Origin of the sequence: Methylobacterium fujisawaense (genome assembly GCF_014138435.1) — a bacterium.
Classification (GTDB): Bacteria; Pseudomonadota; Alphaproteobacteria; order Rhizobiales; family Beijerinckiaceae; genus Methylobacterium; species Methylobacterium fujisawaense.
On record NZ_JACJIM010000008.1, the window covers coordinates 222,741 to 279,963 of the forward strand.

At 67.0% G+C, this 57,223-nt stretch carries 50 protein-coding genes, 1 tRNA gene and 1 pseudogene (1 of these 52 running past the window's edge); 21 read left to right on the plus strand and 31 right to left on the minus strand.

Going from position 1 to position 57,223, the window contains the following annotated elements:
- From GGQ91_RS23775 to GGQ91_RS23795, 5 genes are all read right to left on the minus strand, one after another.
- Positions 1-463, minus strand: partial view of a hypothetical protein gene (locus GGQ91_RS23775; RefSeq protein WP_182592987.1) — the 5' portion only. It extends 50 nt beyond the left edge of the window; the window shows 463 of its 513 coding nt (coding positions 1-463); its start codon is at positions 461-463; its stop codon lies off the left edge, out of view.
- A gap of 417 nt (positions 464-880) precedes the next feature.
- Positions 881-1,042 (minus strand): hypothetical protein, encoded by a 162-nt coding sequence (locus tag GGQ91_RS23780; RefSeq protein ID WP_182592988.1) that lies wholly within the window; start codon positions 1,040-1,042, stop codon positions 881-883.
- Between the two features lie 192 nt (positions 1,043-1,234).
- On the minus strand, positions 1,235-1,459 hold the full coding sequence (locus tag GGQ91_RS23785) for a hypothetical protein (protein WP_182592989.1): 225 nt from the start codon (positions 1,457-1,459) through the stop codon (positions 1,235-1,237).
- 104 nt (positions 1,460-1,563) lie between these two features.
- On the minus strand, positions 1,564-2,037 hold the full coding sequence (locus GGQ91_RS23790) for a hypothetical protein (protein ID WP_182592990.1): 474 nt from the start codon (positions 2,035-2,037) through the stop codon (positions 1,564-1,566).
- Complete coding sequence (locus tag GGQ91_RS23795) at positions 2,030-3,343, minus strand: tyrosine-type recombinase/integrase (protein WP_182592991.1); 1,314 nt, start codon at positions 3,341-3,343, stop codon at positions 2,030-2,032. The genes GGQ91_RS23790 and GGQ91_RS23795 overlap by 8 nt, the downstream gene beginning before the upstream one ends.
- Positions 3,344-3,468: 125 nt before the next feature.
- On the opposite strand from GGQ91_RS23795, the gene GGQ91_RS23800 reads away from it, so the two are divergent.
- Positions 3,469-3,539: transfer RNA gene (locus GGQ91_RS23800), tRNA-Arg, on the plus strand.
- Between the two features lie 1,799 nt (positions 3,540-5,338).
- Here the strand turns inward: GGQ91_RS23800 and GGQ91_RS23805 are convergent.
- Positions 5,339-5,548, minus strand: a complete 210-nt coding sequence (locus GGQ91_RS23805; protein ID WP_043354314.1) for a hypothetical protein — start codon at positions 5,546-5,548, stop codon at positions 5,339-5,341.
- A gap of 408 nt (positions 5,549-5,956) precedes the next feature.
- The gene (locus GGQ91_RS23810; RefSeq protein WP_182592992.1) at positions 5,957-6,790 is read right to left on the minus strand and encodes an outer membrane protein; all 834 of its coding nucleotides are present in this window, start codon (positions 6,788-6,790) and stop codon (positions 5,957-5,959) included.
- 737 nt (positions 6,791-7,527) lie between these two features.
- Between GGQ91_RS23810 and GGQ91_RS23815 the strand changes: the two genes are divergently transcribed.
- From GGQ91_RS23815 to GGQ91_RS23825, 3 genes are all read left to right on the plus strand, one after another.
- Positions 7,528-7,821, plus strand: a complete 294-nt coding sequence (locus GGQ91_RS23815; RefSeq protein WP_158713319.1) for a hypothetical protein — start codon at positions 7,528-7,530, stop codon at positions 7,819-7,821.
- A gap of 96 nt (positions 7,822-7,917) precedes the next feature.
- On the plus strand, positions 7,918-8,472 hold the full coding sequence (locus tag GGQ91_RS23820; protein ID WP_043354302.1) for a PAS domain-containing protein: 555 nt from the start codon (positions 7,918-7,920) through the stop codon (positions 8,470-8,472).
- A gap of 805 nt (positions 8,473-9,277) precedes the next feature.
- Entirely contained in the window at positions 9,278-9,922 is a 645-nt protein-coding gene (locus GGQ91_RS23825) for a response regulator (protein WP_075379924.1), read from the plus strand.
- 398 nt (positions 9,923-10,320) lie between these two features.
- On the opposite strand, the gene GGQ91_RS23830 is transcribed toward GGQ91_RS23825, so the two are convergent.
- From GGQ91_RS23830 to GGQ91_RS28290, 6 genes are all read right to left on the minus strand, one after another.
- A complete protein-coding gene (locus tag GGQ91_RS23830; protein WP_182592993.1) occupies positions 10,321-12,843 on the minus strand; it encodes a hybrid sensor histidine kinase/response regulator in 2,523 nt (840 codons plus the stop codon).
- A gap of 821 nt (positions 12,844-13,664) precedes the next feature.
- Complete coding sequence (locus GGQ91_RS23835; RefSeq protein WP_043354299.1) at positions 13,665-13,901, minus strand: hypothetical protein; 237 nt, start codon at positions 13,899-13,901, stop codon at positions 13,665-13,667.
- 121 nt (positions 13,902-14,022) lie between these two features.
- Positions 14,023-15,810: a tetratricopeptide repeat protein gene (locus tag GGQ91_RS23840; RefSeq protein ID WP_182592994.1), complete on the minus strand. Its 1,788-nt coding sequence runs from the start codon at positions 15,808-15,810 to the stop codon at positions 14,023-14,025.
- Positions 15,811-15,841: 31 nt separating this feature from the next.
- Positions 15,842-17,242, minus strand: a complete 1,401-nt coding sequence (locus GGQ91_RS23845) for an HlyD family type I secretion periplasmic adaptor subunit (RefSeq protein WP_043354297.1) — start codon at positions 17,240-17,242, stop codon at positions 15,842-15,844.
- A gap of 106 nt (positions 17,243-17,348) precedes the next feature.
- Positions 17,349-19,532 carry a peptidase domain-containing ABC transporter gene (locus tag GGQ91_RS23850; protein ID WP_051044930.1) on the minus strand — a complete coding sequence of 728 codons (2,184 nt, stop codon included), beginning with the start codon at positions 19,530-19,532 and terminating at the stop codon, positions 17,349-17,351.
- A 725-nt stretch (positions 19,533-20,257) separates the two neighbouring features.
- Positions 20,258-21,973 (minus strand): DUF4573 domain-containing protein, encoded by a 1,716-nt coding sequence (locus GGQ91_RS28290; protein WP_343066851.1) that lies wholly within the window; start codon positions 21,971-21,973, stop codon positions 20,258-20,260.
- A gap of 94 nt (positions 21,974-22,067) precedes the next feature.
- Here GGQ91_RS28290 and GGQ91_RS23860 point away from each other — a divergent pair, with 94 nt between their 5' ends.
- From GGQ91_RS23860 to GGQ91_RS23885, 6 genes and pseudogenes are all read left to right on the plus strand, one after another.
- A complete protein-coding gene (locus GGQ91_RS23860) occupies positions 22,068-22,406 on the plus strand; it encodes a hypothetical protein (protein ID WP_210281430.1) in 339 nt (112 codons plus the stop codon).
- Between the two features lie 744 nt (positions 22,407-23,150).
- On the plus strand, positions 23,151-25,142 hold the full coding sequence (locus tag GGQ91_RS23865) for a tetratricopeptide repeat-containing glycosyltransferase (protein WP_182592995.1): 1,992 nt from the start codon (positions 23,151-23,153) through the stop codon (positions 25,140-25,142).
- Between the two features lie 43 nt (positions 25,143-25,185).
- A complete protein-coding gene (locus GGQ91_RS23870; RefSeq protein ID WP_182592996.1) occupies positions 25,186-25,995 on the plus strand; it encodes a hypothetical protein in 810 nt (269 codons plus the stop codon).
- 451 nt (positions 25,996-26,446) lie between these two features.
- The gene (locus tag GGQ91_RS23875; protein ID WP_182592997.1) at positions 26,447-27,178 is read left to right on the plus strand and encodes a hypothetical protein; all 732 of its coding nucleotides are present in this window, start codon (positions 26,447-26,449) and stop codon (positions 27,176-27,178) included.
- A gap of 426 nt (positions 27,179-27,604) precedes the next feature.
- Positions 27,605-28,348: a glycosyltransferase family 25 protein gene (locus tag GGQ91_RS23880; protein WP_182592998.1), complete on the plus strand. Its 744-nt coding sequence runs from the start codon at positions 27,605-27,607 to the stop codon at positions 28,346-28,348.
- A gap of 141 nt (positions 28,349-28,489) precedes the next feature.
- Positions 28,490-28,942 (plus strand): annotated as a pseudogene (locus tag GGQ91_RS23885) (IS5/IS1182 family transposase); the annotation flags it as partial.
- 36 nt (positions 28,943-28,978) lie between these two features.
- Here GGQ91_RS23885 and GGQ91_RS23890 read toward each other — a convergent pair.
- Together GGQ91_RS23890 and GGQ91_RS23895 are read right to left on the minus strand one after the other, a co-directional pair.
- Positions 28,979-29,680, minus strand: coding sequence for an HTH domain-containing protein (locus GGQ91_RS23890; protein WP_182593017.1), 702 nt, complete (start codon positions 29,678-29,680; stop codon positions 28,979-28,981).
- 2 nt (positions 29,681-29,682) lie between these two features.
- Entirely contained in the window at positions 29,683-30,615 is a 933-nt protein-coding gene (locus GGQ91_RS23895; protein WP_182592999.1) for an NAD(P)-dependent alcohol dehydrogenase, read from the minus strand.
- Positions 30,616-31,565: 950 nt separating this feature from the next.
- Between GGQ91_RS23895 and GGQ91_RS23900 the strand changes: the two genes are divergently transcribed.
- The 4 genes from GGQ91_RS23900 to GGQ91_RS23915 all read left to right on the plus strand — a co-directional run bounded on the left by GGQ91_RS23900 (position 31,566) and on the right by GGQ91_RS23915 (position 35,453).
- Positions 31,566-32,780 carry an FAD-dependent oxidoreductase gene (locus GGQ91_RS23900; RefSeq protein WP_274928952.1) on the plus strand — a complete coding sequence of 405 codons (1,215 nt, stop codon included), beginning with the start codon at positions 31,566-31,568 and terminating at the stop codon, positions 32,778-32,780.
- Positions 32,781-33,029: 249 nt separating this feature from the next.
- Positions 33,030-33,974 carry a helix-turn-helix domain-containing protein gene (locus GGQ91_RS23905; RefSeq protein WP_043386563.1) on the plus strand — a complete coding sequence of 315 codons (945 nt, stop codon included), beginning with the start codon at positions 33,030-33,032 and terminating at the stop codon, positions 33,972-33,974.
- An 836-nt stretch (positions 33,975-34,810) separates the two neighbouring features.
- Positions 34,811-35,104, plus strand: a complete 294-nt coding sequence (locus GGQ91_RS23910) for a hypothetical protein (RefSeq protein WP_043354282.1) — start codon at positions 34,811-34,813, stop codon at positions 35,102-35,104.
- Between the two features lie 64 nt (positions 35,105-35,168).
- A complete protein-coding gene (locus GGQ91_RS23915) occupies positions 35,169-35,453 on the plus strand; it encodes a hypothetical protein (protein WP_246410882.1) in 285 nt (94 codons plus the stop codon).
- Positions 35,454-35,477: 24 nt separating this feature from the next.
- Here GGQ91_RS23915 and GGQ91_RS23920 read toward each other — a convergent pair whose 3' ends face one another.
- The 3 genes from GGQ91_RS23920 to GGQ91_RS23930 all read right to left on the minus strand — a co-directional run bounded on the left by GGQ91_RS23920 (position 35,478) and on the right by GGQ91_RS23930 (position 37,152).
- Positions 35,478-35,654, minus strand: a complete 177-nt coding sequence (locus GGQ91_RS23920; RefSeq protein WP_182593000.1) for a hypothetical protein — start codon at positions 35,652-35,654, stop codon at positions 35,478-35,480.
- Positions 35,655-35,752: 98 nt separating this feature from the next.
- On the minus strand, positions 35,753-36,601 hold the full coding sequence (locus GGQ91_RS23925) for a methyltransferase domain-containing protein (protein WP_043354281.1): 849 nt from the start codon (positions 36,599-36,601) through the stop codon (positions 35,753-35,755).
- A 197-nt stretch (positions 36,602-36,798) separates the two neighbouring features.
- A complete protein-coding gene (locus GGQ91_RS23930; protein ID WP_182593001.1) occupies positions 36,799-37,152 on the minus strand; it encodes a hypothetical protein in 354 nt (117 codons plus the stop codon).
- 64 nt (positions 37,153-37,216) lie between these two features.
- Here GGQ91_RS23930 and GGQ91_RS23935 point away from each other — a divergent pair, with 64 nt between their 5' ends.
- Entirely contained in the window at positions 37,217-37,549 is a 333-nt protein-coding gene (locus GGQ91_RS23935; protein WP_043354278.1) for a hypothetical protein, read from the plus strand.
- Here GGQ91_RS23935 and GGQ91_RS23940 read toward each other — a convergent pair.
- From GGQ91_RS23940 to GGQ91_RS23980, 9 genes are all read right to left on the minus strand, one after another.
- Positions 37,491-37,982: a hypothetical protein gene (locus tag GGQ91_RS23940; protein WP_246410884.1), complete on the minus strand. Its 492-nt coding sequence runs from the start codon at positions 37,980-37,982 to the stop codon at positions 37,491-37,493. The two genes, GGQ91_RS23935 and GGQ91_RS23940, sit on opposite strands and share 59 nt — an antisense overlap.
- Before the next feature lie 132 nt (positions 37,983-38,114).
- Positions 38,115-38,447 (minus strand): hydroxyisourate hydrolase, encoded by a 333-nt coding sequence (locus GGQ91_RS23945; protein WP_043354274.1) that lies wholly within the window; start codon positions 38,445-38,447, stop codon positions 38,115-38,117.
- On the minus strand, positions 38,444-39,865 hold the full coding sequence (locus tag GGQ91_RS23950) for an amidase (protein WP_111474075.1): 1,422 nt from the start codon (positions 39,863-39,865) through the stop codon (positions 38,444-38,446). Before GGQ91_RS23950 ends, GGQ91_RS23945 begins: the two co-directional genes overlap by 4 nt.
- Positions 39,862-40,614 carry an aspartate/glutamate racemase family protein gene (locus GGQ91_RS23955; RefSeq protein WP_182593002.1) on the minus strand — a complete coding sequence of 251 codons (753 nt, stop codon included), beginning with the start codon at positions 40,612-40,614 and terminating at the stop codon, positions 39,862-39,864. Before GGQ91_RS23955 ends, GGQ91_RS23950 begins: the two co-directional genes overlap by 4 nt.
- 6 nt (positions 40,615-40,620) lie before the next feature.
- Positions 40,621-41,439 (minus strand): ABC transporter permease, encoded by an 819-nt coding sequence (locus GGQ91_RS23960; protein ID WP_043386552.1) that lies wholly within the window; start codon positions 41,437-41,439, stop codon positions 40,621-40,623.
- Between the two features lie 7 nt (positions 41,440-41,446).
- Positions 41,447-42,352, minus strand: coding sequence for an ABC transporter permease (locus GGQ91_RS23965; protein ID WP_043349751.1), 906 nt, complete (start codon positions 42,350-42,352; stop codon positions 41,447-41,449).
- Positions 42,349-43,392, minus strand: a complete 1,044-nt coding sequence (locus GGQ91_RS23970; RefSeq protein ID WP_043349754.1) for an ABC transporter substrate-binding protein — start codon at positions 43,390-43,392, stop codon at positions 42,349-42,351. Before GGQ91_RS23970 ends, GGQ91_RS23965 begins: the two co-directional genes overlap by 4 nt.
- 37 nt (positions 43,393-43,429) lie before the next feature.
- A complete protein-coding gene (locus tag GGQ91_RS23975) occupies positions 43,430-44,512 on the minus strand; it encodes an ATP-binding cassette domain-containing protein (protein WP_182593003.1) in 1,083 nt (360 codons plus the stop codon).
- Entirely contained in the window at positions 44,509-45,258 is a 750-nt protein-coding gene (locus GGQ91_RS23980) for a maleate cis-trans isomerase family protein (RefSeq protein WP_246410885.1), read from the minus strand. The genes GGQ91_RS23975 and GGQ91_RS23980 overlap by 4 nt, the downstream gene beginning before the upstream one ends.
- Before the next feature lie 176 nt (positions 45,259-45,434).
- Here GGQ91_RS23980 and GGQ91_RS23985 point away from each other — a divergent pair, with 176 nt between their 5' ends.
- The gene (locus GGQ91_RS23985; protein WP_043386546.1) at positions 45,435-46,163 is read left to right on the plus strand and encodes a GntR family transcriptional regulator; all 729 of its coding nucleotides are present in this window, start codon (positions 45,435-45,437) and stop codon (positions 46,161-46,163) included.
- A gap of 117 nt (positions 46,164-46,280) precedes the next feature.
- Here the strand turns inward: GGQ91_RS23985 and GGQ91_RS23990 are convergent, their stop codons facing one another.
- The 4 genes from GGQ91_RS23990 to GGQ91_RS24005 form a co-directional block, all read right to left on the minus strand.
- Positions 46,281-46,529, minus strand: coding sequence for a PilZ domain-containing protein (locus tag GGQ91_RS23990; RefSeq protein WP_043386543.1), 249 nt, complete (start codon positions 46,527-46,529; stop codon positions 46,281-46,283).
- 211 nt (positions 46,530-46,740) lie between these two features.
- Complete coding sequence (locus GGQ91_RS23995) at positions 46,741-48,282, minus strand: sensor domain-containing diguanylate cyclase (RefSeq protein WP_182593004.1); 1,542 nt, start codon at positions 48,280-48,282, stop codon at positions 46,741-46,743.
- Between the two features lie 95 nt (positions 48,283-48,377).
- A complete protein-coding gene (locus GGQ91_RS24000; RefSeq protein ID WP_051044747.1) occupies positions 48,378-49,820 on the minus strand; it encodes a HAMP domain-containing sensor histidine kinase in 1,443 nt (480 codons plus the stop codon).
- Positions 49,813-50,490: a response regulator transcription factor gene (locus GGQ91_RS24005; RefSeq protein WP_043349768.1), complete on the minus strand. Its 678-nt coding sequence runs from the start codon at positions 50,488-50,490 to the stop codon at positions 49,813-49,815. The genes GGQ91_RS24000 and GGQ91_RS24005 overlap by 8 nt, the downstream gene beginning before the upstream one ends.
- A gap of 285 nt (positions 50,491-50,775) precedes the next feature.
- Between GGQ91_RS24005 and GGQ91_RS24010 the strand changes: the two genes are divergently transcribed.
- The 5 genes from GGQ91_RS24010 (at position 50,776) to GGQ91_RS24030 (ending at position 57,153) form a co-directional block, all read left to right on the plus strand.
- Positions 50,776-50,973: a polyhydroxyalkanoate synthesis regulator DNA-binding domain-containing protein gene (locus tag GGQ91_RS24010; protein ID WP_182593005.1), complete on the plus strand. Its 198-nt coding sequence runs from the start codon at positions 50,776-50,778 to the stop codon at positions 50,971-50,973.
- A gap of 76 nt (positions 50,974-51,049) precedes the next feature.
- Positions 51,050-52,408, plus strand: coding sequence for an efflux RND transporter periplasmic adaptor subunit (locus GGQ91_RS24015; protein ID WP_246410886.1), 1,359 nt, complete (start codon positions 51,050-51,052; stop codon positions 52,406-52,408).
- Positions 52,409-52,416: 8 nt separating this feature from the next.
- Positions 52,417-55,581: an efflux RND transporter permease subunit gene (locus tag GGQ91_RS24020; RefSeq protein ID WP_182593007.1), complete on the plus strand. Its 3,165-nt coding sequence runs from the start codon at positions 52,417-52,419 to the stop codon at positions 55,579-55,581.
- 161 nt (positions 55,582-55,742) lie between these two features.
- A complete protein-coding gene (locus GGQ91_RS24025) occupies positions 55,743-56,705 on the plus strand; it encodes a glycosyltransferase (protein ID WP_043349781.1) in 963 nt (320 codons plus the stop codon).
- On the plus strand, positions 56,695-57,153 hold the full coding sequence (locus GGQ91_RS24030; RefSeq protein ID WP_182593008.1) for a GtrA family protein: 459 nt from the start codon (positions 56,695-56,697) through the stop codon (positions 57,151-57,153). Before GGQ91_RS24025 ends, GGQ91_RS24030 begins: the two co-directional genes overlap by 11 nt.
- Positions 57,154-57,223 lie beyond the last annotated feature (70 nt).

Here is a 57,223-nt window from a genome sequence, read left to right on the forward strand (position 1 = left end):
GCCGACCGAGGTAGGCCTTCAGATGCTTCAAAGCGACCCGCGGAGGCAGGCCCATGACCCTGATCGGATATTCAATGATAGCGATCGGAAGGTCGCCGTAGGGGCCGATCCGCGGGTCGCCGCTTTCGATCAAATCTTCAGCTTCTTCGAACGCTCGATCTACAGGCCGGGTGCCGATCTTCGACAAGCCCGCATAAGAAACCGTGACACGAAATCCGGACCGGAAGACGATCGTGATGCAATGCATGTCATCGAGGTCACTTTGCTCGTGAACCGTCCGTGCGTCGACGTGGCGCCATTCGCGGATGCGGTAAGCGATGCGGTCATCCTGATCGAAGAGATCAGCGTCGTCGGGCTCGTGAGGTCTGATCGGAGACCGCGGAAAGGGAGGATCGTTTTGATCGCCTTCGCCGTCGGTAACCACGAACAGGGCTTGCGACGTAGTCTTGAACTTGATGCCCATTTTAACACCGGAAGTTAGACTAAGCTCTGATCGAAAAGCCCTGACGCGCCAACGTCGGGGCTTTTTGCTGCTCACTATGCTTTTGCGGACCGCGGCGTCCCCTCAAGGTATGCGCGCCAATCGTTCTCGTGGACGCTCGTCGAGCGACCGACCTTTCGAGCAATGAGCCGTCCCGCCGCGATGTCGGCGAAAAGCTTCGTTCTGCCGAACGGGCCGCGGTTCACGAGATCTTTGATGCGAAGAACAGTCATTCGAGCCTAATTCGTCCGACTTCGATCGAGTTAGTTCACCCGACGGTACATATTTACGTCAATGGGCCCAAAATTAATTTTCGGGCGGCTAAATAAACAAAAAGCCGGGCAACAAGGCCGCCCGGTTTTTGGCTTCGTGCGTTCGCGCGTCGGGCGATGCCGGCTCTCAAGCGACCTCGGGCGGCGAGACGACCGCGGCCTGTGCCGCCAGGGCGCGAAGTGCCTTCGCGGCGAGGGCCGCGTCCGTCGGACCGAGCGTAACGCCGTCGGTCTCACCCGCCTCTTCGAGAACCTCGGCTAGAGCGGCAGCGTATTGAGATTCGGACATAGCTTCTCCATGGCGCAGATATGCGCGATCGAATGTTTCCGATATTAAGTTTGCGTCACGAACCAAATTATTCCGACGCCAGCGATTTATGTGCAACTTTTAATGAAACTTCGATGGCAATTATCGACGGATAATGCCAGTTATATCTGACGCATCGGTTTTTTACGACGGGAAAGGCGGATCGGATATAGATCATGAAATCTCGGACGTGCTCGCGATCTTCTCCGAGATACGGGACTGCGCCCATGCGTCGAGGTCGTCGGCGGTATAGACCGGGAAGCGCCCGAGCTTGCGATACAGCGGCCCGCCGCCGTGGCATGCGAGCTTCGCCAAAGTCGCCGCCGTTCCGACCCCATATCGCGCCTTCAGGTATGCGGCGGCATCGCTTCGGCGAAGGAGGCTTTCGTTGGCCGTCATATCCAGTCATCCCCGGTAAGGCGCCGCGGTGGCGCCGGATGACCGTCTATTTCTCACATGTCGCACGACATGTGCGATTTTGTTGGTCCGAGATATTCGGAGAATTACGGCTCGTCGGTCCAGGCATACCGACGGGCTTGCTCTTCAGCCTCTTCGAACTCGGCGATAGCCTTCTCGATCGTGCTTCGCTTAATCCCGGCCTTCGTACCTGCCGCTTCTAAGGCGCGTTGCCGACTCATGCCGCCGTCGACGAGGTCGCGAAAATGCCGAACCGCCTCGAAATGTTGCCCCGGCCCCGCTGGCGGCTTGCCGCGGTGACGACGTGAGAGGGCCTTAACCTGAAGCTCGCTTCCTGAGTGCTCGTCGAAAATGTCTGCGAGCCAGCTTCGAACCTCGCGCGGCAGGGGTGCGTCCCCCCGAAGAACTTCGACCAGGATGCTGAAGTTTTGCTCCGAGCCCGGCCCGATGCCCTCGATCCCCCACGCCGGCTTTCCGTCGATCATGGGGGCTGAGAAGGTGCTTTGGCGACCCTCGATCGTGGCGATGAAGCCGGCCCAGTTCGGCGGAAGTTCAGCCATCGTTTGACTCGCGGGCTACGGTCTGAGCGCCCATCGCTGCGGCGATAGCTTCTGAGATCGCGTCAGAAGCCCGCCTGAGCGGGTCGTCGGCGAAGTGGCTGTATCGGGCCGTCGTGGCCGTCGAACGGTGCCCTAGTAATTTACCGACGATTGTGAGGCCCATGCCCGACGCCGCTCCCTTCGACGCGTACGAATGCCGGAGATCATGAAGCCTGACTCCGTCCAAATCGGCGTGCGCGGTGATGCGAGACCATGGCTTCTTCAGGTCCGACCGGGGCCGGTCAGGATTAGCGCCCGCGATCACGTATCTGCCGGTGCGGGGTATACTCCCAAGCACGGCGACGGCCGCGGCACCGATCATGATGCGTTTGGCGCCAGTCTTCGAATCGGGAAGGTGAAGAAGGCCATTTTCTAGGTCGACTTCGGTCCATCGGAGCCCGAGAATTTCACCGAGGCGACAGCCGGTCAGCATCAGCAGGCGGATCGCCGCGACCGCGAACGGCGAAATAACTTCGCGCTGATGCTCGGCGTTCACCGGCCGGTGTTTTTCGGCCTTGCCCTCGTTGAACTGCCACGGAAGCCCGACCGTCTCGGCCTCGCGCAGGGTCTCGCCGAGCCGCTTCAGTTCGGGTTCCGATAGGAACCTCTCGCCCTTCCTGTCGTCGTAGAGTTTCACGCCCTGCCGAGGATTGGCGGCGATGTATTTCCGCTTCACCGCATAGGTGAAGATGCCGCCGAGAAGCCGAGCGGTTCGCGTGGCGGTCCCCTTGCCGCCCGTGACACGAGCCCGACCTTGCTTGCCGGTCTTCACGTCGACCGCGGTCTTCCCGTTCGCCACGTCCTTCACGAACCGCTCGATATCAGCGCTCGTAACCTCGCTTAGGCGTTTTCGTCCAAGAAGCGGCTTGATATGGCGCTCGATCCGGCCGCGGTCGGTCACGAGCGTGCTCGCCTTCTTCGTCTCGACGCCTTCGATCAGGTACTCGTCGCATAGCTGAGCGACCGTCATCTCGGCCCGCTGACGGGTACGCGCCTCGGCCACGTCTTCCCCAAGCTCGGCCTTCGCGAGGATCTCGGTTGCGGCTTTCCGAGCTTCCTCGACCGTGACCTTCCCGAACGCCCCGATCGTGACTTTCCGCACGGCCGCGTTCCGGCCGCCGACACGATAGAAGGCGATGAAGGATTTCGAGCCCGACGGCCGCACGCGGCAACCGAAGCCCGGAAGCTTGGCGCACCAAACGACATAGTCCGTGGGCCTGACCTCAAGCCCTTCGACGACCGACTTCGTGAGCTTCCGATCCGCCAACGCCTAAGCCTCCGGGTAGCACCGGGGTAGCACGGCGGGGGTAATTCGCCGCCATTCGCCCGAACCTGAGGCAACGGTCTTAGGTCTTAAGGCATTGTTGCGTCAACGTTAATATAACTGGGGTAGCACGGGGAAAACCTATTCCCCTGCCCTCCGAAGGCAAAGGTCACACGTTCGAATCGTGTCGGGTGCGCCAACAAATCTCCTCGGAAAAACAAGGCCTTAGCGCCTTGGCTTGAGCGCCAGACAAGCTCCTCAGCAGCAGCCGGTCCCAAATTGGCCCCGGCTGTGAGGATATCGGATGCCCGCCGTCCGCAAGCGGAACGGCAAAGGGCAGGCGCAGGTCCGCAGGACCGGGCATCCGTCGCGTGCTCGAAGCCAGCCTGGAGGGATGGACCCGACTCCGGCGGAGAGGGCTATCCGCGGCCCCGGCGCGTTTGGGCGCCACCGGGTGCGAAACGATGCATCCCAAAGGTAAGGGTGGTCCACACAGGCCGATTGTGGATACGGGTCCATCGAAGGGCTGCCGAGGGGCAGCCGGTCGGATCGGCCTTCGGCTTGCTGGAGGTCCGGCACGGGATCCAGTGGCAACCGTTGACGGCGGCGTCCGGCGACTGCGCAGCCGAGGCCGATTCCACGAGAGCGAAGAGAGCAGCAGCGACGAGGGTGTGGCGCCGACTTCACGGGTGGGAGCGCACCCCTCAAGGTGTCGAGATGGCTTGGTTGGATCACTCGCCCGAACGGCGCGTTGAATGAGATGATCGCTCAGCCCTCGCCGTCTTCGGACCCCGCCCGCCTCGCCCTCACGGAGTCAGCGCTCGCGGCGGCGGACGGTCTGTGGCGTGCCGAGATGCTTCGGAATTACGGGCCTGATGGAGTTCTGTCATACGCCTATGCCCCGGAGGGCCAGGGCGGGCTCGGGACGCTGCTCCGGCGAACCTATGAGGCGCGGCGCATCGCAATCGCCCTGTGGCGGCAGGAGCGGCGCCGGGGCTGAGGAACGGGACGCGGTGCGTGGCGTCCGACAGGGAGGGGCTGCAGAGCCCGCCCATGCCCGACAGGCTCAACGCCCTGTATGAACGCCTGAAGGCGCAGCAGCGTGCGCTCCTCCTGTGCCGATGGCCGAGCATGCGGGAGTGCCGACCGGGAGCGCCCTTCGCCAGATCAGCTGCGCTGAAGAACGTCATCGCCGCGGTCGAGGCAATCGCCGCCGCGGAGGCGCGACAAAAGCGGCGCTCGGTCGAAGCTGCCGACCGTGGTGCCCCCGGGTGGGGACCTTCAGACCCGGACGCCAATGGAAGAGCCCGGCGGTATCGAGGCGGCAGCGCCGCGTCCCGTATTGAGCGCTGACCTTCTCGGAGGGCGCCGTCAGTACCCCCTTCATCCTCATGGCGCGATCTGGCCCGCGTGCCGTGATCCCGCGGGATCGCGTGTGCCGAGATCACTTCACGCCGCTCCTGCCGGTGACCTTCGTGCGAAAGGTTTGAGCCGGGGCTTGGCGGTGCCACTTGTGCGGATGGACGCCGATCCGAACTGCGCCAAGGGCGTCGGCCTCGTGGATCGCGCGGCCGACCTTGTCCGGCGGATAGAGGCGGCTCGCACGGAATGCCGGCGGCTCTGCGGGCCGCCTGGGGCGACAACGGCGCAGCAACCCGGAAGGTCACTGCGCCGCTGGATCGGGCCGCTGAGGGGGCGATAGCAGCCACGAGGACGCATTACGCTCGGCCCGGCCTCCGTGGGTGCGTCCGAGCACATCCAAAAGGATGTGGCTCGGCAGCGACAGGGATCGGCCATCAATTGTGGACAGCGCGAAGCGCCCTCGATCCGTCAAGGTTCAGGGGCGTACGTGATCTCTCCCCGTCCGATCCAATGTCGCCATGTTCGCCAGCCCTCACGCCTTCGTCCTCTACCATCGCGAGCGCCTTGCCGTGCTCCTCTCCTCAGCCCTCTTCCTGGCGGGTGCGCTGCCGCTGTTCTGGGCCATAGCCTGACCCTTCAGGCTCTTCGCAGGGCCCGGGCCTCCAGGCGCCCCGCCTCAGCCCGCCACGCATCGCATTCGGCCTGCAGTTCCTGAATTCGGGCATGGAGCTGCCCGGCATCGACGGCTGTCTCCATCAGCATGTCCTGCGCGGTGGCGAGCTGCTCGCGCAGTTCGACGTTCTCGGTCGCGAGGGTCAAAAGGATCGCAGCCACATCATCGCCCATGCATGCACCCGCCTCGCGGCCTCGGGGATGTGGCTGATAGGCCTGGCATGGTTACCGCGTCAGAAAGGACGGCGGCTCAGGACCCGCTCCAGCGATCTCGTCCACAGCAGGATCGCCCCCCATCCGCGGGGAGGGACGCTCTCGTTCCAACGCCGGTCGGCGTGAGCCGGCGATGGTCACGCCTCATCGGAGGACCGCGCTGCCCGGCCAGGGGCTCCAACGAGAAACACCCCAGGAGCGGGAGCTCCCAGGGTGTCGCCGACCTCGCGGCCAGTTTGATCGGGCTGGGGATGCGAAGGTCAGCCGATCGGCTGCTCTTCGGCGGCAGAGGGCGATGAGGAGGACCAACGACCCCTCGCCCGCCGCCGCAACTCCCGGCACAGCCGCCGGGAGCAGCGCGACCGGATCTTAGTAGGAGCCGAACTTGTAGTTCAGGCCGGCGCGGACGACGGCGAACTCGTCGGAACGGCGGCCGATGCCGCTGTAGACGACGGGGAAGTTGTTGGCGGCGTTGATGACGAACGCGCCCTGGTTGCGGGTGTTGCGGTCGAGGTTGACGTACAGGCCTTCGACCTTGAGCGTCACGGCCGAGGAGCGGAAGAAGTTCAGGAAGGAGTCGGTGGGGAGCGCGTACTCGACGCCGCCGCCGACGGCCCAGCCGGTGCGGAAGCTGTCGTTGCCGGCGTAGCCGCCGAAGGAGCGGTCGGCGCTGCCCGAGCCGTAGGCGAAGCCGCCGGTGCCGTACACGAGGGTGCGGTCGAAGGCGTAGCCGAGGCGGCCGCGGACGGTGCCGAAGAAGTCGAGGCTGGAGAGGCCGCGCGGGTCGGTGACGTAGTAGCCGGGGGCCAGCGCGCCGGCGACGAAGGCGTTGTTCCGGTTACGGCCGAAGTCGAGGTACTGGGCATCGGCCTCGATACCGAACACGACGCCGGAGCCGGGGGTCAGCTGCCAGTTGTAGCCGATCTGGCCACCGCCGGAGAAGCCGTCCTGGCTGCGGTTGCGGAAGGAGGCGACGGTGCCGGGGGCGGCGTAGGGGAACGGCACGGCGAAGGTGTTGCCGGTGTTGCGGTCGCTGGCGTCGAAGGCGTAGCCGGCGTTGATACCGAAGTAGGCGCCGGTCCAGGTGAAGACCGGGACGGGGGTGAAGACCGGCGGCGGGGCGGCGCGGCGCGGCAGGTCGGCGGCCGAGGCGGCGCCGGTCAGAGCGGTGAAGGCAGCCAGCGAAGCCAGGAGCTTGGTCATGAGGTAAGGTCCAAATTTCGATCTGGATGTATGGCTACCGGTTCGTGCCGAAAATAGCTGTAGTTTTATGGGCACACCATTGGGCGATGAGGCGGGGCGGCATAGTAAACTATCTGTAAAAATGAGTTAGATTTGGGAGATATGCCGCTCGATCCTCATCCGGGCGCCACAACATCTCGCCGGCGCGTTGGTTGCATTCCGCCGGCACGTTGCCGGGTGGCTGTGGCTAAATGGCTACAGGATGGGTGGGCCGGCTCGCCGCAGCTTGGGCCCCGCACCGGATTTTCAGCCCCGCGTTGCCGATCCGGCCTGAGCATCGCTTTTTCAACCCCATCGGCTGGCCCCAGCTCTCGGACGTGAGCCGGTTGGGGCAGGCGGAAGACTGCCGTAAGGGCTGGGGGCGGCCATACGGGCGGGGATGGTCTACCCCCTCGGCGATGGTCGCTGGATGGTCGCTGGTGGGACGCGGAAGCCGGCCGGTGGCGCGATGGACGGGGTCGCCCCTTCCGGGTCGCGGCAGAAACCGACATCCTCGCCCGCTGGACCCGGACGGTCTTGGCCGTCGCACACCGCGATCACGACACCTCGAACAACGCCGACGCCAGCCTCGCGGCCTTCTGCCAGCGCGGCCACATGATCCACGCCGGGCCGGAGGATCGGCGGCGGCGCACGCTTTTTGGGCGGAAGGCGCTCGGTGATGTGTTCGGCGGCCCATCTCCGCCGTCGGGATTCACCGGTTGCTATGGCTCTTCTCTCTCCGCAACGCCTCGCAGCGCTTCCAACGCTTGTTGTCGTCCCTCCTCCGTCTCGATCTTGAACCACAGGCGCAGGCATTCGTCCGTGCTCGCGGCTTCGCCAGCAGGCGGCTTCTCGGCGAAGAATCGCTCGACAGGGACGCCGAGAGCATCAGCGAGCCGGTGCAGCGTCGCCCAATCGGGCTCGTCAAATTTTCTCATGTCATCAGCAAAACCTTAGATCGAAGATGTATGTTCCGCGATCACGAATTGACTAAAATCAACGAGCTCGGTTGAAAAGTAAAAGTATCGCTCCAGTTGAATTCGGTGGGTCTGGGGATTGGCGCTCGGGCTTCCGCGCCGATGCGAGTCAGAAGCCGAGGAGCGTTCTAGATGATCTTCGTCACGAAGGCGGACGGGGGCGTGAGCTACGTCAGTCCCGAATGGACGGTTTTCACCGGCCAGGCGGCGGCCGAGGCCGTCGAGCATGGCTGGTTCGCTTGTGTGCTTCCCGACGACCATGAGGTTGCGGTCACGTTCCTGCGCGAGGCTCGCGATCAGCAGTGCGAGTACAGCCTGCGCCTACGCTTGCGCCGTGCGGACGGAAGCTACGCCTGGGCAATGATCGGGGCCGTCCCCTCGTTCGGGCCGCCCGGCCGCACCTTCCTCGGCTATCTCGGCTCGGTCACGGAGATCGCCGTGAGCGGTTCGGAACCGTTGGGTGCCTTCGGCACGCTAGCGCGCTTCGTGCCGCCGCCCGTGAGCCCGACGACGCCACCGGGCTCAGCCTTGGAACTCGTGGCCGACCACCTGCTGATAGCCCATGGGCTCATTGAGCAGGATCATGCCAAGGAGATGCTGCCGGTTTTGCGGCAGGCCCTGATGCAGGCCGGTGTACTGCTTGCGCGGAGCATGACCGCCTCCGATCCGAGCGGCCGCTTCCATTAGGGCTCAGCGTTGAACGGGGATCGCACTCGCCTCTTCATAGGCGATGACGGCAGCCGCCGTGATCCGGGGCATCATGCCACCGTGCGGGAAGGTCTATAGCTCCGTGCGGCAGGGGCGACGAGCACAATCCCGACCGAGTCCGGCGCGCGTCCACGGCGCTGGGTCCTGAAGCGTCTCGTCCCGCGCCGCGGCCCTCTCCCGCCCGGGAGAGGAGCCCGTTGCGCAAGTCCGGACCCGCGGCGCCTGGGCCGCGATTCATCGCAACGCGTTCGGAACCGGCTCGCGTGTCCGTCACGCCGCCGCGTCGGAACGGTATCACAGTCGCGGTCGCGCCGCGGAAGACCGGCCTGCCGGCAGAGCCGTTCGCCGCGGCGGATCGTCAAAATATTAACCTATATGCATCGCCGGAAATCAATCTTGACACCTGTTTTTCCCGTCTGTACAGATGAATCCTTCGAAATTCCGCTATTAAATACAATTATACCGACAGATCTTTCGATATTGGTGCATCTGTAGAGAGATATTGTCTATCGATGTTGATCTTTCCGGCTTCTCGGCGTCAAGATGCATATCGTATGTCGATGTCTCATAAATTGAGCCGTCGCTGGAATTGTTTTACGTATCATATCTTCGCGGTCGGATTTGAATGATTGGTTGTGAGCTTGAGAGTGTCGATTTGAAAGACGATGCTGAATGACGGCGAGTCCGCAAGTCGTGCCGCTCAATAAGAATTTTATACGGCAAAAATTGATCTCGCGTATCGGAGAATAACTGGATCGCAACAGCAGGCGTATAGAGACGCGTTATGGCTTGTTCCCCCGGTCGTCGTATCATAATCGCGGATGATCATCCGGTGGTCCTCGCTGGATTGGCCGCCCTGCTCCGGCAGGTCAACAATCTGGATGTCGTGGCCACCTGCTGCGAGGGCGAAACGGCATTGAAGGTGATCCTCGAACTGCAACCCGATCTCGCGTGCCTCGATGTGCAGATGCCGAAATTGTCAGGTGTCGAGGTCATTCAGGCTGCGCGGCAGGCCGGTTCAGAGACGCAGTTCATTGTCCTGACCGGCTCAGTCGCTCGTGAAGAGTTTGCCACGGCCTCGGAATGCGGTGCGATCGCGATCTTTCACAAAGACTCCGCCAGCGACGACCTTCTGGATTGGATTGAAGGGGGCCATATCCAACGCCAAGGCCAATCCTATGATCGACACCATGGCGAGGACGGGGACGGTGGCACGCGGAACCTGACGGCGCGCGAACGCGAGATCGCAATGCTCGTTGCAAGAGGTCTGACGAACAAACAGATCGCGCGAGAGGCCAATATCTCGCAGGGGACAGTCAAGATTCATTTGTATAATATATTTCAGAAGTTGTCTCTCTCTAATCGGACCGAGCTGGCAAATTACGCCAATGTCCGTTCGGTTGTCGGATTGCAGGAGCAGCGCTTCTGATTCGACCGGTCGCAGGATGCGGTTTTATTATTTACAATATTGACGGCCTGACGATCCGCGATGCGTGTTCAGTGTCCGCGTACCTGGCGAATCGGCGATCGGATCGTCGCGCGACAACCGGATGTCATCAGAGCTCTCGTTCACGTCGGACGCGATCCCGGAGACCTTGCCGGTGCCTTCGGCGCGATGTGCCGCTCTGCAGGTGGTTGCGCAGCGGCCGGACGTTGCCCGCCCGAGCCGCACAACGCGGGGCGCCGAAGATGAGCGGCTCCGCGAGCGGGGGGGGCGCCCCGCGCAGACCGCGTGCGCGGATTTCCTCCTGCGGGCTTCGGCGATGCGCGCTGCGCCACCCGCAACGGCGCGAGATACTGGCAAGAATGCTGTCCGCAACCGCCGTATCACAATCCTGTTTGCGCGGCGAATTCCGGTTCGGTCAGGAAATTCTTTCGGACGAGGGCTGCCCGGGTCGACGTGATCATCGCGCGCAGATCGGCGTTACTGGTGCCGATGCTTTGATCGCATCCCAGCTCGATCTCCAACCCGAGACAAAGACGCTGCATCCCTGAGAGCCCGAGCATGCCGGCCATGCCTTTGAGCGCATGGACCTCCTTCGCTTTCGCCTTCCCGCTGGCATCGGTGCGGTCGAGATAGGCACAGGTGCCATGGGCATTTCGGAGTGCCTGAAGCAGGAGGGATTCGAGCTCGCTACCCAGTCTCTTTTGCAAGGACTGAAGTTTACGATCGTCGAGCAGATCGGACTGCTGAGGTGGAGGCATCGGCGAGACCGCGCTGCCGCTCACGAGATTTCGCCTTCTCGCCGTGTAGTGAGCAATGGATGCGTTCAGCGAACCCCAATCGATCGGCTTCGCGATGCAGCTGTTCATTCCGGCTTCCAGGTAGCGTCGGCGCTCGCTCTCGTAGACGTTGGCCGTGAGCGCTATGATCGGCAGGCTCCTTTCCGGGCCCTCGAGGCGCCGGATCGCCCGCGTCGCCTCGACACCGTCCATGACCGGCATCTGGACATCCATCAGGATCAGATCGAAGCAACCCTGCTTGGCCAATTCGACAACCTCGGCGCCATCCTGGGCGAAGATCACGGTATGACGATCCGATGCCAGCATCGAGCGGATGATACTGCGGATCAGCGGAATATCCTCGGCCACGAGGATGCGACGCGGTTGCAGATCCGATGGCCTGCATGGGATGGGGGCCGCGACGTCAGATCCGTCATGCTCAAGAAGGGGGATCTCAAACCAGAAGCGGCTGCCGGAACCGGGCGAGCTGGTAAAACCGATCGTTCCGCCCATCGCGGTGACGAGACGTCTGGAGATCGCCAGTCCCAAACCGCTCCCCCCGTAGCGTCGCGCTGTCGATTTATCTTCCTGTGTGAAGGCCGTAAAAACCTCCGCTTGATTCTCTTCGGCGATGCCGATGCCGCTGTCTTGCACCTCGATCCGGAGCAAGAGCCTGTTTTCACCGATCGAGCGATGGGTTGCGATAATCCTGATCGTTCCATGATGTGTGAATTTTATCGCATTTCCGACGAAATTCAGCGAGACTTGCCGGATCTTGGTCGGATCACCGATCGCGCAAGCTGGGATATGTTCGGAATAGTCTTCCTTGAACGCGATATCTTTGGCGCGGCAGAGCGGCTGCGTCGTCGCGCATACTTCATCGAAGAGGGATCTCACCGAGAAGATCGTGGACTCGATTTCGAGTTTTCCGGACTCGATCTTTGAGAAATCCAAAATGTTATTGATCACACTCAGAAGATGATGGCCGGATTGCCTGATGAGATCGAGATTTGTCTTCTGATTGGCCGTCAGGGATTCCTTCGCGAGCAGGTCCACCAAGCCGAGCACGCCGGTCATGGGCGTTCGAAGCTCGTGGCTCATGACGGACAGGAAATCGCTCTTCGCCCGGCCCGCGGTCTCGGCCTTGTCACGTGCCGCTTCGGCTTCCTCACGCGCGCGGTCGGCCGCCGCGCCCGCCTCACGCAAGCGGTGGGCCGCGTTTTCAAGTCGGGCGAGAAGCACGCCCAACGGGATGGCCGATAAGAGGGCCGTGAGGACGAACAAATTGTAGATGATCAGCAATTCGGCACTCGCAGCGCCCTTGGCCGCGCTCAGGGCCGCCGGTCCGTTGAAGGTGAACAATCGAACGGCGAGCGACACACCGAAGACCGCCGCGCTGCTGCCCAACAATCCGCCGCTGAGCGTTGCCAACAGCAACAGCGGTATCGCGAGAAAAAGAAACGGCGTGTGAGACACCAGCAGAGCGTAACTGGCGGCCGCACTCGCGATCGTCAGAACGGCGATCTGAGATAATTTCCGGGGGTTGAGCCTTTCCAGAAGAGACCGTTCAGTCCAGCTCAGCACCAAAGGCAGCGCTACGAGCAAGTCGAGGGCTTCGGTGAAGGACCGGATCTGGATGATCGGCCGCTCCGTTGCGGGAACAAGGAGACGGATCCAGGCGAATTCGAACGCCGCGCTCAGCAGGCAGGCGAGCGAGCTGAAGACCGTAAGAAGGGGGATGGTTTTGACTGATAAGTACCAATTTGCTCCGCGGTTTATCTGCCTGAAAAGTGCCGCCGTCGCGCAGATTTCGAACACGTCCGCGATGACGATGCCGGATGTCGCCAGAATCGATTTGCCGATCAACAGGTGAGCGGCGAAGTTGGCGGCCGCGGCGGTCGCGATCGCCGGCGGCCATGCTTCCCGGCGCGTACGGAGCAGGATGGCCAGGAAGAGGCTGTTCGCGCACCAGGGTATGATCGCGAAGACGGCGTGATCGTTCACATAAAAGCGGCTTGCTGCGGGGATCAGATAGAGGATCGGAACGGCGCCGAAGGCGGCTGCAAAAATCCAGTTGCCGCCGGCGGGTCGGGTGAGCCCATCGATGATGTGCTTCATCTGACGCATGAGGGCGTGCCTCGTGGATCGGAAGCAGGTTACAGTCTCGGTCGCCGTCTGCGGTTCGCGGCCATGAGAATGGAGCGGTTTCCCGGTGGGTCAACTATTTTCATCGACAGAAGATTGTATTCAAGTCGCGATATGAATCTGTATATCGCGATTGTCTGTAAAATCTGAATTTTCAGTCCTTTGTCCCGAGGTCCTGACGATCGTTTGCGTTTGAGCGCAGACCGAACCGGCCGTCACACGCGGCGCCGATGCCCGTCGTCAGTCGCGCGGAGGGGGACTTCGGCCTTGAGGACTGGACGCTCTGGTCCGTTCCGGGTGGGAGATGCGTCGGCCGGCACGGGGCGGCGCGAGGACCGGTCCGACACTTGAGCCTTGCCCCCTCACGCACGATGGCATCGCCCCGGTCGATATCCGGTGGGCGCGGGGATGCTTGGGCGCCCCTGCCCTCGCACATGACGTTCGAGGCCGCGGCAGGCGTCCGGATCCTGCCCGATCGCGGTGCGCACGGCACATTTCACGAGGCTGCCGTGTCGTCCGGATGAGACGCGGGTCCCCTCCCCTGGACGGGAGAGGGGGCACGCCGCGCCCGTCACAGCTTCACCGTTGTGGACCGTGCGCGTTGCAACCGGACACCGCCCGTGCGCCGCAGCGAACGATCAGCCGGATCATCTCCGGCATCGCGGCGCATGAGCGTCCGGGTCATCGCCCTGCCGCCGACGCGCGCGCACGGGATCCGGCTGCTCCGGATCCCGTGAACGGTGCTTCGATCAGGTTCACCGGCCGATGCGTGGCCTGCAAGCCATGGTGCGGCCGTGGGCCGGTCAGTGAGCGGGCGGATTGGCCGTCACGTCACGGATCTCTTCGGGCCCAAGCCCGAGATTGTGAACCGCATCCGGCGAGAGCTCGCCGACCGTCTCGACGCGATCGGCTGGCGGCGCCCCGTCGGCGGCTTTGTTGACGAGGTACAGCGCCCGGCGCGGATCCGCCTCCGCGACCGCGTAAAGCTTCGGCGCAGTGAAATTCCCGGCCTTCGTAATTTTTACGACCCAGCCACTCATCGCTTGTCTCCGCAACATGTCCGCCTCGGCAGGTCGCATGAGGATCATGCCGAGCAGAACTAAGGAACATGTGAGATACGCGGCCTTATTAGGCCGATAATTCCGCGATGTCAAAGTATAATTAAGCCGCGAAAAAAGCGGCTCCACTGTCGTCGCGTTTCGGAAAGCTGATTTGATCGAGCTGTTCGAGTTCCGCGGCAGCCTCGCGGACACCCTGCCCGCGTGCCGCTTCGAACCAGCGCCGTGCCTCGGCCTCGTCCTTCGAGCCCGTGAGCCCGCGGGCCAGGTAGCGACCTGCAGCCAGTTGCGCATCCGCATGTCCTGCCTCCGCCGCTGCTCTGAACAGGCTCAACGCACGGGGGAAGTCCGGTTTCAGACCGTACCCGCCGTCGAGCATGGCGGCCAGAGCATAGATTGCCCCGACATGGCCGCTCTCGGCCGCGCGCTCGAACAGATGGAAGGCCTGGACGCGGTCGACGGGGCCCCCTCGGCCGTTGACCATCATCTCGCCCAACATCGCCTGCGCCTCCGCGACGCCGCCTTCGGCGGCGCGCGCGATCCAGGCCCGGCCCTCCACGGCATCGCCGACGACTCCTCGGCCCTCGGCGATCATCCGACCGTACCAGAACTGGGCGATCGGCATCTCCTCGGCCGCCTTGCGCAGCCACAGGGCCGCCTGCGCCTCGTCGTATCCACCGCCGATGCCGTGCGACAGACAGATGCCGAAGTTGAAGGCCGCCGCCAGATTGCCCTGCCTGGCGCTGCGCTCAAACCAGTGGCGGGTCCGCACATCGTCGCCGGGCGCGCCCTCACCGGCGAGGATCAGATTTCCGAGATCGACCTGGGAGACTTCACTGCCGAGGTTGGCCGCCTCCCGCAGCCAGTGCGCGGCCCTGTCCGAGTCCTGAGCGCCGCCTAGGCCGACTTGGTAGAGCTGGCTCAGCGTTCGCGCCGCGCCGGCATAGCCGGCCTTTGCCGCGCGCTCGAGCCAGAGCGCCGCTTCGACGAAATTGGGCGCCAGATCGCCACCTCTGGCGTGCAGGTGCCCGACCAGCGCGGCGGCGTGTGCGTCTCCTGCCAGACCCGCGCGTCTGAGCCACGTCTCCCCCAGGATCGGATTCCGCTCGACGCCGTCGCCATTGAGCAGTGCGAGACCCAAGCTCGTTTGGGCGGCGACGATGCCGCCCTCGGCCGCCCGCGCGTAGAGCTCGACGGCGCGTTCCGCACTTCTCGGCACGCCGATACCCGCATGCGTGAGCGCACCGAGCAGGAACAACGCATCCCCCAAGCCGGCCGCCGCCGCCTTCTCGATCTCGGCGACCGCCAGCGCAGTGTCCTCGGGCGTCTGCTTCCGCAGACGCAGCAGTCCCAGGCCGAGATGCCCCTGCGGACAGCCGGCCCCGGCCGACGCCAGGTACCAGCGTTCCCCCTCGGCTTCGTCGCGCAGGGCGTTCGGGCCCGCCGTCAGGATGTAGCCGAGCAGGGCCTGCCCTTCGCGCGAATCGTTGGCGGAGGCCCGTCGCGCCCAGAGGATGGCGGAGACGGGATCGGATTGCTTTCGCTCGTCGGCGCGGTCGAAGGCCAACTCGTCCGTGAGCGAAGACCTCTGCTCCGCCATCCCGGTATCGCCGCGCATGCACAGCAACGCGAGCTTGAACTGTGCCTCCGCATGCTCGCCTTCTGCCGCGGCGGTCATCCAGCGGACGGCTTCGGTGATGCTTTCGGGGACGCCCGTCCCGTCCAGGTAGCATTGCCCGAGGTGGAACTGCGCGTCCGGCAAGCCGCCCTGGGCCGCCCGGCTGATCTGAGCGACGCCGTCCTTGAACCGGCCGCTCTCCAGCAGGCTGAGGCCGAGCCTGAGCCGCGCGGTCGGAGAAGCCGGAGCCAGGAACCTGTCGACGATCTTCATCCGCCGCACGCCTCCGAAGAGTGGCGATTATTCACGGCTCCCGCATCCCTTCAAGTCCGACGGGCAGCAGGCGGGCGAACAGATACTTGAGCATCGTTCGATCCCCGACCATCACATCGGTCGTCACGGGCATACCGGCGGTCATGTGGAAGTTATCGGGCAGTCCGTGAAGCTTGATCGCGGTCAGTTCCACGCGCGCGCGGAACCAGACGCCGTTGGCCGCCTGCCCGCCGACACTGCTTCGCTGCGTCTCCTGCTGCCCGGTGAAGCTGTCGGCGCTCACGCTCTTCACGACGCCGTCCGCCATGCCGTACTGCACGAAGGGGAACGTATCGAACTTCACGCTGACTTTCTGTCCGGGATGGACGTAACCCGCCTCGTCGGCCGCGATGCGCGTCTCGACTTCCAGGGGCGTGTCCCGCGGCACCAGCGTGATGAGCTGCTCGCCGGATTGCAGGATCGAACCGACCGACACCTTGGCGACATTCAGGACGATCGCGTCCTGTTCGGCCACCAGATTGACCAGCTGTCGACGGAGGGTCGCCTTCCGCAGGCCTTCCTGGGCCTCGTTGAGGCTGCGGCGCCGCAGGGTGATCTCCTGGCTGATCTGCGATTTCCAGTGCTGCGAGAAGGCATCCCGCTCGGCGATCATCTGATTGAGGTCGTTCCGGGCCCGGCCCGCGGACGCGGTCGCATCCTTCAGGTTCCTCTGCATCTCGATGCGCTGGTCCTGAGCGACCAGGCGATTCATCTGGCTGCCGACTTGGAGGCGCTCCAGCTGCAGGCGTTTCGATTCGAGGATCCCGGCGATCTCCGCGCGCTCGCCGAACGCCTTGGCATCGAGATCCGCGCGCGCGAGCTGCGTCTCCAAACCTCTGATCTTCTGATCGTAGCTCTCGATCTGGTGCCGGTACTGGGCCTGTCGCTGTCCGTAGAGAGCGACCTGAATCACGGTCGCGGCGTCGGCCGAGGACGGATGGAACGGCGATCCCGTGCTCTCCGCCGTCAGCCGATCCACCTCCGCCTGAAGGCTGAGAACTTGGTTCTCCAGGGCCCGAGCGTCGGCGCCGGTGAAGGTCGGATCGAGTTCGGCAAGGAGTTCGCCGGCGCGGACGACTTGGCCTTCGCGAACCTTGATCGAGCGCACGATCGACGTTTCCAAGGGCTGAAGGACGATCGTCGGGCTCGTCGACACCATCCGCCCCCCGCCCGTGACCACGACGTCGACGGGACACGTGGCCAGGATGAGGCCCGAGGCAATCACGAGCGTGAGGACCACGCCGAGCATGCTGCGCGCCGCAGGTTGAACCGGCATCGCGAGGAGCGCCGCCGTCGGAGACTGGAACTCCAGGAGGACCGGACCGACATCCGCCTCCGCGGGCGAGAGGCGCCTGATCCGGAAATTGAACCAGCTTGCGAGAGAGTTACTCATCGGCGAGCCTTTGTTTCCGTATGGCCGTGGCTCAGAACAACCTGAGGGCTTGCTCCACCCGGCGCCGCGTTCGTCCGGAGCGAATGGCGCAGCCTGCGGTCTCCGATCACGTGGCGCTCAGGTAGATCGGAGACGGACGCGCCTCCTCCAGATGCCGATTCTGCTGTTGCCACAACTGCTTGTAGATCGTGCAATGCTCGACCAGATGGTCATGGGGACCGATGGCGATCGCACTGCCCTTGTCGAGCACCAGGATCTGGTCGCAACGGATCAGGGACGAGAGCCGGTGGGACACGATGATCATGGTCCGGCCGCTCGCGATCCGCTGGAGGTTCGCGTTCACCAGGGCCTCGCTTTCGGGATCCAGCGCGCTGGTCGCCTCGTCCAGGATGAGCAATCTCGGATCCGTGATCAGGGCGCGGGCGATCGCGAGCCGCTGCCTCTGGCCGCCCGACAGGTTCGCGGAGCCCTCTTCGATCCAGGTCTCGTAGCCGCGGGGCAGCCGTTCGACGAACTCTTCCGCGCCAGCAAGCCGCGCGGCGCGGATCACGTCCTCGAAGGTCAAGCCCGGCCGGCCGGCGATGATGTTCTCGCGCACCGTCCCGCGGAACAGGAAGTTGTCCTGCATGACCACGCCGAAGCTCCGACGCAGGTGCGTGAGGTTGATCTCGCGCAGGTCCGAGCCGTCGATCTTCAACCGGCCCGTGTAGTCGCGATTGATCCCCTGCAGCAGGCGCGCGATGGTCGACTTGCCGGACCCGCTGCGGCCGACCAGCCCCAGCATCGTTCCCGCGGGGATGCTGAAGGAAACCTCGCGCAAGGCCGCCGACTGCGCGCCCGGGTACCGGAAGCCGACCTCCTCGAAGCTTATCTGTCCCGCGAATTGGGGGCGCAGGCCGCTCCGTGCCGCCTCGGTCTCGGTCGGATGGTTGAGCACCTCCGCGACCTGGCTGATCGACATGCGGATCTCTTCGATGTCCTGAAGCAGCTTGGCGAAGCTGATCAGCGGGCTCGCGACGCGGCCGCCGAGCATCATGAAGGCGATCAGGCTGCCCGCGGTGATGCCGGTCGTTCCCGCCGGGGCCAGGACCACGATGTACGCGCCGCAGAGGAGGATGCCCCGGTCGATGAAGCGCTCGAGCGGCAGCGAGAGCGTCTGCGCCCAGTTGACGATACGGCCGGCCGCCAGCCGCGCCTTGCCCGATTCGGCGACGCGTTCGTCCCATTCGCGCTTCCGCACGTCCTCGATCGCCAGCGACTTGACCGTCCGCATCCCGTGCACGGTCTCGACCAGGGTCCCGCCCTTCTGGATCTCGGCCGCGATCAGCCGCGCATAGACGGTCCGGATCGCCGGCAGGAAGGCCAGCACGAGCCCCCCGACACAGGCGGACGCGACCAGCACCATCCACGCCAAGGTCACGCTCATGTAGAACAGGAACGGCAGCAGGACGACGAGCGTAAGCAGGTCCAGAACGGTCGAGACCAGCTTCCCTGTCAGGAAGTCGCGGATCTTGAAGACCTGCGAGATTTTATGGGTCGTCTCGCCGGTCGGGGATCGCTCGAAGAACTCGATCGGCAAGGCCAGCAGGCGCCGGAACACGTGAACGTTCAGACGGGCATCGATCCGGGTCGACATCACTTCGACGATCTCGCGCCGCGCGTAGCTGATCAGCGCTTCGTAGACCGTCACGAGGACCAGCATGAGCGTGATCAGCGTGAGCGTCGACACCGTGTTGTGGGTCAGAACCCGGTCGAGTGCCGCCATGACCAGGAATGGCGGCAGGATCTGCAGAACGCTGACCGCCAGGGAGGCGGTCAGGATCTCGCGAAGATTGCGCTTCTCCGTGAGGACGAGCCTGGCGAGCCAACCGAGCGAGAAGGCGGCCTCGTCGTCCGTCGTCGCGCGCGAGCGGCGGACGAGAAGGGCCTCGCCGTTCCAGACCCGCTCAAGGCGCAGCTCGTCGATCTCGATGCCGGTGCCGCTGGGGCCCGTCGGTCCCTCGATGAAGCAGACGCCTCGCTCACGATCGCGGCGCGTGATGAGGGCGGCATGCCCGTCGGCAAGAAACACAACGATGGGGCCGACGTGTTCCAGCCGCATGAGCTGGGACCGGCGCATGCGCACCGCCCTGGCCCAAAGGCCGGACGCCGTTGCCCATGCCGCGAGCGAGGCCGGCGCCGGTACCGGACCTTCGGACTCGCGCGGGTAGTCGGCGGGATCGAGGTCAGCGCCATGGTGGTGTGCGACCCGCACGACCGCCATGATACGCGCCTGCGCCTCGCGCGACATCGCACGGTCTGAGACGCTCACCTCTCGAACTCCGAACGCGGCCCCGCGGGTGTCGGGCGCTGGTGCATGGCGACTCCACGTCGTCTGATCGGGTCATGCGAAGCTCGGGCAGGCACCCTGAGGGGGCACCCGCTCGGTGCGTCTCATGCGGGCGCGCCCGCCGCTCACGATCATGCCGGCCCGCGGTTCGGGCTGGAATAGGCCACAGGTTATAGACTTCTTAACCTTTTCGACTTCGGCGCCTCCCGGGTCCGCAGATCGTCTCGTGAAATCTGCTTTCGCATCCGCCTGACCGTGATTCGGTTCTGGGTCCGGCGTGTTTAGTTAACGAATTATAACCTCTGGCATATGGCTCGGCCAATTTGTCTCGCGATAGGAGGATCCCCTGTGCTGGCATGCTGCCTCGTATGCGCTGCCTTGTGCGAAAACAGATCTGATTTCCGTTGTTCGAGAGGCCGGCGCCACCAAGACTGAAGGTGGGCAAGAGCCATAGCGAGGGAGATTGCAATGGCCAACGAAAACTTGTCCGGAACCTCAAGCGACGGCCTCGTTGCATTCTCCGGAACAGCGGATGCCGGAGATCAGCTGTTTTTCTACGCCAGGCAGAATGGGAACTGGATCCTGCTCGGATCTACGGTGGCCGATACGCCGAATCCCTTCTCGACGGGCGGTAGCTTTTCCTTCTCCGCGGCGCTCGGCCAGGGGATTTATGAGCAATTCGCGATCTACGATGCGACGGGAACGGGCATCAATATCACCACCGCGCAGGTCGCATTCAGCGGTGGCACGCAGAGCGCCACCAATGGTGCCGGAAGCACGAGCGTAACGTTCACCAACGATGGCGGGTACCCGATCACCGGCGTGGTCGGCGTCACCGGCGCGACCGGCAGCACGGGGGCGACCGGTGCCACGGGAGCCACCGGCAGCACGGGAGCCACGGGTTCGACGGGCGCCACGGGTTCGACCGGCGCCACGGGTTCGACGGGCGCCACGGGTTCGACGGGCGCCACCGGTTCGACGGGTGCCACCGGCGCGACGGGTTCGACGGGAGCCACGGGTTCGACCGGCGCCACGGGTTCGACGGGCGCCACGGGTTCGACCGGCGCCACGGGTTCGACGGGAGCCACGGGTTCGACCGGCGCCACGGGTTCGACGGGAGCCACAGGTTCGACCGGCGCCACGGGTTCGACCGGCGCCACGGGTTCGACCGGCGCCACGGGTTCGACGGGTGCCACCGGCTCGACCGGCGCCACGGGTTCGACCGGCGCCACCGGTTCGACCGGCGCCACGGGTTCGACCGGCGCCACGGGTTCGACCGGAGCCACAGGTTCGACCGGCGCCACAGGTTCGACCGGCGCCACAGGTTCGACGGGTGCCACCGGCTCGACCGGCGCCACGGGTTCGACGGGAGCCACAGGTTCGACTGGCGCTACGGGCTCGACTGGCGCCACGGGTTCGACCGGTGCCACGGGTTCGACGGGTGCCACGGGTTCGACCGGCGCTACGGGTTCGACGGGTGCCACGGGTTCGACCGGTGCCACGGGTTCGACCGGCGCTACGGGTTCGACGGGAGCCACCGGCTCGACCGGCGCCACGGGTTCGACGGGAGCCACGGGTTCGACCGGTGCTACGGGTTCGACCGGTGCTACGGGTTCGACTGGAGCCACGGGTTCGACCGGCGCCACGGGTTCGACCGGCGCTACGGGTTCGACGGGTGCCACGGGTTCGACCGGTGCCACGGGTTCGACCGGCGCCACGGGTTCGACGGGTGCCACCGGCTCGACCGGCGCCACGGGTGCCACCGGAGCCACAGGCCGTACCGGCGCGACGGGTTCGACCGGCTCGACGGGTGCCACTGGAGCCACGGGCCGCACCGGCGCGACCGGTTCGACCGGTGCGACGGGTGCCACCGGAGCTACGGGCCGCACCGGCGCGACGGGTTCGACCGGCTCGACGGGTGCCACTGGAGCCACAGGCCGCACCGGAGCGACCGGTTCGACCGGCTCGACGGGGGCCACCGGAGCCACAGGCCGTACCGGCGCGACGGGTTCGACCGGTTCGACGGGTGCCACCGGAGCCACGGGCCGCACCGGCGCGACGGGTTCGACCGGCGCGACGGGTGCCACTGGAGCTACGGGCCGCACCGGAGCGACAGGTTCGACCGGCGCCACGGGTGCCACCGGAGCCACAGGCCGCACCGGCGCGACCGGTTCGACCGGCTCGACCGGTGCCACTGGAGCCACAGGCCGCACCGGAGCGACCGGTTCGACCGGCTCGACGGGGGCCACCGGAGCCACAGGCCGTACCGGAGCGACCGGTTCGACCGGTTCGACGGGTGCCACCGGAGCCACGGGCCGCACCGGCGCGACCGGTTCGACCGGCTCGACGGGTGCCACCGGCTCGACCGGCTCGACCGGCAGCACGGGCGCGACGGGTGCCACTGGAGGCCACCATCACCACCACCACCATGGTCACGATCATCACCATGGTTACGACTCGGCGGATGCGACGAGATCGAACGGCGGCGCTGGAGCTGTGATCGATCAGGGATCCGTCGGCACGGGGATGGATCCGGTCTTCGCTCAGTCGACTCAGGGTTCGAGCGTGTCCGACATGGATGTCCTGAGATCGCTGGGAGACCTCATCAGCCGGTTGATCTCCAACAACGGCTCGGTGAGTGGCCTACTCAGCGATACGGCCGCGCAACAAGACATCCTGACTCTCATGAACGCGTTCCGGCTCGGCGGAAGCTCGGGCGACGCGACGACCCAAGCGAGCGCCTCGATCGGAACGAGCCGGTCGACGGCGGGTGGCGCGTCCTCGAACACGTCCTCGCCGACCGATCTGCTCAACAATCTGGGTCGGCCGAGCTGACTGGGGTGACATGCGGAGGGCGCCTTTCCGGGCGCCCTCCCGAACAGAGAGGCCGCAGCTCGCCGCTGCGGCTTCTCCACGTTCGGCGCGGGCCGCGCAGGGCGAGGCGAGATGCGTCCAGCGCCCGAATCGCTCCGGTGCCGGCCCGCCACGGAGACCACGAGCGGTGCGCATGGGGGTGGCATCGGTGTTGCGCGGGTGGCTTCGATGCGCCGTGGCCGCGCGCATACCGAATGGTAATTCTTGGTCCCGACCGACGGCGACGTTCCCTCGGCAGCGCCAGACGCACCTCACGCCTGCGGGCAGACACCGCCCACACGCACGGAAGCCCTCGCCGACCGTCGCATCCAGCAGCGCCTCGCGACACGGGAAGGCCTGCGACCTCGTCCGGGATGGCCTCAGCGGCTGGTCGACCAGACGTCGGCATATCCGGGCGGGTCCGCGGCCCCGTCGTCCGGCACCTGACCGAGGGGCGGTTCTGTGCCCTCCGAGATCGGGATCTCACCCCATGCGGGCTTTTCGAGCCGGGACGATTCGGTCCGGATCGTTCCTGCCGACAGATTGATGTTACACCGCGCGAGCTATACTATCCGGCGAAGATATGGCAACATAGGCGTCTTTTCGGCTCCCTGAAATCTGTAATATATCAACGAAGTCCGGTTTTCATGTGCGCCATGCGTCCGGACGGGGGTACTGAAAATTCTTGTCAGCCGCTCGCCTCTTTGATCGGGAGAGAACGGGACCATGGCAAAAATTGGCTTGTCCATGATAGTCAAGGATGAGGCGCGCGTGATCGAGCGCTGCCTCGAGAGCATGCTTCCTCTGATCGACTACGTGCTCATCTCAGACACCGGATCGACGGATGGCACCCAGGACATCATTCGTTCCTGGCTCGATCGGAATCACATGTCTGGGGACGTCGTCGAGGAGACGTGGCAGGACTTTGCCACAAATCGAAGCTCGGCTTTGCGCCATCTCAGAGCGCGGAACGTCGTCGAATACGCCTTCGTCATGGACGCGGACGAAACGCTGACCTTCGACGACGGTTTCGATCCGCGGAAATTCAAAGCGTCTTTAAGCCATGATTATTACAACGTCGAGATCCGACGCGGCGGCATAAGATATTGGCGCCCTCAAATCATGTCGAACGACAGAGATTTTTACTACAAGGGCGTGCTGCACGAGTATATCGAGGCACCGGACGGCGTCACATCGGGAGACGCCATCGGATTTCACATTGCGTCGGGCGCATCGGGCGGAGCCCGAGAAAAGGATCCGGACACTTATCGCCGCGACGCCCGCAGATTGGAGGACGCTCTCGATGTCGAGAGCGACAGTTTCCTTCGGTCAAGGTATACGTTCTATCTTGGCCAAAGTTACCGAGATAGCAATCAGCTCGAAAAGGCCCTGGATGCCTATCTTGCACGGAGCGAGATGGGTTATTGGACCGAAGAGGTGTACATCAGTCTATTGGAAGCCGGCCACCTCATGGATCGTCTCGGCCGGCCCGTCGACGAGATCGCTGACGTCTACCGACGCGCCATAGCGGTTTGCGGGACTCGCGCAGAAGCTTTTTATCACATCAGCGACCTCTATTTTCGACACGGCCGCAACGAGGAGGGCTTCGCTGCGGCCAAAGCGGGTTCTCATCTCGTCGAACCCGCAGGCGGACTCTTTCTTTCCAAATGGGTCTACGATTACGGCTTATTGGACAAGCTCGCCATCAACGCTTACTGGGCGGGACATTATAGCGAATGCTTAGAGGCCTGTCTGACGCTTCTGGCGGACAACAGGCTCCCGCTGTCGGAACGCGCTCGGGTCGAGGCCAATGCCCGTGCGTCGCTGACGAAGATCCAGGACGAGAAGACCGCCGCCTGTCTGGGCTCGCGCGCGGCGCCGAATTTCCTTGAGCAGTACGAGATCGGCCCCGCGCGGGAGCTGAAACCCGCCGCCGCAGATGCCCGCGTGCTGGTCGCGATATTGGCGAAGCAGATGGCCGCAGCGCTCCCGCTCTATCTCGATTGCTTGAGAAATATGGATTATCCGAAATCCAAGATTGTACTTTATATAAGAACCAACAACAATACGGATGAGACGGAGAACATCCTGGCGCAGTGGATCGAGACATTCGGCGCTCAGTATGCGGCCGTCGAGTTCGATGCCAGAGACGTCGAAGATCCCGTTCAGACCTACGAATTGCACGAGTGGAACGCGACGCGGTTCCGGGTCCTGGGGCGCATCCGTCAGGAAAGCCTTCAACGGACGATCCATCATGGATGCGATTTCTACTTCACGGCCGATGTCGACAATTTCATTCGGCCAAACACGCTTCGCGAACTGGTGGCGCTGCAGTTGCCCATCGTGGCCCCCTTTCTACGATCGGTGGAGAGAGGAAGCTATTACTCGAATTACCATGCGGCGGTCGACGATCAGGGATACTACAGTCACTGCGATCAGTACGATTGGGTGTTGAACCGCTGGATCACAGGTGTCGTCGAAATGCCGGTGGTCCATTGCACCTACCTCGTCCGAACCGACGTCATCCCGCTGCTCAACTATCAGGACGGAACCGACAGGCACGAGTATGTGATTTTCTCCGACAGCGCTCGGAAGAGCAATGTCGTACAGTACATCGATAATCGTCAGATCTACGGCTACATGGCGCGCGATGACATACGAAGCGATACCGAACAGGCGCGCATCCTGCTAAGCCGCAGCCCGACACATGCGGGATAGGCTGATCTCACGTCGGAGCGTCGCTTTTGCTGGAGGTTTATACATGATAAGCCTCGGCCGTACCAAAGCAGGCAGCGCTCCGATCCTGGCGAATCCTGTCGAAGTCCGGGGCGAATGGCACGCGCCGCCACGGTCGGCCGCGCTCGTGATCGGCCGCATGCGGGAGGCCTGCTGCTCCGGCATCCGTATGGTGTCCGATCGGCAGCCGCAGATATTACGGATCGAGAATTGTCCTGCCGGTCCACCCGCGGTCTGGCTGCATCGGGACGCGAGCGATACTGCCATCATCCATGTCGACGTGGGCGAGCGTGCTTGGACCCAGTTGGCCTATCAGTTCGGCCACGAACTGGGTCATGTCGTGAGTAATTCTTGGGACAGCGAAGCGAAACCCAGCGCGCCATGCCAGTGGGTTGAAGAAATGATCGCTGAAAGCTTCTCGCTCCGCGGACTCGCCAACCTGGCGGCGGCTTGGGAGAGGAGCCCGCCGTTTCCGGGAGACGCGGGCTATGGGAAGGAGATAAGCCATTATCGAGATAACATTCTGGCCCAGTACAATCAGATTGCGTCATCTCAAGGCCTCGGAACGTCCAGCTCTTGGTTCACCCGCAATAGATCAACCTTGGAGGGTTTCGTCGGACTATCCGACCATGCGAAGGCGGCGGTTTCGATACTTCTACCCGCCCTGATGGCGCGTCCCGCGCTGTTGGAAGACATCGGTGCGCTCAATTGCTGGCCGGAACGGGCGGCATTACCTCTGGATGCTTATCTCAGTCGGTGGCGTGCGAGTTGCAAGAGCTTGGGATCGGCCGGTTTATTACCCGATCTGATCAAGACGACGATCTGCTCGCGCTGATCGGGATCGATCTCTGCTCATCCGGGTTCGCACAGTCCTCGGCAGCGGCGCCTCGTCTCTGGAGGTCTTGCCAGCCGTATGGCGGCGATCAGAGGGCGGCAACGTGGGAGCGGCGCAAGTCTTCGACACGGGGCGAGCCGGTCGACAATCCGCTCAAGGCGACGGCGGCACGGCCGGGCGGCGAAGCGCTCCTGGCCCTTGTCGGGGGTCGCGACCGCGAGGGTGTTGGCGCTGCCGACGCAGGCGCTTCGGTGGACCCGATCGGCGCGAGGGTTGCCGCCCCGTTCGCCGCTCGTCCCGTGACCGGCGGCAGACGCGGAGTTTCTTGGCAGAACTGGCGACGACCGCTTCCGATTCCTGAATGGGCAACTGATGCAGGAGTAAGGTTCTTGCGAATGTTGTCCAGTTGCGTCAATAATAGTCTTCCTTGCATCAGCGAGACGGGATCGAGATGCGCATCATTGCCTCTATGACGACGATACCGTCCCGTATCGCGGAGATCGAGCCCGTCATCGAGTCTGTTCTCAATCAGGACGTGGCTGTCGATCGTCTGGAGATCAATATCCCGTTCCATTGCAAGCGCAATGGAGAAGAGTACATTCTTCCGGATTGGCTCGTTTCGGAAGGTCAGATCGCGGTTTTTCGAACCGATGATTATGGGCCGATCACGAAGATCGCCCCCACCCTGCTCCGTCATCGACATGACGATGCGTACATATGGTCGGTTGACGACGATTGCCGATATCCGCGAAATCAATTGAGATTGCTGACATCCGTATGCGGTCCGAACGAAGATCGTATACTCACCCGTTATGGAGGCAACCTGAAAGAAGGAGGTCTCTTCGAGCCCTGGTACGGGCACGGCGCATGCACGATGCTCGAGGGGTTTGGTGGGGTCCTGTATCCTCCGAATTGTATCAAGGACGATTTCGATCGATATTTAGTCGACACATCAAACGATAAATTTTGCCGCGCAAATGACGACATCGTTTTAGCCATGTATTTCAATCATCATCAGGTGCCAATATTCTTGCACAACGTCCCTTCTGACGATGTTCCGTATATGGTCGAAGGCTGGATGGCGCACGCCGATCGAGATGCGTTGTCGACCGGTGGGCACAATATGGCTTATGAGGGCGCTTACAAATTTATAACAAACTACTTTATTTGCAATTCATCGTGACGGATGGAAAGCATCTGGCGCAAGTTCGATTGTCGCACATCGTGTGGATGACTTTCAGGCAGATGTAAATGCGCCTCTGTCAGCCAGATTGCTCCTGTCGCAGCCGCGCATCACGCGTTATCATGAGCTCGCCACTTGGATAAGTCGAATTGGCTTTGCGGATCGGGAGCAAAAAGCAGGGAGTCCGGAACCAGGCCAATACGATCGCCGTACTGCGGCTTGATTGATATTCGGACGAAAAGGCAATGTCTTGATGGAAAATCTGAAATTTATATTCATAGATACAAGCAAAAGATTTTTTGTATTGCGCACGAACGCACAAGCCTTTGCTCGACAAGCAAAATTATCAAGAATCTCGCTCTGTGTTGTTGTCTGCTCTTTTGAATCAAGATTTTTCGATGTCCCGTGTGGCCGAGGCACAAGACGATGATCGATGCCGACCGGAATGTCCCCGTTCACATCATCAACCTGGATCGCGACGCTGAGCGATTGAAAACATTCATGCATCGCAACGATTTTCTCCAGGTTGTCCGGCCGGACGCTGTCGAAGGCCGAAACCTGGATCGCGACGAACTTGCCAGGACCGGGATGATCCATCGAGATTTGCGCTATACAAATCCAGCCTTGGGCAATGCACATTCCCATATCGGTCTCTGGACCAAGGCAGCGGACGAGGATGTCTGTGTAACGATTGCGGAAGACGACGCGATTTTTTCGAGAGATTTTCATGCCGGGGCACGCACAATTCTGGACGCGCTTCCCTCCGATTGGGATGTCGTTCTTTGGGGGGTGAACTTCGACGCCTTTCTCTGGCTTGAGGTTGTCGAAGGGGTTCGCTGCAAGCTGCAGTTCGAACAGGATGATCTTCGCGCTCGGGTTGCAGAGTTCCGTGATCGTGCCGGGCTGAACGTGCCGCTCCGTTTGCGTCATAGCTTCGGGGTAATGGCGTACACGGTTTCACCCCTCGGCGCGAGAAACCTCATGAAGATCTGTCTTCCGCTTTCCAATCAGCTGATCGAATTTCCGGGCTATGGGGTCTTGATCGAAAACAACACGATCGATGCGGCAATGAACGCGGCTTATCCGAGTCTCAAGGCATTCGTTTGCATCCCACCACTGGCCATATCGGAAAATCGCCACGAGTCGTCGACCATTCAGGGTGCAAAGTAAGGAATAGCTTCTGCTTTTAATCGAAAATGGATCGTATTCATTCAATAAAAGTGAGCCGGCAGCCTGCCGTCTTAGTGTCGTCCCCCATAACGATAGCGCGGCCCGGCAGGGTGTGATTCACGGCTCCTGCCGGAGGCGCCGATGGATCATTCCTGGCTGACGGACGAGCAGTCTGCGAAGATCGCTCCGCACCTGCCCACCGATACGCGAGGCAAGGAGCGCGTCGACGACCCGCGCGTGATCGGCGGCATCGGTCACGGGCTGAAATCCGGCGGACGTCGGGCGGACGCACCGCGCGAGATCTACGGCCCGAAGAAGACCTTGACCGCTTCATGCGCTGGGCAGGCAAGGACGGGCGGTCTGTTCGAAGCTCTGGCTCAGGCTGGCGGACCGCCGGCCCAGGGTCTGATCGACGCATCCGGGGTGGAGGCCCATCGCTGTTCCACGGGAGGCGAAGGGGAGAACCGATGCGGGCAAGCGGGCGCTCGCGCGGTGGACGCACGGCCGGGATCCACGCGCCCCCCCGACCGCGCCTGCCGCCCGCTCGCTTTCCTGCTGATCGGCGGGCCGATCGCCGACTGCACGGCTGGTGCGGCCGCTTCCTCGGCAGCCCTGCGGAGGACCGCGGCCTTATCGGACCCTTTGCGCGCACAGTCGTTCTGCCACGGCGCGCCACGCTTTGACCAGCTGTCGACGGCTTCCCGGGTAATGCTCCACGAGAAGGGTCATATCGACAACGCGTTCGGCGTCGAAAATGCAATAACCGGCGTCTCTCTCACACCAAGCTGCAAAGCTTCGCCCGGATCCGTCGAAACCAAGCATGATCGGCCAGACGATCCTCTCCGACGTGCCGCCACTTTCTTCACGGTAGACAACCCGCATCTTACGCTGCTCGCGCATCGCGCGGCGGCACTGCGCCAGATCGAAGCGCGTGGCGACCGAGGGAGGGCCGGAGGCGACGTAGAAACTGCTGTCGTCGAGAGCCGGCCGCAGGGTCGGAGTCAGCACGCTATCGATCTTGGCGAGAGCATTGCGAACGGCCTCAGCCAGGGCGGCGTCGGTCTGACGGCTCACCCATTCCGCACCGATGACCAGTGCGTGCAGTTCCTCTTCGGTGAATGAGAGCGGCGGGAGCAAGAAACCAGGGCGGAGAGCATAGCCGACGCCGGCCTCCGCATCGATGTCGGCCCCCATGGCTTGCAGAGTCGCGATATCCCTGCGGATGGTGCGCAAGGAGACGCCGGCCTCGCGAGCGAGCACCGCGCCCGCCACCACCCCTCGGTGACGGCGGAGACGCTGGAGGAGGTCGAAGAGACGGTGACTGCGCGACACGGCTACCCGATCGTGACGACCACTTTGCCGCGCAGCTTGCGGCCCGCCTCGATTGCCGAGATCAGCGGAATAGCTTGCGCGAGCGGCACGGTTTCGGCAATCGGCAGAACCAGCGTCCTGTCATGGGCTGCCTTTGCCAGGCGGTCGAGCAGGTCCGCACGTGGCTTTCCGACGATCGGTTTCATCCGCCGGTCGAACACGGCACGCAAGAACCGTACGGGCGTAGGCTCGACCGTGGTGAAGGTGCCGCCCTTGCGCAGCATGCCGATACCGGTTGACGTCGAGAGCGTTCCTGCAGCATCGAACACCACGTCGAATACCTCGGAAATCGTCGATGCGGCGGTGACCCGATAATCATAGACTGTTTGGAGCCCGAGCGAGCGGGCACGCTCGATCCCTTCGGCGCCACAGCTGCCCGACACCTCGGCGCCGAACATGCGTGCGATCTGCACGCCGGCCTCTCCGACAGCACCCGAGCATCCATTGATGAACACGCTCTGACCGGGCCTCAGTCGCGCCTTGTCGATGAGGCCATTCCAAGCCGTGACGCCCGCCGTCCCGAGGCATGCGGCCTGCTCGAAGGAGACGGTCTCCGGCTTTTTCGCGAGCGCGGCTTCCTTGGCAATGACGGCTTCGGCCAGTGAACCGGCCTCCTTGAAGCGCGCCATGCCGAAGATCGCGTCGCCGATCTTGAATCGGGTCACGTCGGCCCCGACCGCGGTGACGGTGCCGGCCAAGTCCAGACCCATTCCACGCGGGAACGATCGCCCGGTCACGATCTTCATCGCGCCGTTGCGGACCTTCCAGTCGATCGGGTTGAGCGCGGCGCGACGGACGGCGACCGCCACTTCGTCCTTCCCTGGCGTTCCCAGCGCAAACTCTTCGAGCCGCATGACTTCGGGGCCGCCGTAGGAGTGATATTGAATGCGTTTCATGGACTCGCCTTTCACCCGAGGCGGCGTCCTACGACGCCGTGGTGACAATTTCTGTCACCATCGTGGAAGCGGGAGCGGCGGACGGCATCCGCCCGCGTAGGAGCGCGCCCTGATGGCGGGGGCGTACTGGCTTCAACAGCAAGTCAGGGAGCGCTCGGCCGCTGATTGGCCCCGATCCATGATGCAGTCCGAACCTTCGCGATCGAGACGTGGTGGATAGATCGCAGTGCCTGTTTGAGATCTGGATCGGAATCTCTGTCAGATCTGGCGCGAGTCAGGCCGCAACATGTGCGACGATGGTCGGTCGGAGGCTGAACGTCGGCTTCTGGACGACGATCTACGGTCCGCTGTCCACCTTAAGTCGAAGATGTCGGAGGGGCGGTGAATGGCTGCTTCCGGGTGTCGGCGAAAGCTGGCGGCACGGCTGGCAGGGGTTGGGTGCGGACCGGCGGCTCAGGGTGGGTTTCTGACAATCCGCTTCCGGGCGCAAAACGCGAGAAGCAGACGCGTTTACGAGGATCCAGAAGGACACTCAGTCGATGGCCGTCTGATGCACGTGATGATCTCCTATTGGTCGGTTATGGGCCGACGTTTCGGAACCAGGATATCACCACCCTTCGCGCTTCGATTTTCGCGCTCGGCAGGTTGATTTTGGCGCGACTCAGAATATGATTTCCATGTCGAGAAGAGAGCAGACCGATTGGTAGCGCGGTCGCCGCTTGCGGTTTCTCATCGCCCAACTGGCTCCACGACGTTCAAACCTGGCAGACGCCAAGGTGAACGTAGGCGTGCGCGTTGCGCGCCGGTGGAGATGGGTGCCTTATGTCTGGTCGCTTAACAGACATCGTCTCGAAAACCATCTCAGCGCTTACCTTGGTAGCTCCAGGTCCTTTCGCGGGCCGCTCCGGCGGCTGGTCGCTCGATCTAGGCCTATATCAAGGACAACAAACGTGAAAATCATCATCATCGGTGCGGGGATCGGCGGTCTTTGTCTTGCGCAACATTTGCGCGCATCGCAAATTGAGGTCGCGGTCTATGATCGAGATGCAGGCCCCTGGGATCGAAAGCAGGGCTACCGCCTGCATCTGGATGCCGATGGCATCTCGGCGCTGAAAGCCGCCCTGCCTGGGCCGCTGTTTGCGCTGTTCGAGGCCACCTCGATGCACCCACTGCCCTACACGACCATCATGGACACGAGTTTCGCAATCCAGCGCCGGTTCCAGACCGACGACTACAGCAAGACGCAGCATCACCTGACCGACGGCATTGCCCAGCACCTGAACGTGAACCGTGCGACCCTGCGCGAGATCCTGTTGCAGGATCTGGAGGATGTTTGTCACTGGGATGCACGGCTCGAAGGTTATGAGACAGATGAGACGGGGGTCTCCGCGATTTTTTCCGATGGCCGGACGGCGCGCGGCACAATGCTGGTGGGTGCGGACGGCGCGGGGTCGGCGTTGCGCCGTCAAAGGGCGCCTGACGCGAAGATGATGGATTCGGGTGCCCGCGCCATCTATGGCCGCCTGGCCTTGAGCGACGCGCGGCGGGTTCTGCCGCCTCACGCCCTGGCCGATATTTTCACCGCCGCCTTCGACACCCGCAAGTTGATCCTGGGCGTGGGGCCTGTGATCTATCCGATGGCGCCCGATCAAGCGGCCCGCGCCTTGCTGCCGCAGGCGAGGCTTCGGACGCAGGATGATTACATCGGCTGCATCATCGCGGGGCGCAAGGAGCTGTTCGGGGACGACGAAGCCGCCCTGCGCGCGGCCTCCAGCGACACGCTGCAGGATCTGGCGAGCCGGCTTCTGGCAGAGTGGCCGTCAGGGGCTGCAAAGGTGCCGCGGGCGGGCGAAGCGGGTTCATTCTTCTATGTCGAGATGGCCTCTTGCATTCCCTTCGATCTCCAGCCGGAGACGAGGGTCACGCTCCTGGGCGACGCGATCCACACGATGACGCCCAGCCTGGGGCGAGGCGCGAACGTCGCCTTGCGCGATGCGGGGCTTTTGAGGAACTGGATCGTGAAGCATCACAAAGGCGAGTTGTCCTGCGATGCAGCGCTTCAGGCGTATGAGCGGGAGATGACCACCTATGGCTTCGAGGTGGTTCGCCGTTCGGCGGATATGGGTGCAAAGCTCCTTGGACAGGATCCCCTGTCGCCGAGTTGAAACGACGGCGACAGCCAACCCGGCCTCGAACGAAAGTGGGGCGCGAACGAGTTACGATCGCTTCCGGGATGCGCTGATCGTCGCCTAAGCGTCTGGCATGGGTCGCGTCCGGAAACGCGGCTCGGGATGGGTTTCCGCCGGTCCGTTTTCGGGCGGCCCGCAATGCTTGAATCCTTAGATTATATACAATAGACGGGCGGCCCCTCCAATCTCCGCCCTCGTATGGCGAGCTGTGGACCGAGACCGCGGATGCGACCGCTTTTTTCGACTGAGGGCCTCCACCCCAGGATCGCCTTCCGTCGATGGCGGGAGATGATGTGCGATCAGATGGTTCCGAACGAGATCCGGAATCTTGACGCGGCGCCGTTCCACGGCCGGATCGAGGTCACCGCGATCGGAGCGTTGCCGATCACGCGAAGCGTTCAGAGTTCCACCCGGACCGAAGTGACACCCGAGGCGGTGCGGCGGAACGGCCGGGGTGACCGCCTCTACGCGGTCTTCAGCCAATCCGGCCGCCATGCCGTCCAGCAGAACGAGCGTGAGGCGCTGGCTCGGGCCGGCGATTTCGTCGTGCTCGATCATCGACCGGGCGTGAGCGAGATCGAGACCGGCACCTTCCTGATCCTCGACCTGCCGCGGGAGCGCCTGGAGAGCGTGCTGGGCCCGTCTCAACTGTTCACTGCCCTCGCGGTCGAGGCCAACCTCGCCTCTACGATGCTCGCGAACACCTACGTCCAGGAACTGATCCGGGTGGGAGATCGGCTCAACCCCGACGGTGCGGCGCGCATGGCGTCGATTGGGATCGATCTCGTCGTGGCCAGTCTCGCCGAACGGTTGGCGCAGGCGGTGCCCCGCTCCATACACGGCAACGCCACCGTCCAGCGCGCCAAGGCCTACGTCGAGGCGCACTTGAGTGACACGACCCTCGACCCGCCGAAGCTCGCCGCCGCGGTCGGCGTGTCGCTGCGCCGGCTGCAGGAGCTGTTCCACGAGCGCGGCCGGCACATTTCCGACTACATCTGGGGACGCCGGATAGAGGCGGCAGCCAAGCGCCTAGCCGATCCGGCCTGCGCCCACCTGTCGATCGGCATGCTGGCTTACGGCTGCGGCTTCAGCAGCCAGGCGCATTTCGCGCGCCGCTTCAAGGATCGCCACGGCATGAGCCCGCGTGACTACCGGCGGGCGCACAGGTAGGACGTGCCGTCGGCCGCATCCGTTTTCGGGCTGTCGTCCGAGTCCGCCGAGTGGCCGAATTGGATCGGAGACGGACCGTCCGCTCTTACTTCGACATTGCCCCGACCGGCCCGCTCCGGGTCGGCCGGATAGGGGCGCCGACCGCCGGGCTGATCTTTGTCAGTCGCTCGGATGACGGGAAACCCGACGGCGTGACGGTGGCCATCGATGGGACGACGACCGTCCGCGCCGCCGCCCGCACGCTGACGCACGCGCGGCCCGTCGCCGTTCCGTTTGTGGCCGGTCGACCAGCAGATGCAGGTCGCTGTCCCGCAGGGCCGCCCCGCTGCCCTCGCCTGCGTCACGATCGGGCTGGACGAGGCGAAGCGGCCAGGCGTCGTCCACAGGATCTTCGAGGCCCGCGGCTTCGGTCAGGACGCGGTTGCCTCCTCGACCAGCGCAGCTCGCTCACCGGTCGAGCCGCGTCGGAGCGCCCGTCACATCGCATTCGGGTGAACGGTGGAGGGCCGGGCGCGCGGCTCCGCAAAGATGCGAGCCCAGGATCCCATTCACGGGCGGCAATGGCCCGCTTCCCTGGCCGCACGGGGCCGACCGCCGGGTGAAGAGCGGCCACGAACGGGGAGCCTCGATGAGGGGATGCCAGGGCGCACGGCCAGCCGCGCAGACGCATGGGGCGCCCGATCTGCCGCATGACGTCGATGGTTCACAATCCAACACGTCGGAGTTGCGAACCGCCCGCGTGGCTTGCTGCCCAGGATTGCTTGTGGAACCGTATGGGCCTGGGAGAGGTGACAGATGCTCCGCACCGAGCGTTCCAAGACGAAGCGCGATCTGAGATGACGGCTGAGGGTCCGCCCGACAAGATGGCCGAGGTTGCTGGACTGGCGGCCGCCATCGCCGACCACATCCTCGCGCAGCACGAGGCCGGTCTCACGATCCCGCCGGACCAGTTCAGGATGCTCGTGAGCGCCGCCCGGATGCTCCTGGACAACGGCGTATCGTGGCCGCCATCGGTGACATACCTCGTGATGGAAGTCGCCCGGCGGGTCGAGGAAGCCGAGCCTCCGCCCAAGGGCGACGAGGTCGTGGCGCACCTGACGCGGGCGCTCAACGCGGCCAAACCCACCTGAGGCCTGCCTGAGGCGCACCGTCACGCGGCGGGCGCGCCGATTTCCTGCGGGATCGGCGCCCTATATGGGCCCCATGCCCACACTCGGCCTCAAGCTCCCGCTCCGGATCTGCGTCCTCGAGAACGCCGCCTGCGTCGAGGATGCCGGCGGCCGGCGCACCGGCTACGTCTACTGGGACGAGGGCAGGCCGGGAGGAGGCAACAGTGCCTTCACCCGCGCCGAAGCCATCGAGCAGGTCCGGATCATCGCGAGCGCCTGGGCCGGCGCCCTGGTCCACAGCGGCACCCTCGACACCGGCCCGGCACCCGAGCCGGGCGCCGCCGCCGCCGAGCCATCTCCGGAAGGCTGATCGCTCCCGGTAAAGCGGGATCCGCTACAGGCCGGCGCCGCTCACGTACGAGACCGGCGCGCCCGAGCTCGTCGCGGAGGCCGCCACGGTGGCGGCGATCCAGTCGCCGTCGCCGGTCGCGGGCACCCGGCACGCCCGTGCCATGGCCCATACCTGACGGCGCCAGAGCCAGAGGCGGAGGGTGTGGATGAGGTCGTACACGGCCGGCCCCCCATGCTGTCGCTCCCGTCCATGTGGGGCGCGCGCTCGGTCCGCTCAAGCGTGCGGCGCCCTCATGGCTGCGTTCGGATGCCCCGCACCTAAGCGGCGACGTGCTTCATCACGAAGTGGAAGCCGAGTTCGGGGTTCTTGCTGAAATCGGCATCGTAGAATGCGTTCTCATTGCCGGAACCTCGGCAAAAATCCTTGAACTGAAACATGCTCTTCGGGACGAATTCGAGCCCGTGCTGCCGGACAAGCTCGCGCCACCACGTCTCCGGCTTGACTGTAGGATGGTAGCTTACGCCGTTGGCGACATCGTCGTATGTCGCGGCGGAGCCCACGAAAAGACCGCCGTCGGCCAGGTGAGATTTCACATTCGCAAACAGCTGAGGAAGCAACGATTCCTCGATGTGCTCGAGGACCTCCCACATCGTGATGACGTCAAATTTGGCTTTCGTACCCGTCTTCTGATCTATCAGAGAAAATGGCTTGGTAATATCGCATGTCTTTAGATAATCTGGAATGATAGACCATTCGGCGCGCTGCGCGCGAAGGGAGTAATCGCTTCCCTCGATTCCGAATGCCGCGTTGCCTCTGATGAGGAAATCGAAGACGAGGCCGCCCCCTGCGCAGCCGAGGTCCAGGGCGGTGACCTTTCGGCCGAAATGGCTTTCGATCGCATGACAGAACCGCTGATTGCGTGTATTGTCATCCTTTGTTCCGCGCGGAACCGTGTGATCGTTGCTCTCGTAGGCGATCGGATGATCTGTCACGAGACAGAAATTGTTTTTCGGCGCCAGCTGAACGACGGCGAGGCGCCTGACATCTTGCATCTGTGCGAGCTGCTGCGCGTGAGCCGCCATGATCTTGCTGTCGAGGGCGGCGTAGAGCTGGCGGCCCACATCAAGAATCTGCTGGGTGATGAATTGCTTGTCTTGGTCGTTCATCACAAATTCCTGACGATCGATCTCGGTGTGACGCGGCGTGGCTGAGCCCGAATTTATCCCAGATCCTGTATCAAATCTTTACGCGACGGTCTGAATCCGGGGCGCGAAGCGGCGGCGCCCCGCCCGACGGCGCGCTTCGTCCGGGACCTGCGTCCGGGACCTGCCGCCAGCCCGGTCCGGTAGGCCGACCGAACGCCTCACGCCCCCGCCCCCGGCAGCCCGGTCCAGGCCTCGCGGATGAGCGCGAGGCGCTGAGCGGCCCGCGCCGCGTCGGCCTCCGCGACCTGATGGAGGACCGCCTCCAGCGCCTCGGATCCGCCGAGCGCCGCGGCCGCCGCGCCCTGGCGGCGCATGGCGGAGCGGTGTGCCCGCATCGCCGGCCCCGCCTTCGGCCCCGTTTCGATCCCCTCCAGGGTGGCGATCAGGGCCGCCGCGAACGGGGCGACGTCGCGCCAGGATGCCGCTGTGGTCGCCGCTGTGGTCGCCGGCTCGGGGGAGGCGGCCTGCGCCGGCGGCGGCGCGGAGAAGCTGGTGGTGAGCGGTCGCTTCATGACGAACCTCCACGGGCGCGATATCTAAGGGGGATCGGCCGGCGCGGAGCTGTACGAGGAGCGCATGGCCGAAAGGCGGAAGGCCACCGGATCCGGCGAGGACGGCCTGTCGCGCCACATCCTCCCCAATGCCGGTACGATGGTCGGTGTCTGCACCACGCTGATCGGCCTCGTGAAGATCGCCGAGGGCTGGATCGGGCCGAGCCACGTCGACGAGGCCGCCGCCCTGACGGCGGTCCTGTTCCTGGTCAGCGCGATCGCGTCCTACCTGTCGATCCGTCTGGGGGATGTCAGCGACCTCGCGATCCGCCTGGAGCGCTGCGCCGACATCTGTTTCGTCATCGGGCTGATCGGCCTGACGCTGATCTCGGTTCTGTTCGCCTACGAGACGATCTGACGGCGTGCCGCAGGGGACCGTCGGGCAGGGCATCGGGGTCGGTCAGCGCCGCCGCGAGGAGCGCGAACAGACCGAGATGCAGGGCGAGCGCCGCCGAGCCGGCATCGTGCAGGGACCACAGGCCGGCCGCACCGACCGCCATGAGCGGCGGCCCGGCCACGTAGACGAGGCTCCGCCACGCGGCCGCGGGGCGTCCGAGGCGCCAGAGGCAGCCGGCCAGCGCCGCCAGGGCAAACCCGCCCTTGATCAGCGCCATGAAGCGGATCACCCGCACGAGATCGGGGTCGATTTCGGCCGCAGGGGAGCGTCCGGCCGCGACCCAGGCCAGCGGAAGTGCGAGGACCGTCAGCGCGGCCAGCATCAGGCGCGCCGGAGGGGCGCCGCGCGTCGCGCGCCCGGACGCGGCCGGGATCGTCATCGCCTGAACCCGCATCGGCTTCCTCCTGCGCCCCGCTCCGATCGGAATCGAGTCTAGGCGCTCCGGGGGCCTCGGTCACCTCAAAGGGAGAGGGAGCCGGCAGGGCCGCGCCGCCGCAGGCGCGTGCCGGGACGGCGCACCCCCGGCTCAGCAGCCGCGGAACAGGGCGACGCCGAAGGCGGTGAATTTCAGCGGCAGGTGGCAGTGGCCGTCGGGGTCGTCGATCCGGAAGCGGATCGCGGCCTCCTCCAGGAACCCCTCCCCCGCCGCCCCGACGAAGTCCCCGATCGCGAACACGACCTCGTAGAGTCCGGCGGCGAGCCGCGTCCGCACGATCGGATGATCGAGCGTCCCGTCCGCGCCGAGCCGCCCCTCGGCGAGCACCCGCCGCCGGGACCCGGCCCGCAGGACGCGCACGCGCATCCCCGCGGCCGGCCGGCCCGTGGCGGCGTCGACGGCGTGGAGCGACAGGCCGGTCACGGGGCGCCGCCCTCCCAGAGCATCCGCCAGGGATGGGCGGCCTCGTAGGCCGCCGCCATCGCCACCAGAGCCTCGTCGCGGCCCCAGGGCGCCACGAGCTGGAACCCGATCGGCAGCCCGGCACGGGAGGGGCGGCAGGGGATCGAGATCCCGGGACAGCCGGCGGCGTTGACGAAACCCGTGAAGGTCGCCGAGCCGCGGGGGCCCACCGGCACCCCGGCGATGCGCTCCGGATGGGTGTCCTCCGCCCGCCAGGGCAGCGCCGCCGCCGTGGGCGTCATCAGCAGATCATGCGCGGCGAACAGGGCGGCGAGATCCTGACGCAGCGCCAGCGCCATCCGCTGCACGTCGAACAGGTCGGCCGCCGAGAGGGCCGCCCCGGCCTCCGCCAGGGCGCGGATGTCGGGGCCGAGGTCGTCGCGCCGGCCCGGATGCGCCCGCATCAGCCAGGCGATTCCGGCCTGGCCGAGGATTGGCCACGCCTCCGTGATGGCGGTCGCCGCGTCGAAGCGGCCGGTCTCGACCCGGTGGCCGAGGCCGGCGAGGCGCCCGGCCGCCTCGGCGACGCTGTCGGCGATCTCGGGATCGACCGGGGCGGTGCCGAAGGCCGGGACATGGAGGATCCGCAGCGGGCGCTCCGGCATTGCGGCGGTCCCGAACGGGCCGAAGCCGTTCGGCGCGACCGCGTTCGGATCGGCCGCCCCGAGGATCCGCATCAGCGCCGCGAGGTCGTCGACCGTGCGCGCCATCGGCCCGACCACCTCGAGGTCGAGCATGATCGGCGGCAGCCCGCCGGTTCGCGGCACCCGTCCGGCGGTGGGTTTCAGGCCGACGAGGCCTGTATGGGAGGCGGGGCGGCGGATCGAGCCGCCCGCATCGGTCCCGAGGGCCAGGGGCCCGATCCCGGCGGCCACCGCCGCGACGGCGCCGCCGCTGGAGCCCCCCGGGGTCAGCGCCGGATCCCAGGGGTTGCGGGTGACGCCGGAGACCGGGTTCCCGGTATAGCCCTGGACGGTCAGTTCCGGGACGTTGGTCTTGCCCAGGATCACCGCTCCGGCCGCGCGCAGGCGGGCCACCGGCGTCTCGTCCCGGTCCGCCCCCTGCCCCGCGTAGAGCCGGCTGCCCCAGCCGGTGGCGAACCCGGCGACGTTCAGGCTGTCCTTGATGGTCACCGGCACGCCGTCGAGGGGGCCGAGCGGCCGGCCCGCCGCCCAGCGGGCCGCGCTCGCCGCGGCGGCGCGCGCCGCACCTTCGGGATCGACGGCGACCAGGGCGTTGAGCCCCGGGTTCACGGCCTCGGCCCGGTCCAGGCAGGCGCGGGCGGCCGCGACCGGGCTCGCCGTCCCGGCGGCGTAGCGTCGGCCCAGGGCGGTGGCCGAGAGGGTCCAGAGCGGGCCCGTCGCATCGGTCTGCATCATGGCTCTCCCTCGCGATGCGCGATCCAGCGGGCGAGCGGCCCGCTCAGGCCCGTGGCCGGTTTCGCGGGCGGCCGGGCGAAGCGTCCGGCCCGGGGCGGCCGCGTCCCCAGCCGCACCAGCGCCTGCGCCTGGCCGAGGGCGGCCGCCAGCGGGTCGACCAGGGGCACCGGCACCGCGTCCCGCAGGGTCGTGGCGAGGCCGGCGAGGGGCGCCCCGGCCAGGATCACCGCGTCGGCCCCCTCTTCGACCGCCCGCTCGGCCAGGGCCAGGATCTCGGGCCGCAAGTCGTCCTGGACCTCGGTCACCGCCTGGAACGGCCGGCGCACCGCGTAGAGGCCGGCGCAGCGGGCCGGCAGGCCGGCCAGGGCCACCGCATCCTCGTACCAGGGCAGCAGCGCGGGGGCGAAGGTGACGATCGCGAAGCGCGCTCCGACCTGGCAGGCGGTCAGCATCGCCGCCTCGGCCATCCCGACCACCGGCAGGTCGAACAGCTCCCGCGCCGCGATCAGCCCGGGATCGCCGTAGGCCGCGATCACCGCGGCATCGTGGCCGGCCTGGTGCGCGGCGAGCGTCTCCAGCACCGCCGCGCCGGCGAGCTGCGCCTCGGCCCGGCTGGCGATGTAGGGCAGGCCCGTCGTGGCGGTGAGCGCGGTGATCCGCGCATCGGGGGCCAGCGCCGCCTGCGCCGCCCGCGCCATGCGTTCGGTCATCGCCGCGGAGGTGTTCGGGTTGAGGAGCAGGATCCGCATGGCGGGTCAGCCCGCCATCCGGCGGGACAGGCCGGCGGCCCGCTCCATCACCACCGCCAGCACCACCGTCACCAGGATCAGCAGGCTGGAGGCCGCCGCTACCGTGACGTCGAGGCGCCCCTCCAGATCCTGCCACATCCGGATCGGCAGCATGTCGGTGGCGGCGTCGCGCAGGAACAGCGAGACCGGGACGTTGTCGAAGCTCGCCATGAAGGCGATGAAGCCCCCGGCCAGGATCCCGGGCCGGATCAGCGGCAGGGTCACCCGGCGGAACGTGTAGAGGCGCGAGGCGCCGAGCGAGGTCGAACTCTCCAGCAGCACCGGGTCCATCTGCGACAGGGCCGCGACCGTGGTGCGGACCACGAAGGGCACGCAGACCACGGTGTGGCCGAGGATAAGGGTCAGCGGCGAGACCGGGATCCCGGCGAGGCTGAACAGCATCAGGGCGGCGAGCCCGAAGGCCAGGGCCGGCAGGACCAGCGGCGACAGGAACAGGCTGTCGAGGAGCCGCGCGGAAAGCCGCCGCGACCGTGCGATGGCGAGCGCCGCCGCGGTGCCCAGCACCACCGACAGGAGGGTCGCCCAGCCCGCCACCACCAGGCTGTTCCAGGCGGCGGCCTGGAGCTGCTCGGCCTCCGCGAGCGCCGCGTACCAGCGCAGGGAATAGCCCGGCGGCGGGAAGCGCAGGGAGAAGCCGTTGGTGAACGAGACCACCACGACGATCACGGTCGGCGCCGCCAGCAGGACGAGGCAGAGGCCGGCGAGCAGCAGCACGGTGCCGTGGAAGCTGAACCAGTCGAAGTCGCGCCGCAGGGACGTCCGCATGGTGACCTCAGGCTTGCGCGTAGCCGCGCGACAGGCGGCCCACGAGGTTGAGGAGCGTCACGCAGGCCAGCACCGCCACGAGGAAGACGATCGCGATCGCCGCCGCGAAAGGCCAGTTGTTGAGCGAGGAGGCCTGCTGGTACAGGTACATGGGCATGAACAGCATCTGCCCGCCGCCGATCAGCGACTGGGTGATGAAGGCCGTGATCGCCGCCGCGAAGGTCAGCAGGCAGCCCGCCACGATGCCGGGCAGGCAGAGCGGCAGGGTCACCCGGAGGAAGGTGCGCCACGCCCCCGCCCCCAGAGCCGCCGAGGCGTCGGCGAGGTTCGGGTCGATCCGCGACAGGGCGGTGACCAGCGGCAGAACCATCAGGGGCATCTGCACCTGCGCCAGCGCCAGGACGAGGCCGCCCTCGGTGTAGAGCAGCTTCAGCGGCGTGTCGGTGAGGCCGAGGCCGAGGAGGGCGGCGTTGACGATGCCCTGGCGCCCGAGGATCACGATCCACGCGAAGGTCCGCACCACCACGCTCGTGAGCAGCGGCAGCAGCACGATCAGGGTCAGCAGGCCGCGCAGGCGGCCGGGCGCCCAGGTCAGGAGCAGCGCCAGCGGCAGGCCGAGCAGCAGGGTCAGCGCCGTGACCTCGACGCCGAGCCACAGGGTCGCGCCGAGCACCCGCAGGGAGAACGGGTCGAGCAGGAACCGGGCGTACTGGTCGAGGCCGAACCGGGTCATGCCCGGATCGGCGTAGAAGCTCACCAGCAGCAGCAGCGCCAGCGGCGCCAGGAAGAAGACCAGGAAGAACGCCCCGAGGGGCAGGGCGAGGCGGATGTCGTAGGCCGCCGTCCAGGCGCGGACCGGGCGGCCGGGCGCCGCGACCGGGCCCGCCGTCGCCATGGCCGGGCCGGCGGTCACACCCGGATCTCGCGGTTGAAGCGCTCGATCCAGGCCGACCGGCTGCGGTTGATCGCGGCCCAGTCCTGGAAGACCGACTTGCGCTTCAGTTCGTCCGCGTCCTTGGCCAGCACCTTCGCGATCGCGCCCTCGATCGCGACCTTCCGGTTGGTCGGCACGATCAGGTAGGGGCTCTGCATCAGCTTGGCCTGCACCTCCGGCGAGAGGGCGGCCTCGATCAGCTTGAAGGCCAGCTCCTTCACCGGCGTGTTCTTGACGATGTGGATCGTCGTCTTGAAGGCGATGATGCCCTCCTTCGGAATCGCGAACTCCACCGGCACGCCCCGGGCCTTCAGGATCTGGATCGCGTTGAAATTGCCCGGCCCGATGTCGACCTGCTCCTGCTGGTAGAGGGCCGCCAGGGCGCCCGGGTTGGCCGCCACGGCGGCGAGGTTCGGCTTGAGCGCCTCCAGCGCCTTGAAGCCCGGCTCGACATCGGTTTCCGAGCCGCCGTGCATCCGGGCGATCTCCACGAGGAAGCCGGTGCCGAGCGTCGAGTTCAGGTTGGTGATGCCGACCCGGCCCTTGTACTCGGGCTTCCACAGGTCGGCCCAGGAGGTTGGCGGCGTCTTCACCTTCTCGGGATTGTAGGTCAGGCCGACGATCTGGAAGAACGGCGCCGGGCCCATCGGCTCCTGCGCGTCGGCGATCAGGTCGCCGTAATGGGCCGACTGGGCCACCGGATAGGGCTCGACGAGGTCCTGGGCGATGGCCGTGAGGGCGGGGCCCGGATCGTGCAGCATCACGTCGATCGGCGGGTTGGCGCGGGCGGCCTGGACCTTGGCGATCTGGTCGACCGAGAGCATCGGATCGAGGATGACGTCGCCTCCCGAGCTCTTGCGGAAGGCCGGCACCAGCACGGCCCGGTGCGCCTCCTCCCAGCTGCCCGTGAAGGTGGCGAAGACGAGCTTGCGCGCCTGCGCGCGGGACAGTCCCGGGAAGGCCTGCGCGGCGCCGAGGGTCAGGGCGCCGGCGAGGAGGCTGCGGCGGTGCAGGGTCATGGTCGGCTCTCCTGGCTCGGACTCGGGCGGCTCGGCTTCAGTGGCGGGAATCGGGGAAGACGCTGACCCGCTCGGGCGCGGTCGGCGATAGGCGCACGCGGGTGCCGGGCGGCCGGGGCCGGGCGCCCGCGGCCCGGGCCTCGGCGGTCTTCAGGCGGGCGCCGCCGTCGAGGCGGATCTCGTGGACCAGGGTGGCGCCGAGCGGCAGGCCGATCTCGACCACGCCGTCGAGCCCCTCCCCTCCGGTCGCGAAGGCGACGTGCTGGGGCCGCAGGCAGGCGGCCACCCGCGTCCCGTCCGGCAGGGCCGTGACGGTGGGGAGAAGGCCGCCGGTCTCCAGAGCCACCACGCGGGTGCCCCCCGGCCCGGTCGCGAGCCGGCCGTGCAGGACGTTGGCCGTGCCCACGAAGGTGTTGACGAACAGCGTCTCGGGGCGGTCGTAGACGTCGGTGGGCGGTGCGAACTGCTCCAGGCGGCCGGCATTGAGCACGGCGACCCGGTCGGCCATCGACAGGGCTTCCTCCTGGTCGTGCGTGACGATCAGCGTGGTGGTGCCGGCGCTGCGCTGGATGCGCTTGATCTCGATCTGCATGTCGAGGCGCAGGTTCTTGTCGAGGGCCGCGAAGGGCTCGTCGAGGAGCAGGATCGAGGGGCGCACGGCGAGCGCCCGGGCCAGCGCCACCCGCTGCTGCTGGCCGCCCGACATCTCCCGCGGGTAGCGCCCGGCGAGGTGCTCCAGCCGCACCAGCGCCAGCATCTCGGCCACCCGTGCCTTCTGCTCGGCCCGCCCGACCCCCCGGGCCGCGAGGCCGTAGGCGACGTTGTCGGCGACGCTCATGTGGGGAAACAGGGCGTAGTTCTGGAACACGATGCCGACGGTGCGGCGGTTCGGCGGCAGGTGGTCGACCGCCTGGCCGCCGATGATGACGCGCCCCTCCGTCGGCTTCAGGAAGCCCGCCACCGCCCGCAGCAGGGTGGTCTTGCCGCAGCCCGAGGGCCCGAGCAGCGCCACGAGCTCGCCGCCCTTGATGTCGAGGGTCACGGTGTCGACGGCGAGCGCCGTCCCGTAGCGCTGGGTGATCCCGTCGAGGATCAGGGTGGTTCCGGCTCCGGCGCTCACGGACGGCCCTCCCCGTCCGCCGCGAAGGCGCGGCCATGGGCGGCGAGATGCGCGGTCGGGCAGCCGGCGAGGTCCAGGCCCTTCCACAGGGTGACGGCCACCGAATCGATCACCGGCACGCCGAGTTCGGCCTCCAGATCCGGAGCGAGGACGGCGCCCGCGAGATTCGTGCAGACGATCGCCACCGCGTCGACGCCCTCGGCCGCCACCGCCCGGACCATGCCGGCGATGGCCTCGGGACCGGCCTCGGCGAAGGCGAAATTCTCCGACAGGCCGAGATGGCGCTCGGCGCCGCAGTCGAATCCGGCCGCGCCCCAGTTGGCCTGGATCCGGCGCTGGACGTCGCCGGTATAGGGCGTGACGAGGCCGATCCGCCGGAAGCCCCGGGCGCGGAACAGGTCGCGGAAGGCGAGCGCGGCGGTGGAGGCCGGGCGTCCGGTCCGGTCGGTGATCGCCGCGCCGAGGCGCTCGTCCGCGTCGAAGCCGAGCCACGCGCCGGAGGTGCCGTTCCACAGGATCGCGGCGACCCGGGCGTCGGCGAGCAGGTCGGCCGCGCTCAGGATCGGCTCGGGGTCGAACTGGTCCAGCGCCGCCGCCGACAGGCCGATCTCCGTCACGCGGAAGCGGGCGAAATGGGTGCTCACACCCGCGCAGCCGGCCAGCAGATGGGCGGTGGCCGGCTCGAGGACGCTGTTCGACGAGGGCGTCAGCATGCCCAGGCGCGTCGTGCGGTTCGGTCGTTCCATCGCATCCTTCCCCGACACGCGGAGCATCCGACAGGCCGGGACGAGCGACAAGGTATTTTCTGCATGTTGCATGCAATTTGCGCAAATGCATGATATGGCAGCGCAAGTGGCCGAAAAATGGATCATCGATCGGGCGGCCGCACGCGCTAGGCTGGCGCGGTGGAGCGGGAGGATCGATGGACGTCGTCGCACGAGGCCGGGGCCGGCCCCGCAAGGCCCTGATCGTCCCCGCCGCGCAGGTGCACAGGATCGGCCTGCACGAGCAGGCGGCGGCCCGGCTCAAGGACATGATCGTCCGCGGCGTGTTGCCGGCGGGCGCGACCCTCGTGGAGACGGACCTTTCCGTCGCGCTCGGGGTCTCCCGGACCCCGCTGCGGGAAGCCCTCAAGCTCCTGGCCGCGGAGGGGCTGGTCGACCTGCACCCGAATCGCAGCGCGCGCGTCCCGGACTGGACGCCGGAAGAGATCCTCGAACTGTTCGAGGCCTTGGCCGGCATCGAGCGGCTCACCGCGGAACTCGCCGCGCCGCGGATCTCCGAGGCCCTGATGGACGACCTGCGCGGCAAGCAGGCTCAGCTCGACCGCATGCACCGGGACCAGGTGCTCGACGCCTATTTCGCCCTCAACCAGGAGATCCACCGGACGATCGTCACGGCCGCCCACAACCGTCCGCTGGCGGAGGCCCACGCGCCGCTCCAGGCCCGGGCTCAGTGGGCGCGCCTGCGCGCGCTCTCCAGCGGCAGCCGCTGGGCGGAATCCGCCCGGGAGCACCGGGATCTGTTCGAGGCCCTCGCCGGTCGGGACGCCGCCGAGGCCGGGGCCATCGCCCATCGCCACGTGCTGCGGACCGGCGTGGTGATCGCCGAGACGCTCCACGCCCGGCGCGCGGCCCCCGCCGCCCGGTAAGGAAACGTTAACCCTGTCGGCGCATCGGTGGGCCACCAGCCGGACGCAGGCCTTCCACGCCCCTCCGATCCGCCCCTCAACACGGGTGGGCGTGGGAGCCTCGTCCGGCGCGGGCCGTCAGGCGTCGTCGAACGCGATCCCGAGTTCGGTTTCCTGACGCCACGTGACGCGAACCGGCCGACGCTGACCGTTGATCCCGTAGGACAGCACGAAGGCGTCGGGAACGCCGATCACGCTGACGACGCGCAGGCGGGCGCCGCCGTCCGAGATGTTGCGGATCGTGCAGTCGATCGCACCGCCACCGGCGAGTTCGATGTGCCCCTCGAGAAGCGTCCGTCTGCGGGGCGCCACACGTCTGTCGTCCATCCTCGTTACCCTTGGCTTGCGGGGCCGGATTCCACGCGAAATCCACACGAGCATCGCTGATCCGACGCACGGGTCCCGCTGCCTACCCGTCCATCGGCGCGCGATGACGACGGGCGGCACGGGCCGGTCCGTCAGCCATCGGCGCGAGAAGATCACGGTTTTCGTGTCGATTCCGTCAAGAAATCGGAAGACCGATCGCAGCCGGGCTCCGTCAGGACGTCTTCACCAGCTGCAGCGCGCCCCTTTGGAGCGGCGCGGGTGACGGCGCCGCGCTGCGCGTCTGATTGCGGCCGCCGGTCTTGGCCTCGTAGAGGGCGCCGTCCGCCAAGCGGTACAGGTCCGGCAGGGGCGCGCTCCGGTCGCCGCTCGGCCGCGCGGCGGCGAGCCCGATGCTCACCGTCACGACGCCTGCCCCGAGCCCGGCCGACGGGATTGGGAGCTTCGCCACCTCGGCATGGATCGTGTCGGCGACGCGCCGGGCGCCCGCCTCGTCGGTTTCGGGCAGGAGCACGGCGAACTCCTCGCCGCCGATGCGGCTGGCGAGATCCTGCGGGCGGTGCACGCTCGCCGACAGACTGCGCGCCAGGCCCTGCAGGACCGCATCGCCCACCGGGTGCCCGTATTGGTCGTTGAAGCGCTTGAAATGGTCCGCATCCACGATGAGCAGCGACAGGGGATGGCCGTCGCGCCGGGCCGCGTCCAGAGCCCGCTGGTACATGTCCTCGAAGCAGCGGCGGTTCGGCAGGCCGGTCAGGGCGTCGGTGCGCGACAAAGCGGCCATCTCGGCCCGCATCGCCTCGCGGCGGCGCAGCTCCCGCCCGAACAGGAGCGACAGCGCGATCGTGAGGCCGCACAGCGCCAGCACGATGCCGCCGATGATCGTCGCCTTCGCGGCCCAGTCCGCCTCCACGTCCTTCGTGGACAGGGCGACGTTCAGGATCAGCGGCAGGGTCCCGATCCGCGTGAATTTGTAGCTCCGCTCGACGCCGTCGCGCACGGAGGTGCTGACGAAACTGCCCCGCCCCTCCCGCAGGAACCGCCTGAAGGTCGGCGCCTGCGCGATGTTCGCCCCGAGATCGGCCTCCACGTAGGGATAGCGCATGATGCGGGTGCCGTCGGTCAGGTACAGGTTGATGGCCCCGCCCGGCCCGAGGTCGATCTCGCTGAACAGGTGCGTGAAGTAGGACAGCTTCACGGTGCCCAGAACCACGCCGCCGAAGCTGCCGTCGGGCCTGTCGATGCGGCGGCTGAACGGCAGCATCCGCTCGCCGTCGAGCCGCGACACGATCGGACGCCCGACATGGAGGCCGAGCCCGGCGCTCGCCTGGTGAACCTGGAAGTACTCGCGATCCGCGTAGTTGCCCTTGCGGGGCGGGACGGCCGCGATGTCCGCGACGACATCGCCCTCCTCGTTCAGGATCAGCATCACGCCCATGTCGCGGGCGGTCGCGGCGCGGTCGAACAAGATGAGCTGGCGCAGGCGCGGATCGGCCTCGGTCAGGCCCGGCACCTTCAGGTTGTCGACGGCCGCGCGGATCGAGAGATCGTACATCTCGATGTTGCGCACGATGTCGCGTTCGAGAACCTGGAGGAGGTTCCGGCTGGTCTGGTCCGCGCTGTCCCAGGCGTCCCGGCGCAGATCGGCCAGCATCAGGCCGGACGTCACCACCATGCCCAAAGGGGCCAGGACGCCGAGCGCGATCCAGGTGCGGGCAGATCTGAGCCAGGAACCGGCGCGCCGCAACACGTTCATCGGCCCCACACAGGCGTCGTTTCGTTGCCGGGTACTGACATGGCGCGCCTTAACCGCGGCTTTCGCACCCGAGCGGCCGAGCCATCACGGGCGAATTATGGGGATGACGGTCCACTTGTGATGGATGGCGCTGACCGGGCCGTCCGTGGGCCGGCCTCCGCCTCGGCGTGCGGGAAGCGCAGCTCGACATGGCAGCCGCCGCCCGCCGCGTCGCGGATCGCCACGGGGGCGCCGTGCAGGTCGGCGATCGCCGCCACGAGGCTCAGGCCCAGGCCGTGGCCGGGCGTCTGGCGCGCCGCCTCCGCGCGATAGAAGCGGTGGAACACCTGGCTGCGCTCCCCCGGTGGCAGCCCCGGGCCGGTATCGGCGACGGTCACGACGATCGCGGCCTCGGTCCGCTGCAATCCCACCGCGACGCGGCCGCCGGGCGGCGTGAATTTCAGGGCGTTGTCGAGGAGATTCGAGAGGGCCTCGAAGCACAGGTCGCGGTCGCCGTGGACGGGGTGCGGCCCGTCCGGCGCCGCGAGCGCGAGGTCGATGTCCTTCTCCTCGGCGAGCGGCGCGTGGAACTCGACCGCCACGGCCGCCACCTCGCCGAGATCGACCCGCGTGAACGCGCCGCGCCGCCGCCCGTCCTCCATCTCGCCGATCCGCAGGACGGCGGTGACCATGGCGAGCGTCTGGTCGATCCACACGAGCCCCTGGTCGATCGCCTCGTGGAACTCCGCGACGGTCCGGGCCTGGGACCGGGTGCGCTCGAGCCGGGCGCGCAGGCGGGTGAGCGGCGTGCGCAGGTCGTGGGCGACGGCGTCGCCGACGCTGCGGACCTCGCCCATGAGGTGCTCGATCTCGTCGAGCATCCGGTTCACGGTCCGGGTCAGCCGGTCGAACTCGTCGTCGCCCGGGCCGACCGGCAGGCGCTTGCCCAGGTCGCCGCGCATCACCTCGGCCACGGCGGCCTCGGTGGCGGCCAGGCGGCGGCGCGCGCGGCTCGTGAGCAGCAGGCCGCCCAGGGCCGAGAGTGCCAGCGTCGGCACCAGCCCGAGGCCGAGGGCGCGCAGGATCGTGGCCTTCACGCGGTCGATCTCGTCGGTGTCGTGGGCGATCACCACGGTGCTGCCGTCGGCGAGCGCCAGCGCGGCCGCCCAGATCTCGTCCTGGAGGCTGCGACCGGCGAGATCGACCGTCGCGCTCACCCGGTACGCGTCGCCGTCGCGCGCCAGACGGGCCGGCAACGCCCCGAGATTGCCGGCCCGGCGCGTCCCGTCCGGCGCGAACAGGCCGCCGTAATGCGTGGCGTGGACATCCATCGCGATCCACGTATCGACCCGGGTCGCCGCGACGCCAGGGTCGGCCGCGGCCGCCCGGACCTCCAGCCGGAGCGTTTCGGCGAGTTCCTCCCGCAGGTAGTCGGCCGTCTGCCAGTAGACGAAGGCGAACATCGCCAGGGCGAGCAGGAGCGACCACAGGGCGATGCCGAGCGCCCAGCGGATCGCGGTGGAGCGGAACAGGTCCGCCGAGCGGAGCCGATCAACCATCGGGCGTCAGCGTGAAGCCGGTGCCGCGCACGCTGTGGATCAGGGGCGGCTCCCCGCCCGCCTCCAGCTTCCGGCGCAGGCGCCCGACATGGACGTCGATCAGGTTGGACTTGGGCGTGAACCGGTAGTTCCAGACCTCCTCGAACAGCATCGCCCGGGTCACGATCTGGCCGGGGCGGCGCATGAGATACTCCAGGAGCTTGAGTTCGCGCGGCAGCAACTCCAGGTCGCGGGCGCCGCGCCGGCCCGTGCCGGCGATCAGGTCGATCGCGAGGTTGCCCACGTGCAGGACGGTCTCGCGGCTGTCGACCGGCCGCCGCAGCAGCGCCTCGATGCGTGCGGCGAGTTCGGCCAGCGCGAAGGGCTTGGCGAGGTAGTCGTCCCCGCCGGCGCGCAGGCCCCGGATCCGCTCGTCGACGTCGCCCAGGGCGCTCAGGACCAGCGCCGGCGTCCGATCCCCGTCGCGGCGCAGATCCTGGAGGACGCTCAGGCCGTCCCGGCCGGGGAGCATCCGGTCCAGGATGATCGCGCCCCAGCCGCCGTCCCGGGCCGCCCGGGCTCCGTCCGGACCGGTCGCGGTCCAGACGACCTCGTGGCCGCGCCCGCGCAGGTCGTCGAGCACGTCCCCGGCCGTCTCCGCATCATCCTCGATCAGCAGCAGCTTCGCCACGCGCGGCCCCCGCCCCGGTTCCACGCCCCGGCGCAGGCGCGGCTGTTTCCCGGTCCCGGACCCTTGTGCCGGACTTCGCGGCGCAAATCGCCCCGCGACCGTCCGCATGAACCCGAATTTAATGGCACCGCATCGCGTTGGCCCTCTTTATTGGAATGACTCTAGCCCGTACCCGCCCGCCCCTCGGCCGCCGGACGGTGCGCTTCCGGATTCCCTCGATGCGGACTTGGTCTCGCCTTCCCTGCCCGTCCCGCCGCTTCGCGCCCGATCCGTGGACGTCGGTGCATGCCTAGGAAGCGGCGCCCGCGGCGCCTGATCAACCGCTACGCGGCGAGCCGCCTGTACGATGTCGAGGCCCGGGCCTACGTCACCCTCGATCACCTCAAGGATCTGCGCAGCGCGGGCTACGAGGTCGTGGTCCGTGAGGTCGAGACCGGGCGCTTCGTGACCCAGGACGTGCTCAAGCCGGGCCTCGACGCGTGAGGCGGCCGGTCGAGTCGGCTGCGGCGCTCGGCGCCGGGCGATGGGGAGGCCTGCGGTGGATCGGATGGCGCTGACCATGGACGCCTCCGACGCCGCGCGGGAGGCCGAGACCGACGCGCAGGCGCCGCATCCGGATGTGGGGCCGACCGCGGCGGCCGCTCCGGAGGTCCGGCCCGGGAAGGCCCGGCGCGGCGGCGCACGCCTGGCCTGGCTCGTCCTGATCCTCGCCGCGCTCCTGGGCGCCGGCTGGATCTCGCGCGACGCGCTGCGCGACCGGCTCGGCTTGGGGCCTGCCCAAACCGGTGACGACGCCTCGGCGACGGCCTCGTCCGCCGCGAAGACGGAGGACGCGCCGGCACAATCGGACTTCGTCACCCTCGACGCGGCCGGCCAGAAGCGGTCCGGCCTCGCCTTCGGGACGGCCGAGACGCGCCGGATCGTCCTGCCGGTGCGCGCCCCCGGCACCGTCGCCTTCGACGAGCGGCGCGTGACGCATCTGAAGCCGCGCACGCAGGGGCGGGTCCTCAGCCTCGCGGTCCAGCCCGGCGACCGTGTCGCGGCCGGCCAGACCCTGGCGACCCTCGACGCCGCCGGGATCCTGGACGCGCGCAACGGCCTCCAGGCCGCCCAGGCGACCCTGGGCGAGGCGCAGGCCTCCGAGCGGGCCGCGGAGATACAGCTCAAGCGCGGCCAGGAGCAGCTCAAGTTCGGCGGCGTCGCCCAGGCCGAGGTCGAGCGGCGGCAGGTCGATCTCGCCAAGGCGCGCGCGGCGGTCCAGTCCGCCCAGGCCAATGCCGACATGTACCGGGCGCAGTATCAGCGCCTCGCCCCCGCGGAGGGCGCCGCGCCCGGCACCAGCGCGGTCGTCACCCCGATCGCCGGGGTCGTGACGCAGGTCGGCGTGACCCTCGGCGAGGTCGTCGACACCGCCCGCGACGCGTTCACGGTGGCCGATCCGGCCCGCGTCGTCGTGCTGGCCAATCTCTACGGTCCCGACATCACCCGGGTGAAGGCCGGGGACGCGGCCACGGTGGACAGCCCGATCCCTGGCCAGCCGCCCTTCGAGGGCCGGGTGCGCTCCGTCAACGCCGCCCTCGATCCGGCGACCAACACCGCGCCCGCGCGGCTCGAACTCGACAATCCCGAGGATCTGCTGCGCGCCAACATGTTCGTGTCGGTCACGGTGGCCGCCGATCTCGGCCGGTCGGGCGTCACCGTCCCGGCCGCCGCGATCCAGCAGACCGAGGCGGGCCCGATCGCCTTCGTGCGCGTCGCCCCCGACCGCTTCGAACGGCGCGTCCTGACCCTCGGGATCCAGCGGGCGGACTGGGTCGAGGTGACACGCGGCGTCGCGGCCGGAGAGAGCGTCGCGACGGCGGGCAGCTTCGGCCTCAAGGCGATCCTCATGCGCAGCCTGCTCGGCTCCACGGATTGAGCACCGCGATGAAGACCTGGTTCGCCCTGATGGTGCGCCGCCGGTTCCTGGTCCTGGTGGTGGCGCTCGCGGCCGCCGCGGGCGGGATCGCCAACCTCGAGGGCCTCTCCATCGACGCGGTGCCGGACATCTCGCCCCGGCAGGTGATGGTCCTGACCCTGTCGCCGGGGCTCGGCCCCCTGGAGGTCGAGCGTCTCGTCACCTTCCCGGTGGAGAATGCCATGGCGGGCGCGCCGGGCCTCGCCAATGTGCGCTCCACGTCCCGGGCCGGGGTCTCGGCGGTCTACGCGACCTTCGACGAATCCGTATCGGTGACCGAGGCCCGGGCCGAGGTGTTCCAGCGCCTGCCGCAGGCCAAGAGCCTGATGCCGGCCGGCGTCGGAGACCCGCAGATGGGCCCGATGGCGACGGGCCTGGGCGAGATCTACCAGTTCGAGCTGCGCGCGCCGGCCTACACGCCGATGCAGCTCAAGCGCATCCTGCAATGGACGATCGCCCCGAAGCTCAAGCTGACGCCGGGCATCGCCGATGTGAACATCTACGGCGGCCAGATGCCGACCTACGAGGCCCGCATCTCCGCCGATGCCCTGCGCCGTTACGGGGTCACCCTCGCCCAGGTCTACACGGCGCTCGCCGACAACAATGCCGCGCGCGGCGGCGCCTATCTGGAGCACAACGATCAGCAGGAGGTGATCCGCGGCCTCGGCCTCGCCAAGGGCCCGCAGGACATCGCCGACGTCGTGGTGGCGACCGGCCCCGGCGGCGTCCCGGTCACGCTCGCGACGCTCGGAACCGTGCAGGAGGCGCCCAAGGTCCGGCTCGGCGCCGTCACCCACGACGCCGCGGGCGAGACGGTCGTGGGCATCGCCCTCATGCGCTACGGCGAGAATGCCAGCGCGGTGGTCGAGCGGGTCAAGAAGACCATCGACGACCTGCGCCCGCAACTGCCGCCCGGGGTCGCGATCGTCCCCTATTACGACCGCAGCGCCCTCGTGGATCGCACGATCCATACGGTCGCGCACAACCTCCTTGAGGGGGCGGTGCTGGTGATCGTGGTCCTGCTGCTGCTGCTGGGCAACCTGCGGGCCGGCCTGATCGTCGCCGTCGCGATCCCGCTCGCGATGCTGATGGCGTTCGCCGGCATGCGCCTGCTCGGCCTGTCGGGCAACCTGATGAGTCTCGGCGCCATCGATTTCGGTCTGATCGTCGACGGCGCCGTGGTGATGATCGAGAACGTGTTGCGCGCGCGCGGGGAGCATCCGGACCGGCCGGCCACCGAGGTGGTGCGGGACGCCACCGCCGCCGTGGCGCGGCCGGTGATCTTCGCGGTGGCGATCATCATCCTCGTCTACGTGCCGATCCTCGCGCTGCAGGGCGTGGCCGGCAAGATGTTCGTGCCGATGGCGCTGACCGTGATCCTCGCGCTCGCCGGCGCTCTGGTCGTCACCCTCACGCTGATGCCGGCCCTGGCCGCCCTCTTCCTCGCCGGTCGCGGCGTCGGCGAGCGCGAGACGCGCCTCGTCCGGGGGATGCGCGCCGCCTACAGGCCGCTGCTGCGCGGCGCCGAGCGGCACGTGGTCCTGACCGTCGGGGTGGCGCTCGCGCTCTTCGCCGGCTCCTGCGTGCTGGCCACGCGCCTCGGCGGCGAGTTCCTGCCGAAGCTGTCGGAGGGCGCGATCGTCGTCACCTCGGAGAAGCTGCCGGGCATCGCCCTCGACGCGTCGCTGGCCACGGTCGGCCGGATCGAGCGGGTCCTGAAATCCTTCCCCGAGGTGAAGCGGGTGGTGTCCCTCACCGGCAGCGCCGAGATCCCCACCGACCCGATGGGCGTCGAATCGACCGACAGCTTCATCACCCTCGCCGACCCCGCCACCTGGACCACCGCGGCGACGCAGGACGGCCTCGTGGCCGCCTTCGACACGCGGCTGAAGGAGGAGGTGCCCGGTGTCGCCTACAGCTTCTCGCAGCCGATCCAGATGCGCATGGACGACCTGCTGGAGGGCGTGCGCGGCGACGTCGCGATCAGCCTGTACGGCGACGACCTCAAGGTCCTGAAGGACACGGCCGATGCCATCGTGCGGACGGTGTCGGGGGTCGAGGGCGCGGCGGACGTGAAGGCCGAGGCGCAGGCCGGCATGCCGGCGCTCTCGATCCAGGTCGACCGGGCCCGGGCCGCCCGTTACGGCATCACCGTGTCCGACGTGCTCGACGTCGTTGAGAGCATCGGCGGCCGCACCGCCGGCATGGTCTACGGGGACGACAACTCGATCACCGACATCGTGGTGCGCCTGGATCCCGCCGACCGCGGCGACATCGAGCGCATCCGCGCCCTGCCGGTCGGCCGCTCCGGCCAGGAGGCGGGTCGAGAGGCCGGCAGCCGGATGATGGTGCCGCTGGCAATGGTCGCCAGCGTGGAGGTCGCGACGGGACCGGCGCAGATCAGCCGGGAGCGGCTGCAGCGGCGGATCTCCGTTCAGGCGAACGTCCGGGGCCGCGACGTGCAGAGCTTCGTCGCGGCCGCCCAGGCCGCCGTGGCGCAGCAGGTCACGCTGCCGCCGCGCTACGCCCTGGTCTGGAGCGGCCAGTTCCAGAACCTGCAGGAGGCGACCGGCCGGCTGACGGTTGTCGTCCCGGCCGCGCTCGCGGCGATCCTGATCCTGCTGGTGGTGATGTTCGCCGATGTTCGCATCGCCGGCCTGATCTTCCTCAACGTGCCGATGGCGGCCACCGGCGGCATCCTGGCGCTGACCCTGCGCGGGATGCCGTTCTCGATCTCGGCGGCGATCGGCTTCATCGCGACCTTCGGCATCGCGGTCCTGAACGGCGTGGTGCTCACGAGCTACATCCGGGACCTCGAGGCCACCGGCCTCGGCGCCAAGGAGGCCGCGACGCGCGCCGCCGAGATGCGGCTGCGGCCGGTGATGATGACCGCCCTGGTCGCCGCGCTCGGCTTCCTGCCGATGGCGCTCTCGACGAGCGCGGGCGCGGAGGTGCAGCGGCCGCTCGCCACCGTGGTGATCGGCGGCCTGATCTCCGCGACGCTGCTCACCCTCGTGGTGCTGCCGGCGGTCTATCCGGTGGTCGCGGGCCTGCGCCTGCCCTTCGGCGGACCCGGCCGCGCAGCGCCCGCCGGCGTCCCGGAGGCGCGGAAGCGGGCGCGGGCCGAGGCGTGAGCCCGCGCGGCCGTCTCCGCCGAAGGACGTAGCCCGCCCTCCTTCGGCCGGCGCCGCTACGTCGAAAGCGCGGTCCGGCTCCGGAGCGCGGCCGATTGTGGTCGATCCGGACGGCCCGCACGGTGGCGGCAGGCCTCAGGCAGAGGCCGCGGAGCCCCGCCATGTCCGTCCTTGGCCTCGTCGCCGAAACCGCGCGCCCGCCCCGCCTGGCCGTTCTGGTCCCGTGCTACAACGAGAGCCTGACGATCGCGCAGGTCGTCGGCGATTTCCGCGCGGCCCTCCCGACGGCGCAGATCTACGTCTACGACAACAACTCCACCGACGGGACCGCCGAGGTCGCCCGAGCCGCGGGCGCGATCGTCCGGATCGAGCCGCGCCAGGGCAAGGGCAACGTCGTCCGGCGGATGTTCGGCGACGTCGAGGCCGACATCTACATCCTGGTCGACGGGGATGGCACCTACGACGCCGCGGCGGCACCGTTCCTGGTCGGACGGGTGCTCAAGGACGACCTCGACTTCGTTAACGGCGCCCGCGCGGAGGTCTCGCAGCAGGCCTACCGGCCGGGCCACCGCCTCGGGAACCGCGTCCTCACCGGCCTCGTCCAGGGCGTGTTCGGGCGCGAGTTCCGGGACATGCTCTCGGGCTACAAGGTCATGTCGCGCCGCTTCGTGAAGTCGTTCCCGGCGATGTCCAGCGGCTTCGAGACCGAGACCGAACTCGTGGTCCACGCGCTGGAGCTGCGCATGCCCGCTGCCGAGGTCACGACGGCCTATCAGGAGCGGCCGGCGGGATCGGTCAGCAAGCTGCGCACCTACCGGGACGGTGCGCGCATCCTGTACCTGATCCTGCGCCTGATGAAGGACGAGCGGCCGCTCCAGTTCTTCGGCGCGCTCAGCGTGGCGCTGCTGCTCGCCGCACTCGTGCTGGTCGCGCCCGTCATCGTCACCTTCGTCGAGACCGGCCTCGTGCCGCGCCTGCCGACGGCGGTCCTGAGCCTCGGCATCGTGATCCTCAGCGTGCTGACCTTCTTCACCGGGATCGTCCTCGACCTGACGACCCGCACCCGTCAGGAGCTGAAGCGCCTGCTCTACCTCTCGGTGGCCCGGCAGCTCGATGTCCGCTGAGGCCCGGGCATCCCGCAGCGAGGCGGAGCGCTTCGCGTGCTTCTGCCTCGTCGGCGGGATCGGATTCGTCACCGATGCCGGGCTGATGGCGCTCTGCATCCACGGCTTCGGCTGCGGGCCCTTCGCCGCCCGGGCGGTGTCCTTCACGGTGGCGGTGCTGGTCACGTTCCTGCTCAACAGGAGCCTCAGCTTCGCCGATCTGCGGGGGCGCCCGGTCCTGAGCGCCCTGGCCGGCTACCTGCTGGTGCAGGCCTTCGGCTTCGCCTGCAACATGCTGGTTTTCGCTCTGGCGATCCTCCGGCTTCCCGAGCCGTTCTCCGCCCCCCTCGCCGCCCTGGCCCTGGCCTCCGCGGTCGCCCTCGTCCTGAACTATGCGGGCGCGCGCCTCCTCGTCTTCTCCCGGGTCGGCTCCCGGGTCGGCCTGTCGTCCGCCCCCGAGCCTCGATAGCCGGGCGGCGCGGCTGCCCAGGCCAGCCTCCGATCCGCAGGCCGCGCCGCGATATCGGGACGGGTCCGGC

Bases quoted from the DNA above. Each gene is read 5' to 3' on its own strand.
- GGQ91_RS23780 (WP_182592988.1), bottom strand. From the start codon at position 1,042: ATGTCCGAATCTCAATACGCTGCCGCTCTAGCCGAGGTTCTCGAAGAG.
- GGQ91_RS23785 (WP_182592989.1), bottom strand. From the start codon at position 1,459: ATGACGGCCAACGAAAGCCTCCTTCGCCGAAGCGATGCCGCCGCATAC.
- GGQ91_RS23790 (WP_182592990.1), bottom strand. From the start codon at position 2,037: ATGGCTGAACTTCCGCCGAACTGGGCCGGCTTCATCGCCACGATCGAG.
- GGQ91_RS23805 (WP_043354314.1), bottom strand. From the start codon at position 5,548: ATGGGCGATGATGTGGCTGCGATCCTTTTGACCCTCGCGACCGAGAAC.
- GGQ91_RS23810 (WP_182592992.1), bottom strand. From the start codon at position 6,790: ATGACCAAGCTCCTGGCTTCGCTGGCTGCCTTCACCGCTCTGACCGGC.
- GGQ91_RS23820 (WP_043354302.1), top strand. From the start codon at position 7,918: ATGATCTTCGTCACGAAGGCGGACGGGGGCGTGAGCTACGTCAGTCCC.
- GGQ91_RS23825 (WP_075379924.1), top strand. From the start codon at position 9,278: ATGGCTTGTTCCCCCGGTCGTCGTATCATAATCGCGGATGATCATCCG.
- GGQ91_RS23830 (WP_182592993.1), bottom strand. From the start codon at position 12,843: ATGCGTCAGATGAAGCACATCATCGATGGGCTCACCCGACCCGCCGGC.
- GGQ91_RS23835 (WP_043354299.1), bottom strand. From the start codon at position 13,901: ATGAGTGGCTGGGTCGTAAAAATTACGAAGGCCGGGAATTTCACTGCG.
- GGQ91_RS23840 (WP_182592994.1), bottom strand. From the start codon at position 15,810: ATGAAGATCGTCGACAGGTTCCTGGCTCCGGCTTCTCCGACCGCGCGG.
- GGQ91_RS23845 (WP_043354297.1), bottom strand. From the start codon at position 17,242: ATGAGTAACTCTCTCGCAAGCTGGTTCAATTTCCGGATCAGGCGCCTC.
- GGQ91_RS23850 (WP_051044930.1), bottom strand. From the start codon at position 19,532: ATGTCGCGCGAGGCGCAGGCGCGTATCATGGCGGTCGTGCGGGTCGCA.
- GGQ91_RS23865 (WP_182592995.1), top strand. From the start codon at position 23,151: ATGGCAAAAATTGGCTTGTCCATGATAGTCAAGGATGAGGCGCGCGTG.
- GGQ91_RS23870 (WP_182592996.1), top strand. From the start codon at position 25,186: ATGATAAGCCTCGGCCGTACCAAAGCAGGCAGCGCTCCGATCCTGGCG.
- GGQ91_RS23875 (WP_182592997.1), top strand. From the start codon at position 26,447: ATGCGCATCATTGCCTCTATGACGACGATACCGTCCCGTATCGCGGAG.
- GGQ91_RS23880 (WP_182592998.1), top strand. From the start codon at position 27,605: ATGATCGATGCCGACCGGAATGTCCCCGTTCACATCATCAACCTGGAT.
- GGQ91_RS23895 (WP_182592999.1), bottom strand. From the start codon at position 30,615: ATGAAACGCATTCAATATCACTCCTACGGCGGCCCCGAAGTCATGCGG.
- GGQ91_RS23905 (WP_043386563.1), top strand. From the start codon at position 33,030: ATGCGACCGCTTTTTTCGACTGAGGGCCTCCACCCCAGGATCGCCTTC.
- GGQ91_RS23910 (WP_043354282.1), top strand. From the start codon at position 34,811: ATGACGGCTGAGGGTCCGCCCGACAAGATGGCCGAGGTTGCTGGACTG.
- GGQ91_RS23915 (WP_246410882.1), top strand. From the start codon at position 35,169: ATGGGCCCCATGCCCACACTCGGCCTCAAGCTCCCGCTCCGGATCTGC.
- GGQ91_RS23925 (WP_043354281.1), bottom strand. From the start codon at position 36,601: ATGAACGACCAAGACAAGCAATTCATCACCCAGCAGATTCTTGATGTG.
- GGQ91_RS23930 (WP_182593001.1), bottom strand. From the start codon at position 37,152: ATGAAGCGACCGCTCACCACCAGCTTCTCCGCGCCGCCGCCGGCGCAG.
- GGQ91_RS23935 (WP_043354278.1), top strand. From the start codon at position 37,217: ATGGCCGAAAGGCGGAAGGCCACCGGATCCGGCGAGGACGGCCTGTCG.
- GGQ91_RS23940 (WP_246410884.1), bottom strand. From the start codon at position 37,982: ATGCGGGTTCAGGCGATGACGATCCCGGCCGCGTCCGGGCGCGCGACG.
- GGQ91_RS23950 (WP_111474075.1), bottom strand. From the start codon at position 39,865: ATGATGCAGACCGATGCGACGGGCCCGCTCTGGACCCTCTCGGCCACC.
- GGQ91_RS23955 (WP_182593002.1), bottom strand. From the start codon at position 40,614: ATGCGGATCCTGCTCCTCAACCCGAACACCTCCGCGGCGATGACCGAA.
- GGQ91_RS23960 (WP_043386552.1), bottom strand. From the start codon at position 41,439: ATGCGGACGTCCCTGCGGCGCGACTTCGACTGGTTCAGCTTCCACGGC.
- GGQ91_RS23970 (WP_043349754.1), bottom strand. From the start codon at position 43,392: ATGACCCTGCACCGCCGCAGCCTCCTCGCCGGCGCCCTGACCCTCGGC.
- GGQ91_RS23980 (WP_246410885.1), bottom strand. From the start codon at position 45,258: ATGGAACGACCGAACCGCACGACGCGCCTGGGCATGCTGACGCCCTCG.
- GGQ91_RS23985 (WP_043386546.1), top strand. From the start codon at position 45,435: ATGGACGTCGTCGCACGAGGCCGGGGCCGGCCCCGCAAGGCCCTGATC.
- GGQ91_RS23990 (WP_043386543.1), bottom strand. From the start codon at position 46,529: ATGGACGACAGACGTGTGGCGCCCCGCAGACGGACGCTTCTCGAGGGG.
- GGQ91_RS23995 (WP_182593004.1), bottom strand. From the start codon at position 48,282: ATGAACGTGTTGCGGCGCGCCGGTTCCTGGCTCAGATCTGCCCGCACC.
- GGQ91_RS24000 (WP_051044747.1), bottom strand. From the start codon at position 49,820: ATGGTTGATCGGCTCCGCTCGGCGGACCTGTTCCGCTCCACCGCGATC.
- GGQ91_RS24010 (WP_182593005.1), top strand. From the start codon at position 50,776: ATGCCTAGGAAGCGGCGCCCGCGGCGCCTGATCAACCGCTACGCGGCG.
- GGQ91_RS24015 (WP_246410886.1), top strand. From the start codon at position 51,050: ATGGACGCCTCCGACGCCGCGCGGGAGGCCGAGACCGACGCGCAGGCG.
- GGQ91_RS24020 (WP_182593007.1), top strand. From the start codon at position 52,417: ATGAAGACCTGGTTCGCCCTGATGGTGCGCCGCCGGTTCCTGGTCCTG.
- GGQ91_RS24025 (WP_043349781.1), top strand. From the start codon at position 55,743: ATGTCCGTCCTTGGCCTCGTCGCCGAAACCGCGCGCCCGCCCCGCCTG.
- GGQ91_RS24030 (WP_182593008.1), top strand. From the start codon at position 56,695: ATGTCCGCTGAGGCCCGGGCATCCCGCAGCGAGGCGGAGCGCTTCGCG.